The 55,710-nt window shown below is 57.4% G+C and carries 58 protein-coding genes and 1 pseudogene (1 of these 59 only partly in view); 43 read left to right on the top strand and 16 right to left on the bottom strand.

What is annotated here, in order from left to right; all coding sequences use genetic code 11:
* A protein-coding gene (locus tag GRX01_RS16960; protein ID WP_159670465.1) for a PAS domain S-box protein crosses the window boundary here: on the top strand, positions 1–930 show its 3' end. Its footprint begins 957 nt before the window's first position; the window shows 930 of its 1,887 coding nt (coding positions 958–1,887); its start codon lies beyond the left edge, outside the window; the stop codon is at positions 928–930.
* A 182-nt stretch (positions 931–1,112) separates the two neighbouring features.
* Here GRX01_RS16960 and GRX01_RS16955 read toward each other — a convergent pair whose 3' ends face one another.
* Positions 1,113–1,667 carry a redoxin domain-containing protein gene (locus tag GRX01_RS16955; RefSeq protein ID WP_159670462.1) on the bottom strand — a complete coding sequence of 185 codons (555 nt, stop codon included), beginning with the start codon at positions 1,665–1,667 and terminating at the stop codon, positions 1,113–1,115.
* A 251-nt stretch (positions 1,668–1,918) separates the two neighbouring features.
* On the opposite strand from GRX01_RS16955, the gene GRX01_RS16950 reads away from it, so the two are divergent.
* Positions 1,919–2,740: an IS5 family transposase gene (locus GRX01_RS16950; protein ID WP_159670459.1), complete on the top strand. Its 822-nt coding sequence runs from the start codon at positions 1,919–1,921 to the stop codon at positions 2,738–2,740.
* 18 nt (positions 2,741–2,758) lie between these two features.
* On the opposite strand, the gene GRX01_RS16945 is transcribed toward GRX01_RS16950, so the two are convergent.
* Positions 2,759–3,118 carry a hypothetical protein gene (locus tag GRX01_RS16945; protein WP_159670456.1) on the bottom strand — a complete coding sequence of 120 codons (360 nt, stop codon included), beginning with the start codon at positions 3,116–3,118 and terminating at the stop codon, positions 2,759–2,761.
* A gap of 243 nt (positions 3,119–3,361) precedes the next feature.
* Here GRX01_RS16945 and GRX01_RS16940 point away from each other — a divergent pair, with 243 nt between their 5' ends.
* The 6 genes from GRX01_RS16940 (at position 3,362) to GRX01_RS16910 (ending at position 8,270) form a co-directional block, all read left to right on the top strand.
* On the top strand, positions 3,362–3,616 hold the full coding sequence (locus GRX01_RS16940) for a hypothetical protein (protein ID WP_159670453.1): 255 nt from the start codon (positions 3,362–3,364) through the stop codon (positions 3,614–3,616).
* A 140-nt stretch (positions 3,617–3,756) separates the two neighbouring features.
* Complete coding sequence (locus GRX01_RS16935; protein ID WP_159670450.1) at positions 3,757–3,987, top strand: UPF0175 family protein; 231 nt, start codon at positions 3,757–3,759, stop codon at positions 3,985–3,987.
* Positions 3,984–4,514, top strand: a complete 531-nt coding sequence (locus tag GRX01_RS16930) for a hypothetical protein (RefSeq protein ID WP_159670446.1) — start codon at positions 3,984–3,986, stop codon at positions 4,512–4,514. The genes GRX01_RS16935 and GRX01_RS16930 overlap by 4 nt, the downstream gene beginning before the upstream one ends.
* Positions 4,515–5,254: 740 nt before the next feature.
* Complete coding sequence (locus tag GRX01_RS16920) at positions 5,255–6,121, top strand: DNA-binding protein (protein WP_159670443.1); 867 nt, start codon at positions 5,255–5,257, stop codon at positions 6,119–6,121.
* 241 nt (positions 6,122–6,362) lie between these two features.
* Positions 6,363–6,989: a hypothetical protein gene (locus GRX01_RS16915; protein WP_159670440.1), complete on the top strand. Its 627-nt coding sequence runs from the start codon at positions 6,363–6,365 to the stop codon at positions 6,987–6,989.
* Between the two features lie 48 nt (positions 6,990–7,037).
* Complete coding sequence (locus tag GRX01_RS16910; protein ID WP_159670437.1) at positions 7,038–8,270, top strand: hypothetical protein; 1,233 nt, start codon at positions 7,038–7,040, stop codon at positions 8,268–8,270.
* A gap of 101 nt (positions 8,271–8,371) precedes the next feature.
* Here the strand turns inward: GRX01_RS16910 and GRX01_RS16905 are convergent, their stop codons facing one another.
* Positions 8,372–8,926 (bottom strand): hypothetical protein, encoded by a 555-nt coding sequence (locus tag GRX01_RS16905; RefSeq protein WP_159670434.1) that lies wholly within the window; start codon positions 8,924–8,926, stop codon positions 8,372–8,374.
* A 172-nt stretch (positions 8,927–9,098) separates the two neighbouring features.
* Here GRX01_RS16905 and GRX01_RS16900 point away from each other — a divergent pair, with 172 nt between their 5' ends.
* From GRX01_RS16900 to GRX01_RS16860, 9 genes are all read left to right on the top strand, one after another.
* Positions 9,099–10,025 carry a transcription initiation factor IIB gene (locus tag GRX01_RS16900; RefSeq protein ID WP_159670620.1) on the top strand — a complete coding sequence of 309 codons (927 nt, stop codon included), beginning with the start codon at positions 9,099–9,101 and terminating at the stop codon, positions 10,023–10,025.
* 94 nt (positions 10,026–10,119) lie between these two features.
* On the top strand, positions 10,120–11,001 hold the full coding sequence (locus GRX01_RS16895; protein ID WP_201289628.1) for a biosurfactant protein 1: 882 nt from the start codon (positions 10,120–10,122) through the stop codon (positions 10,999–11,001).
* A gap of 139 nt (positions 11,002–11,140) precedes the next feature.
* Positions 11,141–11,329 (top strand): hypothetical protein, encoded by a 189-nt coding sequence (locus GRX01_RS19250; protein ID WP_049933880.1) that lies wholly within the window; start codon positions 11,141–11,143, stop codon positions 11,327–11,329.
* 89 nt (positions 11,330–11,418) lie between these two features.
* Positions 11,419–11,799, top strand: coding sequence for a hypothetical protein (locus GRX01_RS16885; RefSeq protein WP_159670429.1), 381 nt, complete (start codon positions 11,419–11,421; stop codon positions 11,797–11,799).
* 67 nt (positions 11,800–11,866) lie between these two features.
* Positions 11,867–12,529, top strand: a complete 663-nt coding sequence (locus GRX01_RS16880) for a DUF6735 family protein (RefSeq protein ID WP_092907631.1) — start codon at positions 11,867–11,869, stop codon at positions 12,527–12,529.
* Between the two features lie 74 nt (positions 12,530–12,603).
* Positions 12,604–13,020, top strand: coding sequence for a hypothetical protein (locus tag GRX01_RS16875; RefSeq protein WP_159670426.1), 417 nt, complete (start codon positions 12,604–12,606; stop codon positions 13,018–13,020).
* Positions 13,021–13,124: 104 nt separating this feature from the next.
* On the top strand, positions 13,125–13,616 hold the full coding sequence (locus GRX01_RS16870; RefSeq protein ID WP_159670617.1) for a hypothetical protein: 492 nt from the start codon (positions 13,125–13,127) through the stop codon (positions 13,614–13,616).
* Between the two features lie 3 nt (positions 13,617–13,619).
* Entirely contained in the window at positions 13,620–13,985 is a 366-nt protein-coding gene (locus GRX01_RS16865; RefSeq protein ID WP_159670423.1) for a DUF7568 family protein, read from the top strand.
* Positions 13,986–14,059: 74 nt separating this feature from the next.
* Positions 14,060–14,455: a DUF7567 family protein gene (locus GRX01_RS16860; protein ID WP_159670420.1), complete on the top strand. Its 396-nt coding sequence runs from the start codon at positions 14,060–14,062 to the stop codon at positions 14,453–14,455.
* A 22-nt stretch (positions 14,456–14,477) separates the two neighbouring features.
* Here the strand turns inward: GRX01_RS16860 and GRX01_RS16855 are convergent, their stop codons facing one another.
* A complete protein-coding gene (locus GRX01_RS16855) occupies positions 14,478–15,218 on the bottom strand; it encodes a RecQ family zinc-binding domain-containing protein (RefSeq protein WP_233741089.1) in 741 nt (246 codons plus the stop codon).
* A gap of 385 nt (positions 15,219–15,603) precedes the next feature.
* Between GRX01_RS16855 and GRX01_RS16850 the strand changes: the two genes are divergently transcribed.
* Together GRX01_RS16850 and GRX01_RS16845 are read left to right on the top strand one after the other, a co-directional pair.
* Positions 15,604–16,824 (top strand): homing endonuclease associated repeat-containing protein, encoded by a 1,221-nt coding sequence (locus tag GRX01_RS16850; protein WP_159670414.1) that lies wholly within the window; start codon positions 15,604–15,606, stop codon positions 16,822–16,824.
* A 61-nt stretch (positions 16,825–16,885) separates the two neighbouring features.
* Entirely contained in the window at positions 16,886–17,458 is a 573-nt protein-coding gene (locus GRX01_RS16845) for a hypothetical protein (RefSeq protein WP_159670411.1), read from the top strand.
* 13 nt (positions 17,459–17,471) lie between these two features.
* Here the strand turns inward: GRX01_RS16845 and GRX01_RS16840 are convergent, their stop codons facing one another.
* Complete coding sequence (locus GRX01_RS16840) at positions 17,472–18,836, bottom strand: restriction endonuclease (protein ID WP_159670408.1); 1,365 nt, start codon at positions 18,834–18,836, stop codon at positions 17,472–17,474.
* Between the two features lie 121 nt (positions 18,837–18,957).
* Here GRX01_RS16840 and GRX01_RS16835 point away from each other — a divergent pair, with 121 nt between their 5' ends.
* From GRX01_RS16835 to GRX01_RS16790, 9 genes and pseudogenes are all read left to right on the top strand, one after another.
* Positions 18,958–19,359 carry a DUF6166 domain-containing protein gene (locus GRX01_RS16835; RefSeq protein ID WP_159670405.1) on the top strand — a complete coding sequence of 134 codons (402 nt, stop codon included), beginning with the start codon at positions 18,958–18,960 and terminating at the stop codon, positions 19,357–19,359.
* 23 nt (positions 19,360–19,382) lie between these two features.
* Positions 19,383–19,658 carry a DUF7389 domain-containing protein gene (locus GRX01_RS16830; RefSeq protein ID WP_159670402.1) on the top strand — a complete coding sequence of 92 codons (276 nt, stop codon included), beginning with the start codon at positions 19,383–19,385 and terminating at the stop codon, positions 19,656–19,658.
* Between the two features lie 49 nt (positions 19,659–19,707).
* On the top strand, positions 19,708–19,929 hold the full coding sequence (locus tag GRX01_RS16825; protein ID WP_321168183.1) for a hypothetical protein: 222 nt from the start codon (positions 19,708–19,710) through the stop codon (positions 19,927–19,929).
* Between the two features lie 53 nt (positions 19,930–19,982).
* The gene (locus tag GRX01_RS16820; protein WP_159670399.1) at positions 19,983–20,282 is read left to right on the top strand and encodes a hypothetical protein; all 300 of its coding nucleotides are present in this window, start codon (positions 19,983–19,985) and stop codon (positions 20,280–20,282) included.
* A gap of 156 nt (positions 20,283–20,438) precedes the next feature.
* Positions 20,439–21,125, top strand: a complete 687-nt coding sequence (locus GRX01_RS16815; RefSeq protein WP_159670396.1) for a DUF6166 domain-containing protein — start codon at positions 20,439–20,441, stop codon at positions 21,123–21,125.
* A gap of 26 nt (positions 21,126–21,151) precedes the next feature.
* Positions 21,152–21,346: pseudogene (locus GRX01_RS16810) on the top strand (hypothetical protein); the annotation flags it as partial.
* 323 nt (positions 21,347–21,669) lie between these two features.
* Positions 21,670–22,671 carry a DUF6610 family protein gene (locus tag GRX01_RS16805; RefSeq protein WP_159670614.1) on the top strand — a complete coding sequence of 334 codons (1,002 nt, stop codon included), beginning with the start codon at positions 21,670–21,672 and terminating at the stop codon, positions 22,669–22,671.
* Between the two features lie 75 nt (positions 22,672–22,746).
* The gene (locus GRX01_RS16800; protein WP_321168182.1) at positions 22,747–23,094 is read left to right on the top strand and encodes a hypothetical protein; all 348 of its coding nucleotides are present in this window, start codon (positions 22,747–22,749) and stop codon (positions 23,092–23,094) included.
* A gap of 408 nt (positions 23,095–23,502) precedes the next feature.
* Entirely contained in the window at positions 23,503–24,432 is a 930-nt protein-coding gene (locus GRX01_RS16790) for an ArdC-like ssDNA-binding domain-containing protein (RefSeq protein ID WP_159670608.1), read from the top strand.
* Positions 24,433–24,556: 124 nt separating this feature from the next.
* Here the strand turns inward: GRX01_RS16790 and GRX01_RS16785 are convergent, their stop codons facing one another.
* A complete protein-coding gene (locus tag GRX01_RS16785; protein WP_159670393.1) occupies positions 24,557–25,252 on the bottom strand; it encodes a nucleotidyltransferase domain-containing protein in 696 nt (231 codons plus the stop codon).
* Positions 25,249–25,920 carry a helix-turn-helix domain-containing protein gene (locus GRX01_RS16780; protein WP_159670390.1) on the bottom strand — a complete coding sequence of 224 codons (672 nt, stop codon included), beginning with the start codon at positions 25,918–25,920 and terminating at the stop codon, positions 25,249–25,251. The genes GRX01_RS16785 and GRX01_RS16780 overlap by 4 nt, the downstream gene beginning before the upstream one ends.
* A 227-nt stretch (positions 25,921–26,147) precedes the next feature.
* On the opposite strand from GRX01_RS16780, the gene GRX01_RS16775 reads away from it, so the two are divergent.
* The 3 genes from GRX01_RS16775 (at position 26,148) to GRX01_RS16765 (ending at position 27,730) form a co-directional block, all read left to right on the top strand.
* A complete protein-coding gene (locus GRX01_RS16775; RefSeq protein WP_159670387.1) occupies positions 26,148–26,969 on the top strand; it encodes a hypothetical protein in 822 nt (273 codons plus the stop codon).
* A 74-nt stretch (positions 26,970–27,043) separates the two neighbouring features.
* Entirely contained in the window at positions 27,044–27,295 is a 252-nt protein-coding gene (locus GRX01_RS16770) for an AbrB/MazE/SpoVT family DNA-binding domain-containing protein (protein WP_159670385.1), read from the top strand.
* Positions 27,296–27,730, top strand: a complete 435-nt coding sequence (locus GRX01_RS16765) for a PIN domain-containing protein (RefSeq protein ID WP_159670382.1) — start codon at positions 27,296–27,298, stop codon at positions 27,728–27,730.
* Positions 27,731–27,767: 37 nt separating this feature from the next.
* Here the strand turns inward: GRX01_RS16765 and GRX01_RS16760 are convergent, their stop codons facing one another.
* Positions 27,768–28,691: a helix-turn-helix transcriptional regulator gene (locus tag GRX01_RS16760; protein WP_321168181.1), complete on the bottom strand. Its 924-nt coding sequence runs from the start codon at positions 28,689–28,691 to the stop codon at positions 27,768–27,770.
* Positions 28,692–28,829: 138 nt separating this feature from the next.
* On the opposite strand from GRX01_RS16760, the gene GRX01_RS16755 reads away from it, so the two are divergent.
* Positions 28,830–29,153, top strand: a complete 324-nt coding sequence (locus tag GRX01_RS16755) for a hypothetical protein (RefSeq protein WP_159670379.1) — start codon at positions 28,830–28,832, stop codon at positions 29,151–29,153.
* A 562-nt stretch (positions 29,154–29,715) separates the two neighbouring features.
* On the opposite strand, the gene GRX01_RS16750 is transcribed toward GRX01_RS16755, so the two are convergent.
* A complete protein-coding gene (locus GRX01_RS16750; protein ID WP_159670376.1) occupies positions 29,716–30,984 on the bottom strand; it encodes an orc1/cdc6 family replication initiation protein in 1,269 nt (422 codons plus the stop codon).
* A gap of 174 nt (positions 30,985–31,158) precedes the next feature.
* Positions 31,159–33,324, bottom strand: a complete 2,166-nt coding sequence (locus GRX01_RS16745; protein WP_159670373.1) for a type B DNA-directed DNA polymerase — start codon at positions 33,322–33,324, stop codon at positions 31,159–31,161.
* A gap of 346 nt (positions 33,325–33,670) precedes the next feature.
* Here GRX01_RS16745 and GRX01_RS16740 point away from each other — a divergent pair, with 346 nt between their 5' ends.
* Positions 33,671–34,729, top strand: a complete 1,059-nt coding sequence (locus tag GRX01_RS16740; protein ID WP_159670370.1) for a hypothetical protein — start codon at positions 33,671–33,673, stop codon at positions 34,727–34,729.
* Between the two features lie 191 nt (positions 34,730–34,920).
* Here GRX01_RS16740 and GRX01_RS16735 read toward each other — a convergent pair whose 3' ends face one another.
* Positions 34,921–35,232: a hypothetical protein gene (locus tag GRX01_RS16735; protein WP_159670602.1), complete on the bottom strand. Its 312-nt coding sequence runs from the start codon at positions 35,230–35,232 to the stop codon at positions 34,921–34,923.
* Positions 35,233–35,234: 2 nt separating this feature from the next.
* Positions 35,235–36,071: a hypothetical protein gene (locus tag GRX01_RS16730; RefSeq protein WP_159670367.1), complete on the bottom strand. Its 837-nt coding sequence runs from the start codon at positions 36,069–36,071 to the stop codon at positions 35,235–35,237.
* Positions 36,072–36,509: 438 nt separating this feature from the next.
* On the opposite strand from GRX01_RS16730, the gene GRX01_RS16725 reads away from it, so the two are divergent.
* Positions 36,510–37,736, top strand: coding sequence for a hypothetical protein (locus tag GRX01_RS16725; RefSeq protein ID WP_159670364.1), 1,227 nt, complete (start codon positions 36,510–36,512; stop codon positions 37,734–37,736).
* A 256-nt stretch (positions 37,737–37,992) separates the two neighbouring features.
* On the top strand, positions 37,993–39,246 hold the full coding sequence (locus GRX01_RS16720) for a hypothetical protein (RefSeq protein WP_159670361.1): 1,254 nt from the start codon (positions 37,993–37,995) through the stop codon (positions 39,244–39,246).
* Between the two features lie 117 nt (positions 39,247–39,363).
* On the opposite strand, the gene GRX01_RS16715 is transcribed toward GRX01_RS16720, so the two are convergent.
* Positions 39,364–40,392 carry a Cdc6/Cdc18 family protein gene (locus GRX01_RS16715; protein WP_159670358.1) on the bottom strand — a complete coding sequence of 343 codons (1,029 nt, stop codon included), beginning with the start codon at positions 40,390–40,392 and terminating at the stop codon, positions 39,364–39,366.
* A 212-nt stretch (positions 40,393–40,604) separates the two neighbouring features.
* Here GRX01_RS16715 and GRX01_RS16710 point away from each other — a divergent pair, with 212 nt between their 5' ends.
* From GRX01_RS16710 to GRX01_RS16700, 4 genes are all read left to right on the top strand, one after another.
* The gene (locus GRX01_RS16710; protein ID WP_321168180.1) at positions 40,605–41,438 is read left to right on the top strand and encodes a TIR domain-containing protein; all 834 of its coding nucleotides are present in this window, start codon (positions 40,605–40,607) and stop codon (positions 41,436–41,438) included.
* Between the two features lie 215 nt (positions 41,439–41,653).
* On the top strand, positions 41,654–42,433 hold the full coding sequence (locus GRX01_RS16705; protein WP_159670355.1) for a RipA family octameric membrane protein: 780 nt from the start codon (positions 41,654–41,656) through the stop codon (positions 42,431–42,433).
* An 11-nt stretch (positions 42,434–42,444) separates the two neighbouring features.
* Entirely contained in the window at positions 42,445–42,666 is a 222-nt protein-coding gene (locus GRX01_RS19635; RefSeq protein WP_394351397.1) for a hypothetical protein, read from the top strand.
* Between the two features lie 81 nt (positions 42,667–42,747).
* On the top strand, positions 42,748–46,554 hold the full coding sequence (locus GRX01_RS16700; RefSeq protein ID WP_159670352.1) for a helicase-related protein: 3,807 nt from the start codon (positions 42,748–42,750) through the stop codon (positions 46,552–46,554).
* An 8-nt stretch (positions 46,555–46,562) separates the two neighbouring features.
* Here the strand turns inward: GRX01_RS16700 and GRX01_RS18955 are convergent, their stop codons facing one another.
* Positions 46,563–50,174, bottom strand: a complete 3,612-nt coding sequence (locus GRX01_RS18955) for an Eco57I restriction-modification methylase domain-containing protein (RefSeq protein WP_201289627.1) — start codon at positions 50,172–50,174, stop codon at positions 46,563–46,565.
* Positions 50,175–50,445: 271 nt separating this feature from the next.
* Between GRX01_RS18955 and GRX01_RS16690 the strand changes: the two genes are divergently transcribed.
* On the top strand, positions 50,446–52,686 hold the full coding sequence (locus tag GRX01_RS16690) for an Eco57I restriction-modification methylase domain-containing protein (RefSeq protein WP_159670349.1): 2,241 nt from the start codon (positions 50,446–50,448) through the stop codon (positions 52,684–52,686).
* A 49-nt stretch (positions 52,687–52,735) separates the two neighbouring features.
* Here the strand turns inward: GRX01_RS16690 and GRX01_RS19630 are convergent, their stop codons facing one another.
* A complete protein-coding gene (locus GRX01_RS19630; protein ID WP_159670346.1) occupies positions 52,736–53,407 on the bottom strand; it encodes a tyrosine-type recombinase/integrase in 672 nt (223 codons plus the stop codon).
* Between the two features lie 131 nt (positions 53,408–53,538).
* On the opposite strand from GRX01_RS19630, the gene GRX01_RS16680 reads away from it, so the two are divergent.
* From GRX01_RS16680 to GRX01_RS16670, 3 genes are all read left to right on the top strand, one after another.
* Positions 53,539–54,105 (top strand): hypothetical protein, encoded by a 567-nt coding sequence (locus tag GRX01_RS16680; protein ID WP_233741085.1) that lies wholly within the window; start codon positions 53,539–53,541, stop codon positions 54,103–54,105.
* A 57-nt stretch (positions 54,106–54,162) separates the two neighbouring features.
* Positions 54,163–54,597 (top strand): TRAM domain-containing protein, encoded by a 435-nt coding sequence (locus GRX01_RS16675; RefSeq protein ID WP_159670340.1) that lies wholly within the window; start codon positions 54,163–54,165, stop codon positions 54,595–54,597.
* A gap of 162 nt (positions 54,598–54,759) precedes the next feature.
* Positions 54,760–55,032: a hypothetical protein gene (locus tag GRX01_RS16670; RefSeq protein WP_159670337.1), complete on the top strand. Its 273-nt coding sequence runs from the start codon at positions 54,760–54,762 to the stop codon at positions 55,030–55,032.
* 84 nt (positions 55,033–55,116) lie between these two features.
* Here GRX01_RS16670 and GRX01_RS16665 read toward each other — a convergent pair.
* Positions 55,117–55,710, bottom strand: a 594-nt coding sequence (locus tag GRX01_RS16665; protein WP_159670334.1) for a hypothetical protein, incomplete at its 5' end; no start/stop codon positions are given.

The following is a 55,710-nucleotide window of genomic DNA, read 5'->3' as shown; positions in this document are numbered from 1 at the left end:
CACAACCAGTGTCAGCCCGTGTCCGCAACGCTCGGCTACGCGGGGCAGAGCTACCAGTCGGGTGCGGTGCTCCGTCTGGATGACCTGACGGATACGCGCTCGGCAGCACAGTCCCCGCTCCAGGACGGGGGGCCACAGCCGGAGGCGAATCCAGCGGAGCCACGATCGTTGTTGAGTATCCCCCTCGGAGAGTACGGGGTCGTACAAGCGTTTGCTCACGAGCCAGCAGCGTTCTCCGAACGCGATGAACAGGTCGCCGAAATGCTCGCGACACACGTGACGACAGCACTCCAGCGCATCGAGGCCGAGTCGACCATTCGACGCGAACGGGACCGACTCGAAGAGTTCGCCAGCATCCTCTCGCACGATCTCCGAAATCCCTTGAACGTCGCCCAGGGTCGCCTGGAGCTCATACAGATGACTGGCGAACTGGACCACGTCGACGCCATCGACCGCGCCCTCGATCGGATGGAACGACTCATCGAGGATATGTTGACACTTGCTCGCGAAGGCGATGCCGTCGGCGAAACGGAGCCAGTGGCACTGCGTACGGTCGCTACGCAAGCCTGGAACAACGTGGCGACCAACGATGCGGCCCTTGAAGTCGAGGCAACTGTACAGATCGACGCGGATCACAGTCGGTTCATTCAGGTGTTCGAGAATCTGTATCGAAATGCGATCGAACACGGGGGCGATACCGTCACCGTTCGCGTCGGGGCCTTCGATGGGGGGTTCTATATTGAGGATACCGGCCCGGGTATCCCAGAGGACGAACGAGAGGACATCTTCGAGAGTGGGTACACGACCAACCAGGACGGCACCGGGTTCGGGCTCGCGATCGTTAAACGAATCGTCGAGGCCCACGGATGGGAAATCGACGTCACAGCTGGTCGTGATGGCGGTGCCCGCTTCGAAATCTCAGGAATCTAATTCGGCGCGATATCGAGAGCGTGAGGAAGGGATCTGAAAGCCCTCGGCCGCTCGACGTCCCGCGACCGTGCGAGGCACCCATCCGGCGAATTCCCAATATGCTGATTGGATGGCGCCCGCTCCAAGACGTAGTTAGTCGGTTTCTCAACGACTGCCCGCCTCGGAGGAGAGCATGCGGCCGGTCAGGAAATCTGACTTGGGGTATCTTCGTATTCGACGATAAGCTCGACGTCCTCGGCACCAAAGCCATCTCGTTCCTCGGTCAGTTTGTCGAGGGCCGCCTTCACTGGGAAGAAGTCGGGTTTCTCGAGGGCGTCATCAGTTGACCAGGCGTATCGAATCGTCTGTGCGGAGTCGATGAGGAAGACGGCACGTTTCGGGACGCACTCGTGGTTCTCCCACTCATCGTAACACACGTCGTATGCGGAGGCGACACTCCCGTGACTGTCGCTGAGTAGTGGGAATTTCAACCCGTATTCTTCAGCGAACACCTGATGTGCGTACGCGCTATCCCCTGATGCTGCCCACACGTCGAGTTGTGGGGTGAACTGGAACCATTCGGCATCGCGGATCGCGCACAATTCGTTCGTACAGACCGGGCTGAAATCGAAGGGATAGAACAAGAGGAGCACGGCACGACCCTGGTCAGTCGCGTCCGTGAGGTTGAACGTGTCGAACGTGTCGTCAGCGATGCCCGGGAGCGTGAACGTGGGTGCGGAATCTCCTTCAGTAACCATGCTATTTGTTCACTATTGTTTGAGAGTTCAATACTGAAATATTCCGTGGCGGTCTACGTCGAAATACTTGACCGAACTGATCGAGACTTGCGATGGACACTGAGCGCATCTGTGCTGGATATCCCTCATTTAAAACCTCAGCCGTCCAAACCGCCGGACGTTAGGATAGTTCGCTCAGCAACGATTCTAAGGCTCCATCGGCTCTGTTGAAATCCTCAAGGAGTTACAGGAACGTCCGGTAGATTGACCGAATGGAAGCCCTCCCGAAATCGCAATTGCTCCGGTTCGTTGAGCAAGCGATGCACTTGGCACGCCGAGCTGTCGCTCGCTACTCCTCGAAGTTCTCCAAACGGCGGTACACACTCCACCAGCACATCGTTCTCCTCTGTCTCAAAGTGCGGAAGAATACGACGTACCGGACGCTTCTCGACGAACTCATCGAGATGCCCCGCATTCGGAAAGCCATCGATCTTGAGGAACTCCCGTCTCCTTCGACATTGTGTAAGGCGTTTAACCGCCTTGGTATGGCTGTTTGGCGGGTTCTTCTCAATCTCTCAGTCACGCTTCTCCCAACCAACGGTGTCGTCGGGATTGACGTCTCTGGATTCGACCGCAGTCACGCCTCGAAACACTACACGAAACGAACGAAGCTGACGATTCAACAGTTGAAAGTTACACTTCTCGTGGACACGAGAGTGAACGCAATCATCGACTTACACGTGACTACGACCAGAAAGCACGACTCACAGATCGCGCCGTCGCTCATCCAGCGGAATACCGATGAAGTAGCGATTCTCCTCGGTGACAAGGGATACGACGACCAGAAGATTCGCACGTTAGCTCGTGAAGATGGTATTCGTCCGGTCATCAAACATCGAGAATTTTCGCCGCTCCACAAGGCGTGGAACGCTCGGCTAGACGCCGACATCTACGGGCAACAGAGTCAGAACGAGACGGTGAACTCTCGTATTAAACGGAAATATGGCGGATTCGTCCGCTCACGACGTTGGTGGAAGCAGTTTCGTGAACTCGTTGTCGGCTGTCTCACTCATAACATCGACAAGGCGCTCTGAACGTTCAGTATAGAGTCTTTACCGGTTACTGGCCCGTTCACCGGCGTCTTGGATTTTACCGTAGACAGGTGCAAGCACGTAATCCGCGACACCGAGCGCAACAATGAATCCTGCTAGCCGGAGCCCATTGAAGCCGGTGTCGGTTCCTACGTCGATGAGAGCGACCAGTCCAGCCACCCCGATTCCGACCCCAATCCCGACAGTCAACTCCCGGCGATATTCACCCCACCAGACGATGATACCAGCAACCAGAAGCACGATACCACTCACAACCGCATCGACACCAAACGACAGCCCACCAAAGGCCAGCCCACCGAGTACCAGTCCGATCCCGACTCGACGAAGTTGTTCGACCGGATCGAGTTCTTCTTCACTCATACCATACACTTCACCAGATATTCACAAAACACTATGGGTATTATAGAGCTTTTAGCGGTCGATACGCGGTCCTACCTAACAGCTGTTTTAGTGGAAAAGGTGTCGAACCAATAGGATTTCAACAGAGCCGCTGTCGTCTATAATGATCGTAGTGGCCGGACACTAACCAAAGGGACGTTCTGATCACCCTGAAGCACGGTCTTCCACACAAAGATTTTCCTCCGACAACGATTAAGAGCCAATATGACTGACCAACCCGAGACGGCTGAAACTGAACTCAGTGAGGCTGTCGAGGACGCGATTGCCCGAGCAGGCCACTCGCTCCTCTCCACCATCTTCTGGAGCGTCCTTGCGATTTTCACGGTCCTCGTGGGCGCCCAAGCGATCCAGTTCGGAGTGGCCGGTTCCGGACTCGGTGCGCTCGGTCTCATTGTTCTGGGCGCATTCATCAGCCTCTGTAGCCTGTATCTCCTTTATTCGCTCCACTGGACCTCGTGAGGCTGAGTGGACACGTCTCTTTTCGACTGAGTACTACCGGCCCGCCCCGCTCGCCGCTGCCGCCCTCCGCATTGCTCGCGGCCGAACCCCCTATGGAGACACATTAATGAGCCCACCGCCCCTTTGTTCAGGTAGACTCCATGGCTACTGATCGCCGCCGCAACGCCGTCGAGGACAAACAGGAGCTCGCGACCACGATCGGGCTCTATGTCCTCGGCGAGATCTCACTCGGCAAGGCCGCCGAGCGGACCGGCGTGACTCGCTGGGAGATGGAGGAAATTCTCCAAGAAGCCGGTGTTGAGCTGCGACTCGGCCCGCAATCCATAGACGAACTCGAAGACGAAGTCGATGTGGCGCTCGATCTTGAATGAGCGAGCCGTTTTCGCGGCCTGTTGTCCTCGACGCAACAGTACTCAGTAACTACGCGAGCACTGACTCCGTCACCTGGCTCACAACGACGCTTGATACCCTCCAGACAGTTCCCGCTGTCCGGGACGAACTGGAGCAGGGCCGTGAGGTCGGCTATGCGTATCTAGAGCACGCCCTCGATGTTCTTGAGTCGGGACGGATCGAAATTGCTGAGACCGCACCGGAACAACTCCAGCAGGACTATCCGAAGGTACAGACCCGCCTCGATCCCGGCGAAGCCGAAGCCCTGGTGGCTGCGCACACGGCTGACGGGACGCTCGTAACGGATGACGGGCCCGCCCGATCGCTTACAACCGAGTACGACATTGCGCTCACCGGATCGATCGGCTTGCTGGTTCGTGGGGTCGTTCGCGATGAATTGACCGTCGAGACAGCGGATCAATGGCTCACGACGTGGATCGACGAGCAGAATTACTACGCGCCGGTCGACAGCGTGACTGCGGCTTTTCCTGAGGACTTCGAAGAATAGCCAGCCGTCTTCGTGATAGCACAGGAGCGGAGGGCAGTACGGATATGCTGCTTGATCGTGCTGGAACCATCATACGTTTCGGGTAGCCGTAGAGAAGCCCCGAAGTTCCCGCCGAACGTCCTCTGGAAGGACACACAGCGTCTAGCGACAGGTGTGGTCACCTCGAAAGCCCCCGGACGCTCGACGGCCGCGACTCGCTGCGCGCCTCGTTCCTGCGGTGCTTGCGTCGTCGGGGCACGGCGAGCGTCCGGCCCCTTTCAGTCCCGCCCAGGGTTCCTTGTGGAATCAACGCGCTCCATCGGTTGGCTGATGTGGTACTCTACGGCTCGCACCGCTCGCCGCGTTCCGCCCTCCGCGTCGCTCGCGACCGACCATTCCGGGCGGTCTGCCTGCAGTAGCGGGCGGACTGCCGGGCTAAAGTAAATGTGCCCTCGACGCCAGCGCTTCACCCGTTCGGGTCCTGCGGACCTCGGCGAAGCCGACCGCGACGGACGTGGTTGCGTCGCGGCGAACGGGGAATGCGCTGGCCGCTCGCTCCGGGCGGGTCGGCGCGCGGTGCTGGTTGGGGCCACCTCATGCAGGCGCGCTCTCGCTCGCGCCCGGTAGGGCGCTCGCGAAGGCGCGAGCGAGAGCGCGCAGATGGTTCTGTCGATCGTTCTCGTCGGAAAACCGCGATGTAGGAGCATCGCGGTGTCGGCGCGTGAGCGCCTTCGTCGGAAATCACCTTGTGAGTGATTCCAATGTCTAGTAACAACGCAAGCGGAAAGGTCGTTTCGGTGGATGAACAGGCATTCGAGAAAGCGGGCGAGCAGGCGGTCGATGAAGACGGCTTCCCGGTCGTCGACGAGACGCCGGAGTTCGAGGCGACGGTCGAGCAGGAGACGCAGGCGAAGGTGGATGCAAACCACCCGGACGGGATCGCGGACACGAGCGAGGACCGGATTCACGGCGTCACCCTCGAACAGGAGGAGCGCATTCAGGCGCGGGAAGCCGAACTGGAGCGCATCAGTGCCCAGGCCGAACTCGGGACGCAGGACGGTCGGGAGCAGCGCACGCGTGAGGCCGTCAGCGAGCTGTGTAGCCGTGACGAGCCGGCGCCGACGGAGCGCACGGATCCCCGAGAAGAGCTGACGCAAGACGAACTCGCGGCGGTCAACAAGCAGGCGATGCGGATCAGCGACGAAGTGCAGGGCGGCTGGTCGAGAGCGGTCGTCGCAAAGCAGCTGGCCGAGAAGGTGGCGCGCGGGCGGGACGTCACGAAGGCAGTGCTGGAGACCCTCGAGGAACTGAAGGCGGCTCCGGGGGCAATCGTGCCCATCGCGGATGTGCCGGACGTCCCGGTCGGGGAGGTGACGGTCGAAGGAACGATCGAGACGCTCTGGGAGCCTTCCTCAACGAGCATCCAGCAAGTCGGGCTGATAGCGGATGATAGCGGGAAAATCAAGTTCACCTGCTGGGAGAAATCCGGGCAGACGGTGGTGCGTGAAGGTCAGACAGTGCGGTTCCGGGCAGCAGCCAAGAATTGGTACGAAGGTCGGTGCTCAATCGCGCTGACCGGGTGGTCTCGGATCGAGTTCCCAGAGCGCGGTCGGTGGTGGGAAGAATAGCCAGTCGAGGCAACCCTCTTTTTTGCTGTTGCCGGACCGGCCCAAGCCCCGCCGCCCCACCCTCCGCTCCGTGCTCGCTCCCTACGGTCACTGCGCGCGCAGCCACAACCTCGAGAACCGGTTTTTTATCCAGTCCAGAAACCTTGTGAAGGAGTGACCATCCAGGTGACTTGAGTCGGATCTGGAAAGAGAAGACAAGTGTTCGGGGTTTACTTTCTGGCAGCAGATATCGTTCGGTAATATGGAACCATCAGGTATTGTCGACGATTCGTTCCAGAGTCTGTTCGACAAGGTGGCAGAGATAATCCATGAACAGGACGACTTTGAGCGGGCACATAAAACACTGAATGAGCATTTCCGGTACTTGGAGAAGGGAAATAGCCGGGCAGTATATGAAATTCCGTCCAAAGTAGCAGACGGGGTCGACCGCCTCGTAGTAAAGTTCGCTCTCCCTGAATCCGGGAACTCTGGGACGGATGAGGCACTATATCCCCAAGAGTATACGGAGGGCTGGATGTCGAATTGGCACGAGATCATTTTAACCGATTTTGCACCACTGGAGGACGTAATTGTCCCAGTGCTCGATCACCACGAAGACGCGTTATGGACTGTGATGCCGTATGCTGAAACGTTGCCTCAATCTCAGGAGGTGACGCAACGGCTTGGGCCACTAACCGATAAAATCGAGGAGGCGAACGTGGAGTTCGTGAGCCACGGTCGGACGACTGGTCAACCTGAAATATACCAAATCAAGGCGTGGGGGAATTACCAGGATGAGTGCCGGCTCCGAGATTATGGTGGGATCGTGGTCGCTGATGAGGGATTCCTTGAACAGCTCCCATACCCGTTGTCAGAGCCGGATATCTAAATTTCAGCGGGGCCTTGATGGTCCCGTATTTCTAACTGCTTTGTAAGAATGGCTGAGGAAGAGGCTGAGGAACTTAATTTTGACGAGTTCATGGAGTCGATTGAGGAACGGCGAAGGGAGCGCCGGGAGCAAGTTTCCTTCGAGTGGGTGGAATCCATCCGTGAAGCTGGCGAACTCTACCGGGAATTGGAGGATATTGACGCTGTATCTGATGAGCTGAATCGTCCCGAGGAACGCATCAGTGAGGCCGTTACAGTCTATCGATTGATTTTTGAGGAGCCTCCGCAGGAAGTGGCAGTGAAAGCGTCGACGCCTGGCCGAGCGTTTTTCTCGCTTGACCAGGACGTTACTGAAGAGCTGGATGATGACGAGGAAGAGCCAATCGAAGATCTGCTACGGGAGTACGTTGGGGCGATCTACCTAGAGCATAACCTAGACGAAGAGCCAATTGGAGAGCCCCCAGAGGCATCTACCCCACCACCAGCGGTGGACTTTGCAGAGATTGGTGAGCAGATAGCAGATAGCCTCACGTTTCCTACAGAATCGATATTGGCTGCCAGTGCGATCGCGGGGTTCGAAAAGAGTATCTTGGAACCGCTCACCGCGAGTCAGGCGAGTATCCTCGCGAATATCACGGAACCTATTGCCGCTCAGCAAGCGAGTATGATCACGAGCATCGCGGAGCCAATGATTGCTCGGCAGGAGCGTTTGGTTTCGTCTTTAGTCGCTGCCAGTCTACCGGATATGACGAAACAGCTCCAGTTACAGCAGTCCATCGTGAACTCAGCAATCACAGGGGTACTTTCGGATGCGATGGCGGACATTCGGATTCCAGAGCCAATTTTCGCTGATCTTGCTTCAATTCAGCCTGCGATCAATGCCGCTGCTGTCGCCAGGGGAGTCGAAGGTCCTCCCGCCACCGGAACTCCAGCTGTTGCTGAGGCTTCTACGACCACAGTTGAGGCAGAATCATTGGAGACGTCGGTATCGTCAGGTTCGACGACAAGGCCTGCTGATGCGACGATGGATGCCGCGGTGCCGAAGGCAGATGCGTTCTCGACGGAACTGGCGTTCGAGATCCCGGCGATGTTGGTTCAGTCGATCCTGGGCACTGGACCCGCTCGTGCTTGGTTTAACGGGCTGCCCAAAGGTGCACAGCAGTCTGTAATTGGGGGTCTTATGGTTGGTTTGTCCTACTACTTCACCCAGGATTTGACCCTTTCCGGTATCGCAGCTACCGTGATGACTCCTGGTCTTCGCGAGATTTTGACCGATGACTAATGCTGCTTCTCATCAATCGGGTGGAAACGAATTCGCCAGACGTGCCCTGTAGTTGGCGGTGTCGGAGTACAATTACTGAAGCGAAGTCAGGATTCGACAGGCTACACTCCGCTGAGAGAGATAGACGTGATTCGGTTGAGGATCCTCTTGGTGTATTCAATTGGCTCGAAGTCCTCATACTCTTCTTCGGTAAGCACCCGTTCTTCGGGTGTGTCTGCGGAACCACCGGAGCCACCGGTCTTCCGGTGATATATCTTCTTACCAAGGAACACCATCACCGCCTCAATAAGGGTCACCATAGCAACAGCAGTTACTACTGTAATCGCCATTCCTACTGGGTTCGCTGCGGTAAACTGGTCGAGTGTCATACCTGGTGCGATATAGGGATGGACGAACAGTTTGATCGCTCCACCACCGAATAGTGCGAGAAGGGCCCAAACTGACAGCGTTGTTAACTCATCAATGGGCGACTTAGTGAGTGCGATTAGTGCGGCGAACGGTGAGAGGATAGCGAGGAACGCGAGTATCGGGTGGACGGTTCCATTGAGGTTCGCCAAGTAAAGATCGATCCCACCGATGCCTGCAGCACCCACAAGGATGTGGTGACGTCGCTCGAAACCGTATGACCACTTCAGTAATCCACGTATGTCTAGCATGGCCACGAATTCGACTACATTCCACTTCAATGTTCTTCCGTGGAGAATATCGGAAATAGGTCTGACTTCGTTTCAGATTTTCCCACGGCCGATGTGAGGGTTGGTTTCTATCATCCCCTCGATGGGTGAGGGGCTCACTGTACTGGCGAGTTCCCTGAACACGGTGAGAACGATGGCAACCAGAGACATCTACGAAAGCGGATTCGACGAAGACGTCCAAACGGAATCGAGTGCAAACCAATGCCCCGAGTGCGAGGGCCGAGTCACCACGAACGCGGTCGAAACGGTCTGCGAGGACTGTGGCCTGGTCATCGAAGAACAGCGTATCGATCACGGGCCGGAGTGGCGGGCGTACGACGACAAGGAGCGCGAGCGAACGGGCGCCCCACTCACTGCGGCTCGCCACGATCGCGGCCTGTCGACGGAAATCGGTCGCGGCACCGACGCGAACGGGAACGAGATCTCTGGGCAGAAGCGACGGCGACTCGCGCGGATGCGTCGTGAGCAGACCCGTGGCCGCTGGCGGTCGAAAGCGGAACGGAATCTCGCCCACGGCCTGGGCGAAGTGCGTCGGCTGGCGAGCGCGCTCGAGCTCTCCGATTCGGTCCGCGACCAGGCGTGCCAACTCTTCCGGAGCGCCCAGAACGAGGATCTGCTTCGAGGCAGATCCATCGAGGCCATCGCCGCGGCCAGCGTCTACGGGGCCTGCCGGTGCAACGGCCTCTCGCGGTTAGTGGACGATGTCAGCGAGATGGCCCGCGTCGCGGAGTCACGGGTCACGAACGCGTACAAAACGCTGAACGAAGAGCTGGGCCTCCCTGCCGAGCCCGTCTCTCCAAGCATGTTCGTACCACGACTCGCCTCGGACCTCGAGTGTCCGGACGAAATCCGACAGCGGGCCCGAGCCCTCGCGGAACAGGCCGAGGAGCGAGGCGTCACGACGGGCGTTCATCCGGCCGGGTTCGCCGCAGCCTGCCTCTACAAGGCCGGTCGCGAAGGGGGCCGATGGCTGACGCAATCCGAGGCCGCGGACGTGGCGAACGCCTCGAAGGCGACCGTCCGGGCACACCGGGATACGTTGGAGGAACAGGTCGCCTGAGGCAGATCACTGTCTCTCCGTCTGTACTGTACATCGTTCTATCCACGCTACGATTTAAACACGAAGACGAGCCATGTTCTCTGTAGACTACTCTATGAACGGTCGTTACTCCGACTTTGAGGAACTGCGGCCGACCGGGGAGGCGTCCCACATTCCGGACACGAGGCTGGACGAGGGGTGTGAAGGTGACCCCCGACGGCAACGCGTCGCGACGAGCTCTGGTGGCTACCCCGATGCGCCGACGGTAACCGACGGTGAGTGCCGGTCCTGTGGGGCGTCAGTCCCAGACGGCCAGACAAAGTGCCGATTCTGCCTCACCAACCATCTCGGAAGTGATGCCATTAGCACGGACGAGCCAGCGTCGACGACGTTCCTCGGCATCGTCCACCTGATCGTCGAGTCGACCACGTTCTACGGAGCCGTTGCGAAGGGCGGCGCCGCGGCGAACCTCCTCTCTGCCAGCGAGTCGGAGCCAGCCGTCGACGACTACACGCTCATCTACGATCTCGACGAGGCGCCGGCGCGCCAGCTGTCCGAGCAATGGCCCTCACTCCCCGACGCGGTACAGGTGTCGTCAGAGGAGGGAGAGCGGCTTCTCAGTGCCGCCCGTGACCGGGCTGGGTGGCATGGGCAGGGAGCGTCGGAGCGTCAGGAGCAGGCCCCGACGCGGCTCTACGACCAGCGTGGGGAGGGCATCCGCGACGCATCACGGCTCACTGAGGTCCGCGACGACGCCGATGACGCGGTGTGGCTGGTTCCAGCGATGGCACTGACCGAATCCAAAGGCGAGGCTGCGGCTGATCGCCAGGTGTCGTCGGTACCGACGACGCAGAACCTCGACTGTCGAGACTGTGGACGGGCGACCGCCCATCGGTTCAAGACCCACGAGTCGGTCCCGGATGAGGCGTGGTCGGGACAACCGATCTGGGAGTGCCAGGTGTGTGGCGCAGCTCGCTACGGACCCAGTCTCGAGTAGGGGCAGTGCTGGGCGTCGATTAACCAACATCTCTACAGATGGCTCCGGGTTTCGGTGGTTAATACCGTGACCTCCTGCAAGCCCGACGCCAGTCTCGAAGGGGAGTCTATCTGCGCCGGCGAGCGGTGAGGCGCTTCCGATGGAGCAAGAGTTCAAACAGGGCTACCGGATGCATTGCGTGCTCAGTAACCTGAATCGCCTAGATATCGACCGACTGGACGATGCAGATCAGGAACGAGTCGAGAGAGCAAGAGCTCTCCTGGAAGAGGTGAGCCTTCTCACTCGACCAGCCGACGGCGACGGGACAGACGCCCGAGCAGACACGTAACGGCGTCTCCGACCCGGTTACAGAGGGCTGATGAGCCTATTTTGTCGCCCCCCAGAAGGGGTGCGGGGGCTTCCCCGCGAGATCCAGACATGGCGACACTACAAGCTGCGACGACATCGACCGGCGCGATCGTATCGGATCCGCAGGCAGTCCGCGAGCTCTGTGAGTGCTACTGCTTCGGGACGCTCGACTGGGAGGTCACGGAGGAGGGGGAGCTCACTATCTGGGGGTACGACGACTTCGAGGTGTACGAGGCGCGGGAGAACGGCCTCCCGGACTACGAGGGTGGCATCGTAACCCACGAGTTCTTGCGAGAACTCGCCGACCATATCGAAGCCAACGAGGAACTCGATATCCAGACAGCGGGGTTTACCAAGTGCCGCTTCCCCGTCCTGGCCAAGCGGTACGTCGTTCGCGACGGAGAGGTCCTCCACGCGGACCTCACTTGCCTCGAGCCGATCGACGGGTAGTGTTGTTCGTCCCCCCGGAGGGGTGCGGGGCGATCCAGTCGCGGTCGTCCCGCGAGGTGATTGCACGATGGGACATCGCGCACTCGTTGCGTACGAACGCACAGACGGACAATACACGCTCCACTACTCTCATTGGGGCGCTGCGAATCTGAAGCTCAAGCACCGAATCTCTGCTGAGTCGCCATTCGGTGGCGACGACACCGACTCCAAGTGGGCGAAACAGCTGCTGGCTGAACTGGCCGATGGCCTTGAGGCAGATGCCGTCGACGGCTACCTCGCTGGCGAGGATCGGCCGTCGACGGTCGTCGAACCGAAGCCCCGCGCCACCGGGCTCACCCTCGACGAGATCGTCGCGGACCATCTCGACTACCTCCACCACGAGGCGTTCTTCGTGGTGTCGACGACGTTCGAGGTGACCGCCTATCGGACGCTGTGGTTCGGGCTCCAGTACGACTCGGAGACGGTCGAACAGGGAGAGACGGTCGGGAACGGCGCGCTCGCGACGGTGCGCTGGTACGACGGCGAGCCGGTCGGCGACGGCCACCTGCAGGGCCAGTTCGCGGCCCTCAAAGACGTCGTCGGCGACATGCTCGACAAGGGCGTCTTCACGCCGTCGACGGCGAGACAGTACCTGAAACGGAAGCTGGCCGAGCGAGTCGGAGACCGACAGGAGCTGCTCATTCCGACCGGAGAATCACCCTTCGAGAAGGCGAGCCTGAACCACTCCTAGGTCGATCTGCTTCGTGGCAGCTGCTGTTTTTCAGGGGTCGGAATGTGTGAGCCCCGCCATAGGCTCGTGATTCGATGACCTCAGACGACGACCCGTTTCACGACTGCGAGTTGGATCCCGAGGCGATCCTCGGAACACACACCTTCGAAGACGTCCTGTTCACCGACGAGACGGAAACCCCGGTGAACGTGCTCACCGGCGAGACACCGGCCCATTCGCAAGCAACTGTCGAGGAAGCGAAGGAGTTCGCTGCGAGTATCGACACGGCAACGCCCCAGATCGCGCTCCCCGCATCCGTCGAGTCGCAGGTCGAAACACAGAGCAAGCCCTACACGGCGGCCGCGTTCTTCCACTTCAAGGCCACCGGCTCGCTCGCAAGGCACCGCGCCTACCACGCCGCCTACGAGGCGGACGCGTTCGCCGTCGACTTCGAGGCCGACTACGAATCGGGCGACCTGACCATCACTGTCGAACGAGCGGACGAAACCTGAGAATCCCCCGTCACGAGAGTAGTTTTTCGAGCGCCGGCGATGGGTGCCGGCGCAGCTGGAGCGAGCAACGACACCTGGTGCGTCGGCGTTCCGAGGTGTTCAAAATGCACATGGTGATTTACGCACTGGTAGAGGCATCGACGCATGACGACGCCCTGGCCACCGGAAAGACGGTGTTCGACCGCCTGGTCGGCGCGGACCCACACGCCGGCGCGGTCTTCGACTACTACGTCACGTTCGACGAGGAGGACACGTCCGTTGCCGGGCAGGCGCGATGGGGAGAGCTGCCGACTGCCGCCCCGGTCGACTCTGATGACGGCCAGGATCTCCTCGAGCGTGGGTGGGAGGCGACGAAGGAGGAATTCGAGCGTAATCTCGATCGGGTGAAAGAGGCCATCGAGGAGCTCTCCGACGAGGAGATCATGCGCGACGAGGACCTCGCCCGGCACGCCTTCCACCAGGTCGGTGCGTACGACGGTCCGACGATCTTCCTGTACACCGAACACGGAACCGGCATTCGCCACCGTGGACAGTTGGATCGACTCCTCGATGAGAGTGAAGAGCTCTGGATATTGCCCGCTGACGTCCACTTCTGAATAATGCCTCGCATCACCAACTGGCGACGCGAGAGCCGCTCGCCGACACTCGCGTATCGGAACACCGAGACCGGTGCCCGAGCCGTCCTGCATCGAGCGCTGGGCTCCTACCGCTACAAGTGGCGTGGCACTATCCTCGTCGACGGCTACCCGGTGTGGTCGCGAGGATACGAGACGAAGGAGGGGAAATCGTTCCGGGACGAACTCCGGAAGCGGCCTACACCCGAACTGAGTTGTCCCGAGTGCCCGAACGACGACGTCCTCGTCGGTGAGAAGTCAGCAGATGGGGCGAAGGTCCAGCGCTGGTTCGACTGTCCGGACTGTGGGTACGAAGCATCATCACGCATCGTCTACGGCGCCGAGCGGTAACTGAACGGACGTCCGCCTCGCTGTTTTTCGTCCGGGCAAGAGGGGTGGCCCGGTTCGACTGGGTCAGTCCAACGATGAGTCTCGAAATACTCAACCGACACAGTGAGGCATTGTTCGAGTTCCTCTGGTGTCCCGTCTGTGGGCACGAGATATTCAGCCACATCCCCTTCGAGGGGGTGTTCTGCAAGAACTGCAACACACAGGTTGAACTTCAGGAATCACGGGAGACACGCGGCTACGAGGAGGCCGTGCTCGCCTGCTTCGACACCACCACGACCTGGAACCTCCACGTCGACGAGAAGCTACGTCGCGACCTGCCTAATGGGTCGGCACGTGTGAAGGTCTTCGGCGCACCGGGCGCCTACGAGGTCGACTGGTGGAGTCCGGAGCCGGGTGAGGACTGGGAGCCTGTCGAGCGCGGCGAGTTCGACGATGTCGAGGAACCATCAGAGGTGTCGCACCTGGCGTAGAACACACGTTAGGGCGGTGAATTTACGCCCGACACACGTCGCAGTCCCCGCATCCACGAGGGGTTCGCTCGCCGAAGTAGAGGCGGCGCCACCGAGCAAACTGATCCGCATACGTGTCCTTGCTGTACGGGAATTGGTACAGATTGACCCCGTCCGGCAGGTCTGTTATTTCGGGCGCATCTACGCCGGGGAATCCGTTACGAAACACGAGATCTTCTGTATTGGAGACCAACTCAGGAGCAACTGTGGATGGGTCCGAGGCCTTCAAGAAGTAGAGTGAGGGGATGAATTCTTTTGGGTCGAAGAACCCGTTTGCGTGAAGAATCCACCCACAGAGCCACAGATACGCCTTTTCACTGGAGAAGAAGACTCCATAGTGGTTGTCCGATTGCCGGCGTTTGTACACGAATACGGGGAGGCCATAGCTGAAGCCGACCCGCGTTGGCTCTGCGTGGATATAGCAGTCCTCACGGTCAATATAGTGGACCAGCGGAGCTTGACACAGCTTGCCCGGGTGCTCACCAGTACCGATCTGCTCCCACAGCTCCGAGACGGAGGCCACGTCCGCGCTCTCGCCCTCGAGAGTCGTATCATCGATTGCACGATGAACGGGCACAGCAGACTGAATCTCCTCGGGAAGGTCATCGCTGGACAGTTCCGCCGTCTCTCGATCAGGGAGTGTCCGATAGAAGTGTTTGTAGAAGCCCTCACGACGCCGCTTGTCGGCGAGCGTTTCGCACCGGGCGCAGTCCTCGATGAACATCGCTGGTACCACCCGGTCTGGATTCTCAGCGGCCTCTTCGTACAGACTACGCTGCCGTTCAGCCCGACTGGCAATCTCATCCGGATCGGGGAGCGGTGAGCCCCTCTCAGACTCCGATGACATACGCATACCTTTGGGCTGAAACAGCATCAGTTTCCGAGCAAGGACCCCACCCGACCGCCATCTTGCGAATTTCGGAATCCATTTTTAACCGGGTTTAAGTTGTCCAGTGACAGCCATTCGTCGAGAACCCAAAGACCCCACTCGATTCAGGAGAGGTTGTTTCTGCGCCGGCGATGGGTGCCGGCGATGCAGTTTGGGTCCTGAACTTCATATACCAAGGTGGATGAATCCGTCCTCGACTGGCGAAGCCACCGGTGAGAACATGAGTCCTAATCGTATTCCTCCTGAGAAACTCATAGAGGAACTACAATCCATAGCGGATCAACTTGGTCGGACCCCCTCGTCCCGTGAAATCGACGAATTGAGCTCCTATTCGAGGACGACGTATCAAGACCGGTTCGGAAGCTGGAACAACGCAGTAGAGGAAGCGGGGCTGGAACCGGGGTACAGTAGCACAGCGAATATCGAAGACCGAGAGTTACTGGAGGAACTTGGTCGACTAGCCGTAAACCTGGATCGGACACCGCGACAGCGGGATATGGAACGGCAAGGGAAGTACAGCGTAACGACATATCAGAATCGGTTCGGCAGTTGGAACGACGCTCTCCGGAAAGCAGGTCATCAGCCTGCAAAGCAGTGGAAAGTGGACCGTGACGAGCTCCTTGCCGAGCTACGGCGTCTGGGAAGCCGACTTGATTCGTCGCCGACTGCTGCCGAAATGGATGAAGAAGGGAAGTTCAGTAGCTGGGTGTACCTCTCGGAGTTCGGCAGATGGAACAATGCGCTGGAGGCCGCAGGATATGACCCAAACCAGCCGGATGCGCTGTCTCGGGCTGCACTTCAGACGGAACTCAAACGGCTTAGGGATGAGCTGGAGCGAACCCCTCGCAAGCGGGATATGATCAAGCATGGGGAATACAGCCCCGAACCCTACAGGCGGAAATTTGGGTCGTGGAATGCTGCGCTTCAATCGGTTGGAGCTTCTCTAAATCAACCGGACCCATTCACCGAGGAGGAGGCCTGTAAGGAGCTACGGAACCTCTACAAGCGGTTGGGGCGCCCACCCACGACAACAGATATTCGGAAGCATGGGTCCTGTTCGCCTGTTCCAATTCGGCGAATCTTCTCATCGTGGGAAGCGGCACTCCGGGCAGCTGAGCAACAAATACTGGAGGAGTACCTCCTGCGAAAGACCCTCCGTCCCACGCAACGGTTCGGCGAGAATTGGCACATCAAGCGGGAAGAGATCATTCGCCGGGACGACGAACAGTGCGTTTGGTGTGGGATGGCTCGCGAACGGCATCAGGACGAATATGGGATGGATCTCCACGTCCATCATCGCATCCCGCGGTCAGAGTTCGTCGAATCTTCTGATCAAGAGCTCGAAGACGCCGACATGGAGCAGAACTTACTGACGGTCTGTGCGGGCTGTCACAGACAACTCGAACAGCTCCCGATCCAACCACTTCCACCGCCCGAGTGAGCGGAGCGAGTTGTTATTGCGCCGGTGAGGGGTGCCGGCGCACAAGCGCCGGAGAGTATCAATGTCGACACGGAGTCAACTCCGATTCGTCCAACGAGTCGACCAGGACGGCAAATCAAAGGCTGACAACCGCGTTGCACAGGTGTACCGGCATTCGGACGGATACCCGACGAGCGTACTTCGGGATCTTGCGCAACAGAAGGAGCTTCTCGATGCGACCCGTGCCGAGAGGGGGCCGGGTTACGCGGCGGCGACGTTCGTGTTCCTCGATAAGCTCTCGACGGCCGGCCTGTATCTGGATGGTGATCCGGAGCGCACGATCGATGCCGATCAACCCTCGGATCTACTCGACCCGGACAATATGAAGCATCTCGACCAGCCGCTGTTCCTGCTGGGACACGGTGTCGAGAATCCGGCCGACGGCATCCACGGCGACGAAGAGTACCTCTACGTCGTCGAACTCCCGAACCGGAATCCGTTCGAGGACCCCTCCGAGTGGACCGTCAAGGTGAGTGGTCACTCCGCCTTCCCGCGCTGGGATGGCCCGACCGAAGAAGCCTTCGAGCGGGCTAGCTGGCAGTTCCATGGCCCGCTTGAGGACGCGCTCGAAGAGATGGTCGCTGAGCCGGCGTGAGCACCGGGGCCGCTCAGATGACGCCGCCGATGACGAGGAGTCCGACGACGAGCAGCAGCGTCGCGATGACGCTTCCCCCGGCCAGCCACTTGTTCTCCATGGCCTTCTCGTGGAGCGGCATCTCGGCGTACTCTTCGCGGAACGCCTCGAGATTCTCCTCGTCGTAGAAATACTTCGTCTTCAGCGCGAACCGTCCCGTCACCGCACAACCCGTACAGATCGGCTCGCCTTCCAGCCGCTCCGTTTTAATATGGCTGGAGCAGGCGATTGCCCCGCAGTTCGGACAGTAGGTGTACGTCTTGGCGCCGCCGCTCGTGTCACAGTGAACGCACCGATGGATGCCGTCCTCGGCGGTCACTCTTGACGGACCTGCCGCGTAGTACTCGTAGGGGTAGGTGTACTCCTGGATGTCGGTAGTGTGCCGAACTTCCGGGAGGTATACTGGTTCGATCGACTGGACGGAGATGTCCGAGCGGTTCGGCTCGCAGGTCTTGTTGTAGGTGACGTTGTTGTCGCCGGTGTAGGTGACCGTCGTCGTATGGTGCTGCTGGAGCCGCTCGACGGCCCACTCCTTGTACTCCGTTTGGGTCTGCCCGAACCGGTGCTCCTCGACGTCGTCGAACACCTCCGCGAACTGCTCGGTATCGAGTTCGACCGTCGCGTGGAGGTTCTCGGTGACCAGCGTTGCGACGTCCTCTTCGACGACCTGCGGCTGCCCGCGTTCGGCGTGGGCAACGAATCGGGTCCGGTCGTTGATCCGGTGGATGACGCCCACCGACGTCTCGAAGACGGCGTTCGTGTCCGCGGTGACCGCGACCACCGGGCGGAACGTCACCGCCGACTGCGGTTCTGGGAGGTCGGCGGCCTCGATGTTCTCGATGTCGCGGAACGCCTCCGTGACTGGCGCGTCGACGTCGGCGGCCGGGTCGTACGGGCGTAGCGTCTCGTCGCAGAGAATCTCGATGCGCCCGTTGTAGATGTCGAGGCCGATCTCGTCGGCGATCTCCCGGAGGTCCTCGCCGTCGAGCAGCTCGATTGGATGGGGGTCGTCGTTCTGCTGGAGGCGGTCGGCGTACTCCTGGGCAGGGTTCGTAAACCGGCCGGTCGTGACGACCATTCCGCGTTTGAGGCCGTCGAAGTCGAACGTCGCGATCGCCGAGTGGAGCTTCTGGACGACCGGCCGCCCGACCGTCCCCGTGTGCTTGCACTCGACGATGATCGCGCGCCGCCTGCCGTCGACGACCTCCTCCATGATGACGTCGCGTCCCTCGTCGGCCGTCTTCTCGGCCTGGCGGACGTTCTCGTAGCCGAGGTTGCGGAACACGTCCTCCATCACGTCCTCAAACTCGAACCCCGAGAGATCGTCCAGTACAGCCATCCCGATATACTGGACAGTACGTTGCAACTGTCAAATACGTTGTCGAACGCAGCCCGTCCTGTTTTTTGAACCCCCGAGAGGGGTGCGGGGGTGATCGAACGAGCCTCCCGCGAGCCAACCTATGAGTGGAATCAGCGACCCACGCTCGCACGTACAGTCACGGGTCTCGGATGATGGCGACACCGTCTATGTCGGCTACCGTCGTCGAGGCCGCGCCATCGTCGAGAACCAATCGGATCAAGAACAGCTCACGCCGGAGCGGAGTCTCGCGCTGGTGAACCACAGTCCCTCGGGGCTCGAATGGGGGTATGGTGGTAGTGGTCCGGCACAGCTCGCGCTCGCACTCCTGCTCGATTACACGGGCGACGAGGCGTTCGCCCTCGATCACTACCAGGAGTTCAAAGACGAGGTCGTAAGCCAACTCGAATGTACAGGTCCCGACGGATGCTGGCGCCTCACCGGCAGTGACATCGACGCAGTCCTGCACGAAATATCCGGAGAGCCGGTCGCACCGTCCATCTAAGCACCAATCACCGAGAGTGATCCATGTCAGAACACAACCAGTCGTCTCGTTCGAATGGTGAATCGAAATCGAACAATACGCAATCGTCACCGACGGAGTACATCGAACGCAGTGATGTCGGCGTCTCCCTCACCGTAAAACTCACTCGTGGCACTGGCACCCGCGATCAGGACAAAATCGTGGCCAAAGCGAAAGGCAAGACCCTCGAAGACGCCCGCGAGGATATGGAAATCCTCAGAGAGTACATCCACGATCTCGCTGAGGACGCCCGTCAGATTCAGCCGGAAGAAGACGGGTAGCGGAGAGCGCTGTTTTTTCGCGCCTCAGCAGTGCTGGAGGCGATCATCTGTGACCAATCCTGATGGACAATCGACTGACGCAAACGAGCTTTCACCAGAGCAACGGCTCGAAGCCCCGAATACGCGACTCATCAACGCCGGCATCGTGACGATCAACGATATGGAGACGCTACGAGCCTGCGTCGCCTACGAGAACGCGAATCAGCAGCGCGTCCAGATCCTGCGCCGGCTCGAGCATCGGGCCAGCGAAATCCGCGCAGAAGACGGTTGACCCAACACCCGGAGGTGTCTGTTGGAGCCTCAGTGGGTGGAAGCTCAATCCAGATGAGCGATCGAATCGAAATCGAGATTCAGCGACAGACAGCGTTCGGTGATGATTGCCGGCTCGAAGTGACCGAAGCGAGCGTCGAGACCTCACTCGAGAACGTCGGTGCCAACGTGGATCACCGCGACCGGGATTCGCGGCTTGGTCGCCCCGAGGCGAGTGAGTTCGGCGTCGACGACCGACCCGAAGTTGAGCAAACATCGGAGGGAGATCAGTCGACCCTCTTCGCTGATACAGACGAAGACCAGCAGACCCTCGCTGGTGATGATGCGGTCGACCGCTGTCTCTTCGAAGAATAAACTGCCTCTATTGATTAGTTATCCACCGAAATATTATAGTCTAAACTATAATAGTCTGAGTTCTAACTTTGAAGCGACGCTGAGGGCCTAATAGCCGGTGGTGGTTTTTCGACCCCCAGCAGGGGTGCGGGGAATCCGAACGCCCGCATACAACCGATGGAGATGAATTCGACTACCGACCCACGAGCAGTCGTACAGGATGCAAATGAGCGATGTCAGGCGAATGCAGACCGCGTCGAGTACGTCGGGATGCGCGTCGACGGGACGCCAGTGGTGCTGAACCTCACCGCACACGAACGCCTCTCCCCAAATCGAAGTCTCGATCTCGTGCGGCATAGCCCGGCGGGATTCGACTGGGGCTATACGGGAAGCGGACCGGCACAGCTCGCCTGTGCGCTCCTCCTCGATTACACCGACAACGAAACCGTCGCCCAGCAACACTACATCCAGTTCCGCAACGACGTGGTCAGTCAGCTGGTGTGTGATGGCCCGGCCGACTGCTGGCACCTCACCGGGGAGGATATCGAGGCGGCACTCGCCGAATTCGAAGAGTACCGAGCACTCACGCCAGATGGTGGGACGCCGTCATCGTCACTGCCGGCGAATTGGAGTGCGGTGAGCCGGACAGATCGGACAGTCTTCCAACGTCAGGATATCGACCACTACGTCGTCCTCGCCGAAGGGAGCGAAGAGTGGTTGATCATACTTTGTGCGCAGGGGGACCGGGCGTATCCCGCCCCGCTTGACCATCGAACACTTCCGGTTGAGAACGATCCTGCTTCAGCCGTTCAGGAACTCGTCGCTGAGAGTAACGACCTCGTCGAGCCAGAGGAGGACATCTGATGGAGAACATCCGACTCTCGCGGGCCACGTATCAGCGCGTCGAACGAGCCTACGAGGAGCAGCTGGAGGCGGACGGCGACAACGGGTCGCAGGCGTCGCTCGCCGGCGAGCGAGCGCTCGCGAGCATCGAGCGTGTGAACGAGGACCTGCAGGCCAACGTCGAGCAGTTCGAAGCGCGTGAAGAGGCGCTTCGCGAGCGGTTCCAGCAGGTGACGAACTAGCGCAGTCATCCGTTTTCGCGTTTCCATATGGCAAACGAGAACGCCCACCAGCAGTGTCCCGTCTGTGATCGCCGAATCGCGAGCGTGACGATCGTCGGGCCGAGTGAAGCAGTGGTCGCGCCGTGCGGGCATCGTGTCGTTCCCCACCGACTCGACTGAAGACTTGACTCCGCTGAGCGGACACGGTGGCTACGTCGTCTCTATATTAACCAACGATGTGCGGGTTCTGGAGACTAGTGTTGGTTAATAGCGGACTGCGGCTCCGTTTATTGCCCCTCAGAGAGGGTGCAGGGCGGCTGGATTCGCCCTCGCAGCCCATGTTCATGTCGCTCGAAATCAACTCCAGCAGCAGCACTGATCGCGACATCACCGCTGCCAGACAAGCCGATGTCGTGGCGTTCCTCCATCGGGCGCCGTTCGCTCTAGATGCGTATCGGCTCGGATTCCTGCCTGGGTTCCGAGAAGACTGTGGGTACCAGCAGACCCAGTATCAGGACCTAAACATCCCCGTCGGGATGTTGGATAACGACTTTCGGAATCCCGATCTGGCTCGGTACGTCGCCCGATTTTTCGAATACGAACCCAAGGTTGGCGTGATCGGAGATGTGTACGAGGGAGACGACGTCGACGAGTACGTGGCGGCTGCCCGCGAAATTCAGGCGAGTTATCCCGACGCAGAACTCGTCATCGTCCCGAAGTGCCGCGAAGTGATCGACACGATCCCCGACGGCGTCGTGCTCGGCTACTCGCGGGGGTACGCCGACCGATTGGCGCACGAGTTCTCCGAGCCGACCGACTGGCGTGGCCGTCGTGTTCACATCTTGGGGGGCAGCCCACCGAAACAGTGGGACGTCATCCAACAGCTGACCCGACCGACACTCACGGACGACCCACCGGCCGACATCGTCGGCCTCGACTGGAACGGGCTGCATCGTGGCGCGCAGTTCGGGGAGTTCTGGACGGCTGACGGCTGGGATGATAGCGGTCGTGACGCCTCCCACGTCACAGTTCGGAAGACAGTCCGACACAGTCTCGCCCGGATCAAGGCCTTCTGGCAGTCTCACGGTGTCTGGCCCGACTCAACACCACATAACGACATCCTCGAAATCGAGTACGAGGGCCCGTCACCAACCGATCTCGATAGTGCTACGTGTACCGAATGCGAAGCGAACGTCTGGACGACTCGGCGCGGTCCCTTCATCGCTGAGTATGATACCGGCGTGCTCTGTGGCTACTGCAGCTACGAGTGCTACTTCTCACATCGCCATCGGAACAACCTGGAGGAGATCGCCGGCGAGCAGAGCGTCTACCTCCCGCCGGCGTGACGCTACGAGTAGTTTTTCGCGCCCCGGAGGGGGCGAGGGCTCGATTCAAAAAGTCCTCCGAGAAGGTGATTTTCCGTGAGTCAACAACAGCGTTCGAACGACGTCTCGATCGACGACATTCCAGTCGACGTATCGAACACCCAATCAGGCGAGGTCGACCCCGCCGAGGTACCCGAGGAAATCCGGTCGATCACTCGTGGACTCGCAAGCGAGCAACCGCCGACGAATCCGCTCGTCGTCCTGAAGGCCGCCCGTTGGTGGTATATACATGGTAAGGGCGGGATCGATCCCGCGTTCCAATGGGCGATCGAGTGGGCACGACACCTCGCGACGGACACGCCGAGCGATGTCGACCAGTTCGATTCGTTCCTCGAGTATCTCGTCACGATCGGCCTCGCTGACGAGAAGGCGGCGCTTCGATAACCGATCCCCATTCACATTGCGGGGTGTTTGACCGGGCACTATCTCGAACAGAAACGAGTCTGACTGCAACCTGCCCAGATAGGAGGACGTGTACTTAGAACTGGTAGCACACAACGTCTTCTCCACCACAGGTCGGACACGTTTCGGCGTCCTCGGAAAGGGTCGTTCCGCAGTGGCGGCACTCATACAGAGTGGATGTCGTGGACGTGCGAGTACCAACGACCCCGCGGAGCGTTTCGACGAGACCCATCCTCCCGGTAATTGTATCGCACTGGTTGTTAATCCCAGCTTCCGATAGCAACCCCGGCATAAACCCCGCAGTCGCGCCGTCGTTTATTGTGCGCCCCCGAGGGGTGCGGCGCGTCCTGACTTCTCGGAGACATCGTCGTACTCGATGTGATGCAATCCATGCTGACAACCAGTGAGTCGGAGGTCTCGTTCGAGGAGACCGACACCCGACACGACGAGATGCACAGTACCATCGAAGACTGGATCGACGAGCTCATTGCAGACGTCGGTGAGGCAAAAGCCAGCCAACAGTTCCAGGAGTGGCTCGATGTCCAGTCCCGATTCCATGACTACTCACATCGCAACACCCTCTTGATCAAGCTCCAGTGTCCCGAGGCAACCCGCGTAGCGGGCTACAATACGTGGAGATCGGAGTTCGACCGGCACGTCCAAGAGGGCGAACAGGCGATCTGGATCTGGGCACCCATTATTACGAAGCAGTGCCCCGAGTGCGAGAACTCACCGAGCTACCACGAGCAAAGCGACTGTGACTATGACGAGACATCGCCCGAGGAGTGGTCGAAAGGACTGGTTGGATTCAAACCAACGGCAGTCTTCGATGTGTCTCAAACCGAGGGCGAACCGCTACCCGAGCTGGAAACCGAGGCAGCTGGTGACGCCGACGACCTGGTGCCAGCGCTCCTCCATGCGGCAACTACTCTCGATATCGACGTCCGTGTCGTCGACGCTGCCGAGTGGGAGCATGGCGACGCGAAAGGCGTCTGCAAGCACCGGAATCTCCACGAATGCCAACCCGTCGTCGAAGCGAAAGCCCGCTCAAATCAGGCTGATCTCGCGGTGACATTGGTTCACGAGTACGCCCACGCGCTGCTTCATTTCGATGGCGACGACGAACCCGAGCGTGCAAAACGCGAGATCGAAGCCGAAGCCGTTGCGTACATCGTCGGGCGGTATTTCGACCTCGATACGAGCGGATCAGCGTTCTATCTTGCCGCGTGGCAGGACGACGATACGGAGAGCATTCAGGAGCGTCTCGGCCGGATCAGTTCGACCGCGCAAGAGATAATCGGGACGGTCGGCGGGGGCTGAACACGCCTTCCCCCTGTCTGTTAACCAACGCTTGGGAGGTGCTTTGTCCACACTGTTGGTTAATTCGTTCGGCGTCCGACCCTGCGTGTTTCGATCGTCCCAAGACATCCCCCGACAGTCGATGTTATAATTCAGAATCGATTCGGCGCTGCTGGTCACGAAGGAACTCGACGACGGCCTCGATATCCTGGTCGGGAACCGTTTGCTGTTCGAAGACCCCCTTGAATGCGTCCGCAAAATCCTCCGACGTGAGTCGGTCGAGGACAGTCTCGATGCGACCAGCGAGCTTCTTGGACTCCCCGCGATGCAGATGGGTCGCGATCAGGTCGAAATCCGCGCCAGCAGCAAGCACCACCAGATCCCGGGAGTCTGCCTTGCGGCCACTGTGAAGTTTTACTGCAAACAGCAACTCCCGTTCTGGAATCCTGGCTGTTACCGGGCGCCCGGTTCGCAGTTCCTCAGTGACAGAGTGCTGGGCCAGATAGCGATACGACCATTCAGCTTCCGTCTGGCGACAGCCCAGCGCGTCGACCATCGCGTCGAACCGAACCGGATTCCCGATATCTTTCGTAAACCGAATAGTACGGCCCTCGTAGAGCTCGTTTCGCTCGACATCGGCCGTTTTTTCGTAGCCGCGGTCGGTGAGAAGGTCGGTGTAGTCGTCAACCGCTTGTGCCGGAATGACGACGTCGACGTCCGTGGTGAAGCGTTGATTGAACGCCGCAATCGCCCACCCACCGACGAGCACGTACGGCAGATCAGCATCAATGACGGCCCCCAGGGTGTCCAGCAATTCGTCTTCGCGTTCGCCGAGACTCATGCGTTCAAACGCGGATCCTCGTGGGACGCGTCGATATCGCGGTCGTACTCGTTAGCGATCATTTCCAACGCCGGCTCGTAGTTCACCCGGTACTCCAACATGTGCTCGATTGCCTCATCCAACGGAATGACCGGATTGCCGTCGACCCACTCGCGAGTGATGTCCCCACTCGTCGGGAACAACACGTACGAGACGGTCGCATCGTAGTCGGTTGCATCCGGCCGCTCTTCGATCCGGCTCGGAATGCCGAACTCGTCGAAGAACGCCGTCCACCGTTCGACGTCCTGGTCGGCGACTTTGATGAAGATCGGATAGTCATCGTGGCCGCGGGCGATCTGATAGCCGCCGTGGGTCCAGACGTAGACGCCGTCGATTTTCGTGTACGCAAAGGGCATCCCGGCGAAGTGCGGAATGACGTAGGCGTCGTCGATCGAAGGGGGAACAGCGCGAGAGATGGCCGCGACGAGATCGTAGTAGCGATCCCTCACAGCGTAATTCTCGATGTAGACGCCGTCCTCACGCCGGATGAAGCCTGCATCCTCCAACCGCTCGATCCAGTCGTAGACCCACGAGTAGGAGCCGTCGATCTTCTGGGCGATTCGCCGGATCGAGTCGCCCGGCCGGGCCGCGACCATGATCTTCGCCGCGGTCTCGTCGACGTACTCCATCATCGCTAGTTATCGGTATCGTATCTAACTGTATTAGTCTTGTCCCCCGTATTCCCTATAGAGTTATCTCTATACAGATATACTTTCCTTGGCTCCGGTAGTCCGATCCGGCGCAGCATTCGAGCAGAGATGAATTAACCAACAAAGGATACGAATGATCGCTATTCGTTGGTTAAGTCTATCAGCGCCCGCCGAGGGGCGGAGGCGCAGTCCCGTCTCCACGAACCATGACTGAACCGTATTTGTCCGCTGTCCTCAATGAGGCGGAACGAGTTGCAAAACAGCACGGCCAGGTCGCTCGATCGACGGACGATCCAGCACACGAGTACCTGCGGTACGGCGTCCTTCGGCTGCTCGAAGGCGAGACTGACGAGATGGTTGCGGACGTGCCCGATATCGACGGCGTGACCGTCGGGTACGGAGAAGACAAGGCGATGTTCGATAGCTGGAGCTCCAGCGAAGACTGGTGGGAGACCGTCCCGCCACAGGAGTCGTGTACCCGCTTCCGGGTGTTCTTCCCGGACGACCACCAGACGGTTCCCCGCGACATCGTCGACGTGATGGCCGCGCTCGGTGCCTGGCGGGTTTGGACCGGGAGTGCAGCCGCGTGCGGCTCCTATGACCATCGCGAGCGCCGCGAGGTCCATTACCTCTGGCCGGAAGATCATCCGGTGGAGGAAGTGCTCCACGAGCGGCTCAGTGGCCCTGCGGAAGCCGTCGCTCCCGACGGTGGCCGAACGGGCGACGTTCGCGACCGACTGGTCGTCGACGAGAACGCACAGTCGCAGGACGATCTCGAGCCCCGCACGAGGCGTGCCGTCGGCGAAGCGATGGACGTTTCGCTCCTCTCGAAAGGTGGCCGCTACGAGGTGCAGTCCGCGTCCGGGAACCGGTACGAAGTTGACGTCATCGACAAGTCGTGTACCTGCCCTGACTGGGAGCAGCGCTCACCCGAAGGCGGCTGTAAGCATCTGCGTCGCGTCGATCACGAGATAAAACAGGGTCGTGTTCCACGTCCGGATGGGCGCCTTCCAGCACCCTCGAACTAGAACGATATCTTCTGGAGTGCGTGGTAGTGTGGCGGCACACTAGACTTTTCACGGCCGGTCACGTACCGAGAGGTATGAGCAGCGACAGAATCGACGCCGAAAGCAAAGTGTCTGGCAATCAGGCGAACATTCCGGCCCGGATTCGGCGTGAACTCGATATCGACGACGGTGACCAGCTCCGTTGGCATCTCGAAGATGACGGGAGCATTCGGGTCCACGTCATCCAACAGCAAACCGGCACGTTCGCCGACTTCGACGGCTACGCTGGTGAGGAGCCGACCGATGTCACGAGCGATCACGACGCCTGGGGCGTCGACGTCGAGTAAATGCCCCGTGCACTGATCGATACGACAGTCCTCTTTGCCGCCGCATACCGGCGGGATGGATCCCACGATGCCGCGCTTCCCGTGCTCCAAGGCATTGACAATGGAGCGCTACCGGAGGCAGTCGTCCTCGACTACGTGCTCGCGGAAACGCTCAACGGCCTCACGACCCACGCCGGCCACGACGCAGCCGTCGATCTTCTCGATCGAATCGAAGAAAACGCCCGCTTCCACATCGATTCACTCACCACCGACGCCCTCGCGACCGGGAAGGCCCTCTTTCGCCAACACGAACCGCTCTCCTTCGTCGACGCCTGCATTATCGCGTATATGCAAACCGAGGGGCTCGGCTACCTGTATGCGTTTGACGACGATTTTGACGCCATCGAGGATGTCTATCGGCTCGAGACAGCAACGAATCCCTACGACCCGAACTAACCCTGGCAGACGCCACGGCTGGCGACGACGTTCGGTCTCAGGAGGGTCCCACCTCGTACTCAGCCGCCAGCTCCTGGAACTCGTCCCACGCCGGGAGCCGGTCGTCGTCGACCTCACCGTGCGTCTCGAGGTAGCGCAGCAAGGCGTCGATTTCGTCTTCGAGGCCATACTTCGTTGCCTGCTCTCGGAGGTCCGCCTCGTGGACGTCGACGTGGCTGAGCAGGAGGAGACAGTACGAGCGGTGGCGACTGCCGTCGTCGATCAGCAGCGTGTGACAGCAGAGCTCCGCCGGCGAGACTGCGTCGAGTTCCTCGGAGTAGAAGTAGTATCGATGGCCAGTTAGCAGGAATTGGAGGTCGAAGGCCGCAAATCGAGCGAGGCCGGTTTCGTGGAACGCCTCTGCGTCGATCTCCGTCTCGGTCTGGGCGAGGAATTCGTCGTAGTCTTCCCAGAGAATCGTGCCCTTCAGGGCGACGGCTTCGAGGCGTTGGCGATGTAGATGGTGGGCGAGTTCACGGGCGAACTCGTGGAGGCGGTCGAAGTCGGCGTTGAACTCGTATCGGCCGTCGGCTGTCCCGACGAGCCCACGGTTCCGAAACCGCTTGAGGACGCGGTTAACCGTGTTGCGGTAGTTGTCGCTCCGGTCGGCGATCTCGGAGACAGTTCGTGGCTGGTCGAGGTAGTACAGCACCTCGAGTGCCTTGCCGGTCAGCAGCTCGGGGAACTCGATGTGGGAGTGCTGGCGGACGAGGTCCCGATAGAGTTCGACGGCGCGAGCATCCGACGGGACGACTCGTTTTCGCCGGCCGTCGCGTTCCGTGTACACGAGTCCCTTCTCGACGAGGTCACCGACGGCACGGGAGAGGTAGCTCTCGCTGTGGTCGAGCTTCGTCGCGAGTTCGGAGATCGTGTCGCCGCGGTCGACCGTGGCGAGGACCTCGAGTTCGATACGCCGGAGCACGGTGTAACATAGTACGAAACTTGTATATAAAGAAGTTTCGAGTATTGTTACATCCAGCAAGCACGGAAGCCGTCTCCATCGTCTTAACCAACAATACTATGGATTCGTGGGGTGTGTTGGTTAACACGAGAGTACCCGATGTCCTACGAACCCCCGACCCCACCGGTGAACCTCCCGACGGAGATCGTCGACGCCCTCAACGAAGCCACATCGGAGCATCTTCGGGACGCTGCCAGCTACGCCGAGGCGTTGGCCGAACACAAGGAGCGTGAAGCTCGTCTCGAGGAGGAAGCGGAAGACGCTGACGTCGAGGAGCGCCCCGATGACCTCCCGGAGGACGTGCCAGCGAAGGCGACGATCACGATCAAGGAAATCAACGACAACCGCTACTACTACTGGCAGTGGCGGGAAGGAGATTCAGTGACTTCGAAGTACAAAGGGCCGGTGAATCCCGACGAGTAGACGAGATGAAACTGTAGCCTGATATTCGTTTCAACGTAATTCGTAGCGTAGCAGATGACACCCCCCAGAGTGTGAATGGGATCAGTTTACCCGACACCCCTCGGTGTGAATGGGCTACCAACCGCCACTCTCTAACGAGACTTCACGCCGAGAGAAGACAGAGCAACACGCGGATAGATTACGCCTCGTTTACCCCCACACCCCTCAGTGTGAATGGTCCACCACCCAGGGTACCGCGATTAAGAAGCCCTTAACAGCAGAAGTCCTCACGCCGTAGGGAGGGTTCTCGCCTCAGTGGCGAACCTTCGGCTTCGGCACAAGGCCTCGCCTTTTAGAATACTTCTACTCGGAGGGCTGTTTAGACTGTAGTATAATAAAGATAACTACAACTGCGGTGCAGTGCAGTAGCGGACCGGGTCAGCTACCGTAGCAGAACGTGTAAGGCGCTCTCCGTGCCGTAATGAGACTTTAGACGGACGACACAGCTTACGGGTCGAGTCCGGCTCCGTCTTTACAACAGTCGTGAACTATGGGGGCCCATTCACACCGAGGGGTGGGGGTGTCACCATCCCATCAACGTCTGGAGTTCCGGCGTTGAGTTGATCAGTCCAGTTCGTGTACTCTCAACGTCTCCTTGAAGCGAATACGACCTGAACTTCCCCTGATCTCCGCCTTCCTTCTTTTTCGATTCGAGAACTCCTGTCGTGACGTGTTTGTTCAGAAGCTCAAGCGCACGATTGTACCCCTTGGGCTCTACTTCGACGTCCCGAGCTACTGTTTGGTAAACCTCGTGAATCTCTGACGTCCGGAACCATTCTTTCTCTGGGTTATTCCGGTCAAGACGTGTAAGAGCAAACAGGAGTAATTTCCCGGACAACGGAGTCCCTTTCACCATCTCCATGAAGAGCTCAACTTCGACGAGTTCGTCAGCTTCGAGAACGTGATTCGCGGTCACGATATCATCGCCTTCTTCGTCGGCGATCTCGCCCGCATTCCGGAACAATCGGACTGCCCGTCGAGCGTCACCGTGTTCTTCAGCTGCAAGTTCAGCTGTGGTTGGAATCACCTCGTCATCGAGGACACCGTCGTAAAATGCGTCCCGTCGATTTTCGAGGATTGCAATGAGCTGGTCTTCTTCGTACGGTGTGAACGTTCGGTGTTCTGGTTGGAGAGTCGATTGAACCCGTGACTCGATTTCTCCTTTGAATTCGATGTCGTTCGAAATCCCGATTGTAACGACTGGGAAGTCAACGTCGTCTTTTGATTGTGTCCGTGATAGCGTGTAGAGGACCTCGTTGACTTCTCCGTGCTTGTCGATTTCATCGATGATGACGACGAGCCCACCAGAAAACTCCCGCTGAACAACGGGCCACAATTTCTGATCCCGATAATGCTCGGCTGAGAGGCCCTGATAGGGGACATCAAGTGGGTTCTCTGCTTTCGCGTTTACCTGCTCTGCGATTTTTCGGAAGGTGGAGGTATATGTAGAGATGGGATCCGGATTAATGTAGGCAGTAACGATCGGGGAGTCCGTTCCTGCAGTTGCTGCTTCGAGCCGCTCACAGACGTGTCTTGCAACTAGTGTCTTTCCCGTCCCGGTTTCTCCCCACTCCAGGACGTTATCCGGGACGCTGTTTGTCCGCATCTTTCGGAGATTCTTGGCCAAGAACGTGATATGGTCGTCTCGTCCGACAATTCGATTGGCGTCAGGAACGTTATCGATCTCGAGCAACCACGGCTTCTCAAAAATATCTGATTCGTCTTCGCTGTCCTCCTCGTCGACATTTAATATCTCATCGACGGTTGTTTGCGTGGAATCGTCATTTGGCATGAGCGGACCAATTCGCCCCATTCACATATAGGTTGCCCACCCTCGGTGTGATTGATTTACCTCCATTCACACTCCGGGGGGTGTTCCAGGGAGCAAGACCCCCCAGAGTGTGAATGGGATTGACCTCGTCGCCCACTTGTGATTCTGCTCACCTCAGGAGACATTTGAGACTACTCATCCGTTCCGGGCAGCTGTAAACTCCGTCAGCTCCACCTCTCGTGTCTCCGCGAGTCTCCGTCGAATATCTGTACGATCCCACCCCAGCGGCAACAGCACGCTCTCAACCGCTCGAACCAGCTGCGTCTCGTAGTACGAAGCGTCATAGGTCTCGATCGCTTCGTGGGCGAGGGCGACCCGGTCTCGCGAGGATTTCTCGTCGTCGACGACCACGTACTCGATATCCTGGCCCGGGTGGACCGCCAGATCCTGCTCGCGAGCCCGTTTCAAGGCCGCCACGTTCTGGGTATTCTGTGAGTAGCCTTCCAGCGGCTTGGAAACACGATTCCGCTCGACGAGCCGCTCCACTGCTACGTTGCCCGCCTGCAGTTCGTCGATTGCTCGTTCGAGACGTCCGAGCACTGCGTCCGGTGACCGTGTGGCATCGAGCCGGTCGAGACAATCCCGTTGGACGTCCTCGATGAACGGCGGGGTCGAACGCTGTCGGGCTTCGATACCTCTGATTTTGAAGTCGTCGTCGCCGGCGACCTTCCCGAAGTACTTCGTCAGCGCGCCGGCGTCGCTCTCGCGCTGTGGCACGAACGCCACCCAGTCGTAGTGCGCCTCGTGTTCGAGTCGAATCTCGACGCAGTCTGTGATCTCTGTTGCGAGCGTCTGGAGGTCCTCTCGGTCCTCGTCGTCGACGTCAGGGTCCGGGGTCACCCAGATGGAGTCGACGATGCCGTGGACGACGTGCCAGCCGCCGGCTTCCAGCCGCTGTTTCGCCGTCAGCAGAATCTCCCGAGCGAACGCGTTAATCGCCTCGTGGCACTCGATGCGACCGAACTTCGCGTTGCTGAACCCTTGATAGCCGAAGCAGGCGACGAGAATCCACTTCAGCGCTCCCGACCGCCCCTCGAGCTCAGCCAGTCGGTCCTCGTCGGGGTCATTCCGTTCCTTCTCGCGACGGATGGCCGCCTTGATCTCGTCGCGTGCGTCGATGATCGGTTGCAGCACGTCGACGAGGTAGCCCCGGTCGTCGCAGATCGAGTACCCGAGGCCGGGGACGTCGTCGCGGTCGCTGTGGCAGTCACACCGGATGACGTCCGGCGAGACGTTCCGGGTGCAGATGATGTTCGGATACAACGAGGAGAAGTCGAGTTCGTGGACGTTCTCGTGGAGGCCCACCTCGGGCGCGAAGATGAAGCCGCCGCGGTCGGCGTCGTGGAGCGTCCCCATCGGCTTGTAGAACTCGTGGCGCCAGGAGTTCCACGGGACGAGGACACCGCGGTCGTGGGCCTCGCAAATCTGGATCGCCGTGAGGACGTTCCCGATCGACGCCCACGCGAGCTCCTGGACGGGCTTTTTGGAGCGCGACACGAGGTCGAGGACGCCGTCGAGGTTCGTCTCCCCGTAGAAGAACGTGTTCGACTCGTCGATGATCGCCCGCCCGGGGACGTTGTACCGCGCCGGCGAGTGACCGACGCGGCCGTAGCTCGAGTACGTCGACCGGCTCGCGAGCTGCTGGTAGTCGACGTCCGGCCACCGACTCAGCGAGAAGTCGTCGACGCCGGCATCCGTCGCCATCTCGTATAGGGTCGGGACGATCTCGCTCGTCGAGCAGACCAGGACATCTGGATCGTGCGCTTCGAGTGCCCTTTGGACGGCGGTCAGTATATCCGTCGGCGAACCGGTGACGGTGTCGTCGGCGACGGACAGCTCCCCATAGACGTCGTTGCTCGTTTCGGTCACCGGAACGCTGAGCCGGAGCGTCGACAGCTCGCTCGCCGGCGTCGGATCGGCACCGGTCTCCAGACAGTATCGGAACTCCCGTGAGAAGTCGACATTGAAACAGGCGAGATCCCCGACTGGATACTCCGACAGCTGGCGTGCCTGCCGGGCGAGTGGGGTGACGCGGTCGATGTGGGCGACGTCGACGGCGAGGACTGGTTCCTCGTTCCGTCGAAAGCTTGGCCCTCGCGCAATCGTCTCGGTCGCGACGACGTCCGGGTGCTGGTCGTACACCGACTGGAGGGTCGTGAGGTCGAGATCGATCTCTGGGTCGCGAGGGGCGACGTAGAAGCGTGGGGTATAGTCATCGCGCTCGGTCGCGACGGCGCCGTCGGCGGTTGCCTCCCACTCCAGGACGCGGCCATCGTCCAGAAAGTCGATACTGAACGGCATCTGTGGCTATTTCGCCTCTGCCGATTTGGACGATTGCGTTTCTAATAAGCTGAGGCGTGTCGTTTCCGAGTTTCAACCGAATAGGTACAAAACGTCTCTAATATCCGATCTTGTCTTGTTTGGCGCGTACACCCTCTTTTCCGGGGTGCTTTCCGGGAACATAGCCAAGCATTAACCAACAGATCCGGGTGCTGCCGTCATTTGTGGGTTAAGCACCGAATTTGATCGTCGTATATCTCATTTATATGCCAACAGAGCCTTTGGCCGTCATCCCCATCCACCAAACCATACTCTGAGTATATACGGACCAAAGACTTATTTAGTATCTGGAGTATGGTATTGGTATATGAGGCCGAATGTTGACATTCCGTGGTCCATCCATGGGAGAATCAAGGAGCACGCAGAGCAGACCGACCAAACAATCGAGGAAGCGTATATTGAAACCCTTGAGAATGGAGTCCGCGATCTTCCCGAACAGCGGGGAGAGGTTACTCTTCCAAGTCCCAGTTACAACGATTTTGGGCCACGACTTATTCGAACGCAAGGAACGGACTCACCGGACATTAATGACTCAGTGACGTTCCATCCGTTTTTCCACCTCGGTGAGAACTCAATGGAAATCCGAACACGGATGGATGATATGGATGTCGATGAGTTCACAGACCGATTGGCAAGACTCCACAACGTAGGAAGACTCAGCACGTCTTGGTTCACCGTTCATCAACTGGGTGGAGCACTCGTCGGTCGGGGGCCTGCTAACCTTGTCACGGCAGTTAGAGAAGCCCACGCCAGGTTCGCTGATGAGGAAATTCCAACGTACAAGAATGGACACCTCATCTATATTGCCAACCTCGCCTACGAAGACGAGTACTTGCTTATCAGGGCAGAGATTCCCCGATCATCCCGTGACAAACAAGTACTTTCGAATGTCGAACTCCGGTTCATCACAGAAGGCGTTCCCGTCACTGGAGCACTCTATCAACGTCTGGCTCGCGCTTTTGGCTTTAATGAACTATTCAATGCCACGGCGTTCGATCTTCCGCGAACCGGATTCAACGCACCAGAAGGTAGCACACCAGTTGTTACCGAACAAATCACCACGGAAGAGGAGAACTACGACGACCCAAGTGTTAACGGGCTTATCATCGAGAATCCCTTACAGAATAACGATGATCTCCTTTCTCATCTCAAATCGGAACTTAGCGGACCTGATCGGTCCAAATCAGAAGCAGAACACCATATTGAGGTGTTAGCAAATTACGACGAGTTGTACTGTGATCTCACTCACAACCACGGACTGTCTGAGGACCGGGAGTATGAGTTCAAGGGATTATCTGCGACATACATCAAGCCCCTTTTCAACCGAAACAGTACGTGGAATCTTACAGCCAGTGTCAGCTGGTGATTTCAGTACGAAAATCGGTTGTGACGTGTTTCTTCAAATAGGACGCTCAATGTCTATGAGTAGAAATTCCCACTCTCAATCTAAAGATCTAGTCTTAGCAAAACTCTGGAATCGTGGAGATATAGCTCTCACTTGATGAGATCGAACGACTGTACCATGAAGTGGGACTTCATGTATCGTTATCGCCCTTCCTATCTGTGATCGTCGCAGCTAGACAGCCTCTCGTGGTCCTCTCCGCTCTTTTCGGCCGCGGCTTCAAGCTTCTCAAGACGTTCCTCGTGGTCATCTAGGCGGACTTCTTGTTCGAGATCGATGCTGAACAGCGCCGGCAGCAGCGGATTCTGGTGGTTCAACAGCCCGCTCGCGTCGGCGTGCTCGCGGGCGTACTCGATCAGCCGGTCGAAGCGCGGCTGGTCGCGACGCCGCAGTGCCCGCCGGAACTCCGCCCAGCGCTCTTCGATGGCTCGCAACGCATCTCGGTACGTCGGGTTCGTACGCCCCATCGCTATCGGCCCCCTGTACCGCTCGCCGTCCACGCATCGAGCAAGGGATCCGCGGTGGCCGACACCGTCTCACCGTCAGCTGTGACGCCCGTCCCGACGCCCTCCGGAGTCGGCGTCGACGGCGCCGGCGTCGTCGGTTCCACGCCGACCTGCGTGGCGCGTGCCGCGAGCAGCTGCCGCCAGTACGCGAACGTCGTTTGGTAGTAGGTGCCGTCGTCGACGGGATAGACGAGCGTCTCGAAGTCCTCGCCGACGACCCGTGGCCCCATCCGGGTCTGCTCGCACTCCAGGTGGTGGTTGGCAACCGTCGCGACTGGCTCGGTGAATTCGTTTCGTTCGTTTCGCGAAACGAGCACCGGGATGTCGTACCTCTCGGCGTAGGTCGCCAATCGGGCGAGGGTCCGGGCCTGGAGGGTTTTCGCGTGGGTCTCGCCGAGGGTATCGTCGGCGCGGTACTGGGCGTCGACTGCCGGCGCGACGATGAGGGCGGGCGTATGGGGAGACGTATCCTCGTCGCGACCTGGTGCCCGTCGACCGGCCACCCCAGTATCGGCCGTGGACGTCTGGATTGCTTTGTTCACCGCTGACGGGAGATCACAGACGGCGCCGTAGTGCTGATACGCGGTAAATCCGCGTGCGACGTGGATTCGGTTGAGCAACCGTTGACTGGGCGCGATCTGGGCGAGTGTCGTCGTCGCGTGACCATTTGCGTCGACCCAGAAGGCGGGCCCGCCGTGCAGGAGGAGATGGTCGAGCACGAGTGACTGCAGGATCGGGACGCCGCGGCCTCCCTCGACGTCGAGCAGCGTGATGCCGTCGTCGAGCTGCGGTAGCAGCATCTCGTCCGTAGCCGGATTGGCCTGGTCAGTGAGGGACCGATTGCGGTCAGCCCCTCGTGTCGGCTGGTCCACCGCCAATCGGTTCGACGTTGAGTGTTCTCCCATACTCGACTAGTTGTCTACGCCCCCGATAAGCCGCGGCGTGTCGCTTCCGCGTTTCCGGGAAGGCTTGGGACAAATTTAGAACCAGACTTAGTCACTGGATTTCTGGCATGCTTCGTTTGCTTCTGAGAATGTTTCCAGAATGGTCTTCTCAAGTGGTGATCGTTCTTAGGCGCTGTATTGAATACACAGTGCATAGCTCGAATATTCAAATGCCTCTAAAGATAAGGATGCGGTAGAGCGCGAGTTCGAACGCGTAGTTCGTGATCCTGTAATACGACCGATCTACTAGTTGATCCGGTATTTTATGACAGATCACGTCACAACTACATGGTAATGAGGCGACGACAATCAGTTGACCATCTCTTCTCCGACCAATCGATCCACGAGTACCGGCGGGAGCAAGAGACAGAGCTGAAGGACGAAATTAAGGAACTGTCCAATGACGAGCTACAGGACAGCACCGACCTCCTGACCTTGATATTCACGTCGAGATACACACCGTCCCCGATCCAGCTCAACGACTACGACCTGGAACAGGCGGGCGAGGTCGAGAAAGAGATCCCGCGTGGCCAAGGTCTGCCCGGCCTCAATCAGCGCGGCCGGTCTACTAAGACGTACCAGCGGATCCGTGTGAAGCTGCCATTCCACGGCGACCGCGACTTCCTGCAGATCAATCCCAGCTCCTCGAAGCTGAACAAACCGCGCTACAATGAATTGAACCGGAACGAGATCGTCTACTACGTCGACTACACGATCGGGAACAAGGATGCGGAACAGGTCCAGGCCGAGATTCAGTCCGAGGTTGACGAATGGGTGGACAAGGTGGCGTGGTTCGTGGAACAGCTTGAGGATGATATCACGGAGATGGAAGAGCAGCTGCGGCGGACCGCCCGCCGGTCAATTGAGGAACGGCGGGAGATCGTTGATACAAACCATGCGGTGATGGCCGAACTGGGTGTCGACACCGGTGACACCGTGGAATCTGGATATGTAGTGCCGGAGAAAAAGCGAGAAATTGAGTTGCCGTCACCGGCCGCAGACAGTGATGACGAGGTGCTACAGGACCGGACCTTTATCGAGGTCTTGAATCTGCTTGATGACTTGGGACGGGATCTGGAACGGTCCACCACGCCGGTCCGGGGTCTGGATGAGGAGTCGCTGCGCGATATTTTCCTGATGGGGATTAATTCGCATTACTCCGGGTTCGCAACCGGAGAAACGTTCAATCGCGGTGGGAAGACGGATATCCTGCTCCGGTATGATAACGAGAACCTGTTCATCGCGGAGTGCAAATTCTGGGATGGACCATCTGTGTATGCCGACGCGGTCGACCAGCTCCTAAACAACTTGACCGTCCGGGATTCACACGCTGCACTCTTGATCTTCTCACGGCGCCAGGACTTCAGGACGGTTGAGGACCGGATACGGGAGGCGACGATGGATCACGAACAGTATGTCTCTGAGGTGTCGGAGATTGCAGATCACGATGTATATCGACTAGAGTCGGAGAGTGGGCATCCGGTCAGAGTCGCGGTGAAAGCATTCGATGTCCGGGAGTAGGCATAGTGCGATTGGTCCCGTTCTTCTACTCCTGAAGTGCGAATAGTGATCTACGGTAGTCTCAGAGTAGATGGCAGAAGATTCTTTTTGATTGCAAGATACCTATAGGTAAATGAGGTATTCTCGCCGCCGGTTTCTCTCGATGTCTGCGGCTGCCCTGACCTTCCCAGTTGCGGGTGGTGCTCAGGTAACTACAGTGGAGCAATCTGATCAAATCACACCATCTAGCCCGGAATCGGATCCCGTCGACCCGGTGATGGCAGAGATCTATGGCGAACTCCAACTCCCACAGGACGACCCGTTCTGGACGTGGGACATTCCCTACTTCTCGGATGATGCCATCATCGAGTACGAGGTCCGGCCGAAAGACAGCGGCCACCTTCCGGACGTGCTGGTCGTGGACGACGATGGACTGGAGAAATACCGGACACAGGTCGCATCGATTCCCCTATACGACACTCAATCACAGGACCTCGGCTGGTTCGGTTCGGTCCCTTGGCCGGTCGTCTATTTCGACAACATTCCGCGAAAGCTAGACCAAGTGCAGTCATGGAATGTGGAAGGGGGGATGGTCGACATTGAGACGCTGGACTGTCTGACCAATTCCCGGCCACGGCGTGATGCGAACGTCATCGCTGGCGGCGACTATCATCTGGTCTTCGACTGGGCCGACGAGGTCCTGTCTAGTCCGGGGAGCGAAGATGTGACCGTCGAGGTATCCGCCCGCGTCCGCCGAAATAAGCCGGAGGAAGCGGTAGAAGTAGCTCCAGCGCAGGCCTCCACCCTCTACACGACGGTCGGAGCCGCAGGGTCGCCAGTTGTCGAAGCGATGGTACCCGTCGCTGAAGCAATCTGCAGTCGAGTCCCGGACAAAATGAAAACATTGTCCGTCGCTGATGTGCAGACGGAGGCGCCGCGCGCTGTGGAGGCCGTGGCCGTCACACGGATCGTGTTCGCGGTCCTCGACGACAAACTTGGGTATACGCCGACATTCGTCCGGCAGCTGCTAGATGGTGCATCCACATGGGCACGATGGGGGCGGTCGGTGCTCCCGGTCGTCAACAGCATTGACCATGTGATTAATGATGCATGCCGTGTTGTGGGAGCAGAGCCAGGTGCGTTGACAGATGCCGTGGAAGATCTCCTGCTGAGCCTGGGTATTCTTGTGGCTGACCTGTTACTGGCGAAGTTCGGCTTGGTAAGCCGTGTTGCGTCTTTCGGCGTGAAGCGAGCGCACACGTATTTGCTCGGGATTATCGGTGAAGTGCTGGGACTCAAAGCGTATCTGGTGTTGCTCCGAGAGCTGTACAATCTTCTCGAAATGGGTATTCAGCAGACACTCCGGAAGATCAAGTCATTTACCCGCAATATCGAGGAATACGGGTTCCTCACAGATGACGAGGTAGCTACCGTGCAGGAGTTTGAGCAGGAGGAAGATCTTCAGTCGCTTGATTCTGGGTGGGATCTACGGGTGGGACCATTGAACCCTAGTCCGGAATGTCAATCGTAAACCGAATTACCTGACGGAAGTATGGGGCTCCCACTACCGGTACAGTTTTCCCGGTGCGACTACGAGAAATCAGGAATCGATGAATTCAGTTAGGGCAGCTGTTGGGGGTCCTCGTTCTTACTGAATTGGCGATGCAGCTGCCGAATCGACGAGTGCGTACTCTCGATCCCGACTCGTCCCTTCCGCCTCGAGAAGGTTGTACTGCTCCATCTTCGAGAGGTACGTGCGGATAGTCCGTTTCGTCCGCGGATCATCGACGTCCTCGGAATAGCGCTCGTGGATCTCGCTCGGCCCGACCGGGCCGTGCTCGCGAACGATGTCGTAGACGACGCGCTGGTGCGGAGTGAGCGAGTCAAGGCTCTTCTGTTTAATCTGGGCCCGGGCATCCTCAGCGGCGTCCAGGAGAATGTCGTCGGTGATGCGCTCGTGGTTCTCGCGATCTGCTTTGCCGGCGGCCGTTCGGAGGATGCCGATTGCGAGGCGGGCGTCGCCGGCGCCCGCGTCGGCGATTCGGTAGAGCTGGTCGTCGGTGATGACGTCCTCGTCGAGCCCCCACTTTGCCCGAGCACTCAGGATATCGTACAGCTGCTCGTCGTGGTACTTGTCCATCCGGACGTGCTCGCTGGAGCGCAGGCGGCTCACGAGGCGGTCGTCGACGCGGCTGAACAGCTCTTCTTCCTTGTTCGCGATGCAGATGATCGCAAACTGCGGGAGGCTGTGAAGGTCGTAGATGACGCTGGGGTCCTCCAGTTGGTCGACCTCGTCGAGGATGACCACTGTTCGTGGGCCGTCGTGTTGCTGGAGGCGGTCGACGAGTTCGTCGTGCGGCGTCGACTGCCGGTGGATGTCGATGGTGGTGCCGAGGTCGTCGAGGATCTGGTAGAGCGTCCGGAATCGGGTGTAGTTGCGCCAGCAGTTGACGTAGGTGGTTTCGACGTCGAGGACTTCTTCCCGGAGCCGTTCGGTGACGAACTGCGAGATACAGGTTTTACCCGTCCCGCTGGGCCCGGTGACGATGGCCGTGTCGGCGGGTTCACCATTCGTAATGGGCTCGAGAACGCTGGAGAGGTGATTGACTTCGGCGTCGCGATGCTCAACTTCCCGAGGAACGAACCCAGCGCGGAGTACGCGAGCATCGCGGATCATTGTGTTAGTAAGTGACCGGTTCTGCGTCAGGCCATAAATACGTGACCGGGTTGCTTCCGGAAAGCAAATTTCAACAATCGGCCATCGGGTCTCTTTGTGGTGATTCTGTAGAACTCTGAAGGGGTTGCTTTCGGAAATTCACTGAAACACGAACCTTCCTGAATAGCAAATATCCCCTTGGGTTTAAATATCCAAATTGCGATGTATCGCCTGTGACACCCAACGAAAACGACCCTGTCACCAACGTCCCGACCGTCGAGGTGCAAAGCCCCACTGGAAGCCTTGACGTGAATGCCCTTATCAAATCAAACGGGGAAGACGATCCGTTTGCTGGCCTGTTCGAGGACACTATTGATGGCTCCGATACAACACCAGTTCCAACCGCAAACGAGCAAACCCCCGATGTCGTCGACCTCGGAAAAGAACTCCTCGCCGGATATGCAGACTGGAAAGGTGAACAAGTCGATCATGATCCACACGATGATCCACTTCGTTACCTTTGGCACGACGCCCCGGAACTCATTATCGCTACCGCCATAGCAGGCTATTTCACATACAAGGGCGCTCAGGGACTTGGTGGCCTAGTTTCATCTGGTTCAACAACAGATAAGACCGGCACGTCGACGCAGCCGCGTCTCCCTCTTGAAGATCGGCCGTATCGGGTGTTTGTGAGTCACTCGTGGAAGTACTCCGAGCAGCGTGAACGCATTGAGGAGTTCCTTGACGATGAAAGTCGGCTGGACTGGCAGAACTTCAGTGTCCCAGAGGACGATCCGATGGAATTCGAAGATAAGAATGATCTTCGTCAACAGCTCTACCAGCAGGTTGGGCAGGCAAATGTGGTCGTCGTCGTCGCTGGGATGTACGTCTCGCACAGCGAGTGGATCGAGGAGGAAATTGAGATGGCAGACCATTTCGAGAAACCCATTATTGGTGTGCGACCGAACGGGAACAAGCGACTTCCAGCAGTGGTAAAGGAGGAAGCGGATGAGATTGTCGGTTGGCGGCAGAAGTCTATCGTGAACGCCATCGCGAAGCATGCATGATCTACCCTCGGACGAGTATGGCCCAATGCAAGGGGATGGCTGTACACGATCTTCACTCAGACGGCCAGAGCGTGATAAGATGCTCATCAATCAGTACGGGCACTACGCAGAAAGCGTAATGGCGGCTTCCGAACAGCGTCTGGGTCTAAACTGTTTCTACGGTTCCCTATCATCAGGATGGCACAAAGCAACATTCGACGACACCTTAGCGGAATATGCCCGAATCAACTGACGAGACCTCTGGCGCGAGCGAGCCGAATAATGCAAATCTTGGCGAAAATACCGAGGACAAAGACACGCCTGAAACAGAGCCGGAACACCCCGAAGAGGTTACTGGAGGGGACCCAGCCGAACCGGCCGAGTCCGATGCCGTAGAGAATGGGCCGTTAACGAATCTGAACGACGAAGAGACGGACCGCTTGATGGATCAATACATCCACTATGGGGAGGTGGCAATCGAGACTGCGAATCAGCGGGTTCAAATGAACCGATTTTTCGGCTTGATTTTGACGTCGATACTAGCCGGACTCTTTGCTCTGGCCCGAGGAAATTTGACGACTACGAGTGCTGCAATCGTTCTATTCGCCTCTGGATTTGGAAGTCTGATCTGTTACTTTTGGTATCAGAGTTTACAGTCGTATCGCCGGCTGAACAAGGCCCGATATGCTATTCTCAACCAAATCGAATCTGCCCTTCCCGTCCGAATGTATCTTGATGAATGGCGATATCTCAAGCGGGAAAAGCCCGATCCGGAAATCGTTGAGCCCCGGCCTGATGAAGACCCAGATCACCGCTCGCATACGATTGTCGAACAGTGGTTTGTCCGTCTACTTGCCGCTGGATACCTTACTGTCGGAGGATACGCTGGTGGGTTCATTCTGACTCCTTTGCTTACGGGTGCAGGCTATTCTCTACCGTCTCCGACGACAGTCGGGCTAATAATCGGTGCAATCGTTATGATTGGTTCGATAGGGCTATTCTGGATTCGGAGCTGATGACACCTACTATGAAACGATTCGATATTGGAGACCCGGTCCGAATCGATATCCCGGACGAGACAGATCCAGATCACGAGCGCCTCCATGGACGTCGCGGAACCGTCATTGAGATTATCTCAGACGATGCGGGAGCTGTGACTGGTGATCACCGAGAGAGCTATCTTTTCCGGGTTGAACTCGCCAACGGTGACTCCGTTGACGTCCGCTGGCGGGATCTTCGGCCAGTTTGATTGACCATAGTATGGTGACTCCTCTGTAGTCTAAGGTCACTAAACACTAAGTTAGCGTACTGAATACATCTCGGCATTACGATGCTCTCGCTTCCTCCGCTTGTCGATAACGCCAACAGAACACTAGAAGACGCTTACAAACGAATTATTCCCCAGATCGAGGAGGGCCGTATCGCAACTGGATACTTTTATCTCTCAGGATTCGACCTCTACCGGGAAGACCTTGAGAACCTGGCTGACCCCGACGATCTCGGCCACGCCCCACTTCGGATCTTGATGGGCCGTCAGACGAATAGGGGAACTGCTGACGAAATCGGTGAGGGGCAGAATCTCAAAGAGGAACTCAAAAGAGAGGTGAGAGAAAGCATCTCGGAGCTGAATAACGCTCAAATCGGCCGACTAGACCGGCTACGAGACTTTATCGCCGAAGGCGAAGTGAGCGTCCGTGTGCGAAATCCTGAAAACGGTTACTTCCATGCAAAGGGTGCGTCATTTCGAGCGCCACTCGAAGATGACGAAGATTGGGGACAAGACGAGGATGAAGACACCCGCCCATGCGCTACAGTTGTCGGCTCCTCGAACTTCACCAAGAGCGGCCACCAGAACAACATCGAGCTGAACCTCACGAGTCAGGATCGACACAAGGCCGAAGCGTTCGAGGAGTGGTATGACAACCAGTGGGCCAACGCCGAGGAATTTAGTGAGGAGATCATCCGAATCATCGAGAACAGCAAGGAGTACCAGGACTGGAAGGAACAGCAGGAGGACGAGTCCGACAAGGAGACGTCATCCGAGGAGCTGGGCACGTATCTCGAACCGTTCGAGCTCTACAAACTGCTCGCCTACGACGAACTGAGTGGGAACGTTAACATCCGTGACAGCCCACTGTATTACTTCCAGAAGCTCGGGTACGAGAGTGCAAAGGAAAAGCTCTCACAGTTCAACGGGTGCATCGTCTCCGACTCGGTCGGCCTAGGGAAATCATTTATTGGCGGTGAACTCCTCCACGACTACCGCCAACGTGGCGACCACTGTCTCCTCATTGTCCCTGCTAACCTGACTGATCAGTGGGAAGACTTACTCCAGAACGACACTGACGAAGACGGCAATCCGTACTTCGGGTTAGAGGTGGACGGCACGCACCTTGATGTGATGAGTATCAGTAAGTTCCAGAATCTTTCCTACGACGAGGTGCAGGATCTCAAAGACGAGTTCGACGTCCTGCTTATCGACGAGGCTCACCGGTTCCGGAATTATGGGAAGTGGCGACCGAACCCAGACCACGATGACGACTACAAGGGGACGCGACGACACGCCAATCTCAGGCAGCTCCGCGGAAAGACGATGATTATGCTGACTGCGACCCCCATCAATAACAGCGCTACCGACCTGAAGAACCTCATCAGCTTGTTCACCAGCCCGGAGGAACTTCGGAACAAGGCCTCACTCGACTTTGACGCGTTCGACGAATACATCGAACTCTCGGAGACGCGAAAACGCATCGCGGCCGGGAAAGAAGAGGTCGACGACGACGAACAGCAAGAAATCACCGAGCAGCTCCAGCGACACTCCTCTGAGATTTCGAATATCCTGAACGAAGTGATGGTTCTCCGGACGCGTAAGCACGTCAAAGACCAGATTCAGGACAGCGAAGACTTCGAGATGAGCTTCAAGCCGCCGAAACTCAACAAGCAACAGTACTCCCTGCCGGCGGCCTACCAGCCAATCTATCGGATGCTTCCCGACGTGATGGACGCCCTCCACCTTCCCCACATCACAGTCAAAAACCCGAAAGCGGGGAGCACTCTGAAAGCCCTCTACAAGCTGAACCTCCTCAAACGGCTCGAGTCCTCAACGTACGCGTTCGTCCAGTCGATCGAGACGCTGCATCAGAGCGAACGCCAGCTTCTCGGCCTTCTTGGTGAACTCCCAGAGGACGAAGACATCGATATGCTCCGAACTGTTCGGGAGAGGGATGACTCTGAACTCGGTGACTTTGTCGAAGGAGCAGACGCTGCTGAAGATCTCGAACAAACACTCGAAGAATTCGGTTTCGATACCACCGCTATCCAATCGGAAGAAGGAGCTGATACCGAGGGAGATGAACTAGCAGACGCCACCATCGGTGAGGTGAAGACGTACATTAGGGAGGACCTCACCCTTCTCTCGTATTTTCTCTCGCAGTTCATCGGTGATGTCGCCCGTGATGCGGGTGATGTGAGCGATTATGCGGTTTCCACGCGGCAATGGCTCGCTGACCACGACGCTGGTGCCCTTCCAGATATTCCTGAAGAAGAGATGAATCCGATTCTCTACCCGAATAGTGACCTGAGCGAAGTTGACTCCGCTACACGCGACTTTTACGAGGCCGTCTTTTCACTCCGCGAGTTCCGCGACCCGAAGATCGACCGACTTGCAGATGTCCTCTCTGATCACGACCAGAAAGTGCTCATCTTCACTCAGTACCGGGCAACTGCAGACTACGTCTATCGAACTCTCTGTGACAACGTGGATTCACCACTTACCGAGGCGAACAGTGCCGTCGTCAAAGGTGGCGACGAGAATAAGCAGGACATCATTCAACGCTTTGCCCCTGAGGCGTCAGGCTATCAGCAAACGCTCGCTGAGTCGGGGGATTCAGAGCTACAGTACGTAGTGGCCACTGACACGCTGAGTGAAGGGGTTAATCTTCAGGACGTTCATGTGGTGGTCAATTACGACCTGCCGTGGAACCCGATGCGGATTGTCCAGCGTGTCGGGCGAGTCGACCGGATCGGGAGTACCGCCGAGAAACACGTCCACAACTTCTACCCAGACGGCGACATCGAGGCGGCTATCAAGCTTCTGAAACGGCTTCAAGCAAAAATCAACGACATCGCGCTCATCGTCGGGAAGGAGAACAACATCCTCGATCCGAATGAAGACCAGATTCTGGAAAAGACAGGTGTGGACACGGAGAAGACGATTGGGGAACTACAGGTGGACGAGATCGAGGACTCCCTCCAGAAGTCCCGTGAAATTGACGACGTGAATGAACTCGACGACACGAGCAAGAACCCGCTCCTCCGCAACGCTGGGAGTAATGAGCACGCTGCATTCGAACGGTACCTTCTGAAGCGAGAACTAAACGAGGATTACGATCTGACCGCGGAAGACTTCGAGTACGCTGAGGACTTCTTTGATGACCCGCCCGAAGAACGGGAATTCCTCTACACGAATGTAACTGACCACGATGCCGGTCCTCGTCCGGGCGTGTTCGCCCTTGCCCACCTCTGGTTCGACGATGATGACCACGAGTCCCCGCTTGGTCGCGTCCGTCGTGCTTTCTACTACAAGCCCTTCGCCGACGAGGTCAAAGAGCGGCCCGTGAGCACGCTCAACATCGGCCCTTCAGTTGACGGCGAACCGATTACCGGAAATCCAGATACGGTGTTATCGAATCGCGGTGAAATTCAAGCAGTGCTTGACGAGCGCCTTGAGGTGATTCGAGAAGGCCAAGTTGAGGGTGCTTTCAAACAGGGAGAGGCCTTCTCGAAGGAACAGGAAACGATCCTCGATTTTATCAGTCACTACGTTCAGCCGAATCACGGCGATGAGCCGGCTCCTGTTGAAGAGTTCGAAACGATAGGAGAATGGGCTAACGATATCGAAGAGCGGCTGCAGGAGGTAAAGCTGGCGAACACGGATGAAGATCGAATTCTACGGGAGATCTTTCGTCAGAATGAGCAGTACGACTCCTTCCCAGAGTGGCCGACTGTTGAGTTCCTCAGGCAGCTTGAGGAGTTCTTGGAAGAGAACGTCGAAGCCTCTACTGAATACCAGACAAAACTGATGGGAGAGAGTGATGTACAAGCGAAGCTCGTATGCTGGGGGGTTGTCGGACAGTGATTCGGGAGCTACGGTAGGGGCCCCTTCTGATCCAGCAGATCATATTTCTCCAAGACCAGATCGAAGTACATCTCGTCCATCAGCTTCGGATTCTCAACGCGATGGAAGTCGTCGAGGACAAACTTCACGTCACGACGTTTCAGGCCATACGCGTGGAATGCGGCCGCGTCGATTTCAGCCTGTAATTCTCTACGTTCTTGATCTTCTATCGCTGCCTCGATTCCGCCGAGTCGCTCACGCATTTCTTTGAATTCTTCCCCGTAACAGTTCAATCGGGCAGCTCGTTCAGCGATATAATGGAACCAGTCCTCTCCGTCGGTGAGGCGTGGTAGCTGGGATTCCAGTAGCTCGCGCTTGACGATATGCGTCTCGACTTTGGTCCGCATCAGGAAATCGAACGCAATGCTATTCAGGAGCCCCGTTGCCACGAAGAGTTCTTGATCCGTAAATCGCCGGACGTAGGGTGACCGAAGTGGGGACTCTGTGAGGTGTTCCTCTTCAGGCTCAATAGCGAACGGCTTGAACGTGTTAATGGTGTGGAGACAGATGACGTCCTTCGGAAGTACCGTAGCTATTATCGTCCGCTCGTCCCGGGCTCGAGAAACGTCTCGAATGCCGATTCGGTATTCAGTACAATCGAGCAGGACATCTTCTTCCTCAAGTCCGTGACCACGGTGCTCTTCGAGTAGTTCATCTACGAATTGAACTTGAGACTTGCTCGTCTCTGAACCTCCAAAGGCGTCGTAGATTGCCCGTTTGAGATTACCCCTGTTGAATTTCTTTTCTCGAACACGGTACTGAGCACTATTCGGTGGATCGTACATCCCCCGACTCCAGTACTGCGGTCCATCTAACGCATCTGTGTAGGTATTATCGTACTGGAACTGGTGGATATTTTTGCCGCCGTAGACGGGATAGTCGGCCTCCTCCGGCGATGTCTGGAGCCTATCCTTATCAGTCGATTCAACGAACTCCTTAGTGAGCATATCAACTGTCCAAGTCTCCTCTAAATCTTCACCCAAGGAAGGCTGCTCAACTACCTTCTCCAAGACGCTTACTTCGATCTGCGAGGTGATGGATGGGAAGATTCCCCCCTCTGGAGAATAACTGACGAGTACGTCGCGCGGGATATTGACTGCCTCATTTTCGATCCGGTAGACTACATCCATGTCACGTTGGTTGAATATCCCCCGAAGAGCTGATGTCTTCCCCCCATATTCGAACGTCAGAATCGCGAACCGATATCTATCGTCGATAGCCTCGAAGACACCCTTGTTCTCGAACCCGATGAGATTCTTCACGTCCGTGTGGTCCAGCAGATGCATTCGGAGGTCTTTCCCCATTACTCCCCCGAAGATAGTACCGGGGAGGAGCAGACTCACCTTCACGCCGTCTCTGGAGAGTCTGAAGACCCGCTCAAGAAAAAGAGCCGAAAGTTCGTTCTTTGTCGGCATCGTTCGACCGCCTACCACCGGAGATTGGAGCTTATAGACATTTCCCTGTGTGAAGAAGTCTGCCTGCGTTTCCATCGATTCCTTGTAGTCCTCCCATTCCCACGCAACTTCAGGGTTTGAGAGGAGGTCTTCCATCACACCGTCCTTTTCCTCCGACGGATAGGTACGGAACTGCTCATCGTAGCGGATGAAGAAGTCGTCGCGATTCGCGTAGAGCATGTCCCACGGCGGGTTCCCGATGAACACGTCGAATCCACCCTTCTCGAAGACGTCGGCGAACTCCAGCGGCCAGTGGAAGGGGGACCACTCCCGAATTTCCTCGATCGTTATATCGTCAAAGCCAGCGTCTTGGAATTCCCGCCGAAGGATTTCGTCAAATTTGTCCCGGTGTTCCTCTATTCTATCTTCTGCCTCTTTCCGCCATTCTTGAGCTTCAACACTGGTCTCCGCTTTCTTGTGCTTCTTGATGGCTTCTTTCACGTCCTCAAAACGAGTTTTTACCTCCCAAGAATCGAGATCGCTGTCTCCGTCTTCGTTACTCTCGATGTCCGTATCGAGTTGACCGATTAGGCTGTTCCCCTGCCGTACATTGAAATCGATGTTGGGGAGCGGCTCCACCTCACTCGGTTCGTCCTCAATATCAGCGACCATCGACAACCAGAGCCTGAGCTTGCAAATCTCAACAGCACCTTCGTCGATATCGACTCCGTACAAATTGTTGAGGATGGCCGTTCGCTTTGCGTAGAGTGATGATGAGCCTTTTCCAGACTCGATTTCCTCTATCTCTTCCCGTGTTCTGGATTCTAGCTCCCAGCCTTGCCCTTCAGATTCGAGCCGTTGGAAATACTCAATGCATTGCATGTATAGGTCCATCAGCACCTCCTGTGCAGCGAGCAGGAAGGCGCCACTTCCTACGGCGGGATCGAGAATGTGTGCTTCCTTCAGAATATCGTGGTAGAGAGTCTCCACATGGCTGGTCTGAACGTTTTCCGTTGGAACTTGCTGAGTTATGGTTCCGCCATCAGCTACAGCTTCTGCGCCACTATCTGACTCGGGTACGGGGAATCCGAATACATTGTCGACCTCGTCGTAGTCTGCGTCCACAGCCTCATTGAGTTGATCGAGCAGATACGGATGGATCGTCCGGCGGGCCATGAACCCCGTGATCTCTTCCGGCGTGTAGTACGCTCCCATCTCCTTCTGATTGACCGTTTGCTCGAAGATGTGGCCCAAGATCGCCGGGGAGAGGTTCTTGGGATCGACGATGTCGAGTCGTTCGTCAACGTTCCAGTTCCAGTCGGAGAGGAAGTCGAGGATATCGTCGAAGAGCTCGTTCGTTTCCTCGGCAGGGCCACCTAACTTCGCGTCCTCGAACTCTTCTTCGACGGGATTCTTTGCGAACAATCCACCGTTCAGATACGGAAGGCTACCGAAGTCAGGGTTCTGCTTGTCTTCTGCCAGGTATTCGAAAAAGAGCGGTTCGTAGAACTCTTCGTAGTGGTCACCACCCTCGTCAACGACTTCATTCGGCTGTTCGTGGAGGTAATTCGGGTTTCGATCAAGAAGGCGCTTTTCCTGGATGAAGTATAGGAAGATCATCCGGTCAAGAATGACCTGCACATATCGTTGCTTCGCATCACCACGATCGTCAGGGATGCCTGTGACTTCTTGAATGAGATCTGTCCGGAGTTCCTCGAACTGTTCATAGAACTCCTTGACAACCTGTTGCGTGTCGTAGAGCGTATCGTATATCGCAGCAGAGGAACCGTACTCGATTGCGTTCAGTTTCTGGAGAATGGTGTTCTTCTCTCCGCTGTCCCGCCTGAACTGCTCCTTTGAGAACGAAATCTTTTGATGCTTGATTCGGCCGTGCTGCTGGCCTTCCCAGCTCCGAACTCGTGTGATGAAGGTGAAATTCTCGAAGTCGTTGGTAGCAACGAGGTTGGTGTGCCGTGAGCGATTTTCCGGTTTGAAGTCCGTGGCAGTCTCACCGGGGCCAGCATTGACGATGACGATGAATTCGTCATCATCAAGCTGGACTACGAGCTCGTTATCGCCCCCTAGTTTCGGGCGTGGTTTGAGCCCGCGTTTTTCAAAGGTGTTCGCTATATCCTGTAAAGAGTCCCAGCCCGCGATATCGGATGCGGTGATCTGCTGGAGAGTCATACCACCTGAAAGTTGCTTTACTCATATGAAAATGATGGATATGAGGGTGACTTTTGACTGAACTGGTCAATGCACTTGTTGAATAGAGTGCAAGAAACAGCTCGTATTTCACCAGCACTCGTAGTTCAAGTCGAAAAACAGCCAATAGCCAGATGCTCAGTTGATGCAATGCATTGAGTATTTCCAACGGCTCGAATCTGAAGGGCAAGGCTGGGAGCTGGAGAGTCGTAGTCGTGAAGAATTAGAGAGTATCGAAGAGGGACACGGGGGGATGTCACTTTTCGCAAAGCGATCTATCATCCTTAACAATCTCTATGGTGTCGATATCGAGGACGGAGCAGTCGAGATCTGCAAACTACGCTTGTGGCTGTCGATGGTCGCTGATATCGAGGATGAACCGAACGAGGTCGAACCACTCCCGAATATTGATTTCAACATCCGTCAGGGTAACTCGCTGATCGGGTTCACCGAGCTCCAAGAAGTCGCACGGGAGGATGCCGGCGATGCTTCACTCTCGAATTGGGGTGTCGGAACTGCAGTCAAAGACCTCTATGAGGACATCATCAGGGAACAGGACCGCCATCGAGCAGCGGATTCTGCCCGTGAAGCGCAGAATGCTCGTAAAATGGCTGAGCGAAAAATCGACACTCACAGCGAGGAGCTTAATGAAAAGATTCGCGATCAGTTCAACGAACTTGTCGACGAGGATGTCTCTCTTGAGGAACTAGAGGAGTTCTCACCGTTTCATTGGGTGCTCGAGTTCGCGACAGTCTATCGCGAAGGCGGCTTTGATGTCATCATTGGAAACCCACCGTGGGATGAGCTGAAGCCATACCGGACGGACTTCTTCCCAAAGTACGATACTGAGTTTCGTAGCCGCCCGCCAGATGAAAAGGACAAGAAGGTAGAGGAGCTCTTAGAGAACCCTGAAATCGCTGCCGAATGGAAGAAGTTCCAGCGGGACAAGGAACGGCAAGCGACCTATATCAACCAGAGTGGAGAATATGAGTACCAGACGCCAAGCGTAGAGGGTCAGCAGGTTGCACGGACGAACGACCTGTCTCTACTGTTCTTCGAGCGCGTCTACGATATTGTCAGAGATGGTGGTTATGTTTCACAGCTGCTTCCTGGTCCGTTCTTTAATGCCGCCGCTGGGAAGGATCTGCGAGTACATGCCTTGGAAGAGTCGGAGATTCAGAGTATCATCGGATTTGAAAACCGAGGTATCTTCTCCGACATAGACAATAGATATAATTTCGGTATCGTTACGCTCCGAACAGCGGGAAGCACTGATACTGTCCATGGAATCTTTCATCAGACTTCCGTTGACGCTCTTCGATCGATTGACGACGTAGCTCTAGAAATTCCAGCGCGCATCCTCAAAGAGTATTCTCCAGGAGCTCGAATTTTCCCTAACATCGAGAAACAGCAGGAGGTCTCAGTGCTAGATAAAATTCTCCAGACACCACCATTAGCGGCTGAAATTGAAGATGCTTGGCGTACGGTCCTGTACAAGGAACTGGATCGGGGACGAGATCGGGATAGATTCATCGAAGACGAATCCAATGGGGATTATCCGGTCTATCAGGGAAAGAATATCCACCAATTCTGTTATGAGTCGACCTACGTCGACGACCTCGAGCCCATCTCTTTGTGGAGTGTCGATGAGGATAACGAGGAGCTGAGCGCAAAGCGTCGCGTTCGAGAGAAGAACTTCCGTGCCCGGGACGATGCGATCAGCCTCAAGAAGGCTATCTACAACAAGTTCGCTGATGACCCTGAGTTCAGCCATCTCCCGTCAAGTTCCCAGAAGCGTTTCGTCAATCGGTTGCTAACCGAGGAATTCGACCGCCCCGAACTTTCCGTGGAAGACGTCCGTCTCCATAGCTCTGATTACCGGCTTGTGCTCCGTGAAGTCGCTCGTGCAACGGATGAACGCACACTCATTGCAGCTGTTATCCCGCCCGGTGGAGTCGTCGTCCATACGCTGTACACGGTCCGTCCATTCGAGGCGAACCCTACCAAGGACGACCTTTCGGAATTCCCGATGCACAGCGCTTACGACAGTGTTTTCACCGATAAGGAGCTTTTCGTCGCGCTTGGTCTGATCAACAGTATCCCCTTTGATTTCTTGATGCGGACAAAAGTTGATTCCCACGCCTCGAAGTACAAGTTTGAGGAGTCACAGGCCCCTCGACTCACTGACGGCGACGACTGGTTCCATTACATCGCTGATCGAGCGGCGAAGCTCAACTGTTATGGTGAGGAGTTTACCGAGATGCGTGAGCGACTTGGCGGGATTGAGCCGGCGACGGATATGGAGACTCGGCGTGAGCTACAAGCCGAAGTCGACGCGGCCGTGTTCCACGCATATGGGCTGGATGAGGAGGAAATGCAGTTCGTCCTTGATGACTTCCATAGAGTGTCGAATCCTCGAATTATGACGGAAGCGTACTTCGAGAAGGTCGCGGAGAAATACACTCATCTCGGAGATGTAGGCCCGCTGGAGTAACTACTGAAATAGCACTACGATTGGTTCCTGAACATCAGTAGCTTCAGCTTTACTGATGAATACTGTCCAGCGCTCGTCGGGTCATCGCTCCATCAACATTCAAATATTGACGTGCAGTCGTGATGTCCTCCCACCCGAACATTGCTCGGAGTGCAGGAAGGTCTAAGCCCCTTCCCGCATGGTACGACGCTGCTGTGGCACGTAGTCCGTGTAATGAGGTTGCGTCGTTAGACAGTTCTGGGGACAATTCAAGGGCGGTTTCCAGTCGCCGCTGTAAAGTCGAGAACGAATAGGGCCAGCCACCATGTTCGTTGAGTAGTAGTTCAACCGCGACTCGGACTCTATATGAAAAGTGGTACGGAACTGTTCGAGATGCGGCTTCTGTTTTTGGGAGCCAATAACGCTCAGCAAAGCTCTTGAAATCCGTATTGGGATTGTGATCCAGCCGTTGTTTCACCGCCTGCCGACAGTAGCCACAGATACCGCCATCCCGTCCCTTCGTACAGTTTTCCTGTGTTGGGATCTGGATCATCTGCCGCTCTATGTCAACCCACGTTGTCGACAAGTGCGTTGTTTCTCCTGGTCTAAGTCCAAGACGGCCTCCAAGGAGAATGGCCGCTCGTGTTTCGAGCCTCCGTTGCGTATCTCCTATCCGCCCTGCTCCTTCTAACAATAGTTCGAACTCGCGTTCGCTAAGGGCCCTCTCTCGTGTGGCTACCATATATATCGCTGTCTGGCGATACAAAGATAACCCGCATCTTCTCCGAGTGTCAGGGTGAATAAATTCACAGTCGCCGGAGATGAGGCCCACTATGACAGGAAATACTTATGGATGCTCTCCGGACGAAGCGTATGGGACTCTTTGAGACCTTATTTAGCTCATCCACGGGGGATTCTGTCCCTCAGGCACAGCAACCGAGTCAACACGAAATCTTCCCCGAGGACAAGTACAATGTCGCATACGCTGTAGCCGCTCGGCGTGAAGAAATTCGGGCGTTAGAACACCTTCTAGAAGCGGATCAGACCTCACCTACCGCCTTGGAGGCTGGGCCTTTCCTTCAGGATATAATCGAAGATATGGAGCGGGATCGGGAATACTCCCTCCGCCTTCGCACCTCCGGCGAGGAGCTCGTCGACGATATCCATGAACTCATAGAGCATTGGGACAATCAGGTAGATGAGCAGATAGGGACGATTTGGTGGCCTATCGGAGCAGATACGACGTTCAGGTTGTACCTCCATTATCTCGAACTCCGTGCTGACGCGGAGGATGACCAATTTTCGTTCCCGGAGTCTGCTGGACAGGTTCACACTCTCGTCCAGCGTGGTCTTAGTGCAATGGAAGATGATGACGACTCGAAGCTCGCTGTAGTCCACAAGCGAGACATTCCTTGGGAAGTACCAGCTGAGGACAGCTGATCCAGTTCGCTCCTTCTCAAAGAGACCGATTAATTGTATCCAGTATCAAACTCAGTTATGGTAGAAATCCCAGACTCCCTGTGTTCGCTGTTCACTGCGAAAATTAAGGAGGAGGATGGCACATTCGTCATCGAGATTCCTCCGAGTGAGATCAAGCATGGGACGCTGACTGTTGATGAAACGTACCGTATCGCTCTTCTTGATTTATCCTCCGAAGCTAAATCGACATCTACACAGAGCCCACGGCATTCCGCCTCTCAGGGGACCACGAACCACGATTCATCTGGTCCTCCTGTTGATGAGGGAGAAGTGCGCGACGTGACAATCGAAACCGTCGGTGATCAAGGAGACGGTATTGCGAAAGTCGAACGGGGGTACGTCGTGATTGTTCCCGGCGCTCAACCCGGCGACGAGCCAACAGTCGAAATCGAACAAGTTCAGGAGAACGTCGCGTTTGCGAGCATTGTCGATAGCGATCCGCGAGCACTCTAACCTGTTGTCCCTTCTGTGGATCGGTCTTCTTCTCGGTAAACCATCGGTGTGAGAAGGTTCCGTTCGCGTTTGTCTGATGGAGGTGGTTCTGAAAGTCACGTCACGTCACGTTTTCTTCACGCGTTCGCGATGGCACAACCTTCCAAGGCCGAAATTCAATCTATGACAAAGGAACCGATTGAGGTACTCGACGACTTGGCCGACCAGGTCGCCGATGAGTTCGAGGCGTACAGACAGCCGGACGAATTCAAGGATGTCTCGCTCGTGATTGAGAACAGCGACGAGGAACATCCGACGCTGATCGTCCACGTTGATAGAGAGGACGCGGAGTCCCTTGCCGACCGTATTGATGAGTTCCTCCGCAAGCATGGTGCTCGTACTGAACGGGAACGACACTCAGCTACGGATGTCCGTGTGTTAGCGACGGTCGACTGACACCGCCCCTCCAATTTTTTGACTGACTGCAAGCACCGCTGAAGGACCCTATCTTCACTTCCGATCAAGGGGGTCCCGACCGCTTCAGCTCAGGTGGTTAATCTGTGCAGACAGATACTCTTGGAGAGCGGTGACCGTTTCTTCTGAGACTGCTGAGGCCCCGAAGTCACTCCGATACCCGTGCTTGAGTTCATCGCTCTCTATGATCTCCAGTCCACGCTCAAGCTGCTCCCGTAGCGCATCGTCGTCCCCTCGCCGAAGGTGAGGCGTGACAGCGTCGAGATCGATATCTTCTGCTACTGCCAGGACGTCCCGGAGGTCTGTTTCACGGCCGCTATTGAGCTTTGCCGCGACGAGGACTGCCCCATCGATGACTCTGGCTGTGGTCGTCACTGTACCTCCGCTCACCTCCTGTTGGTGGCTGTGGTCGTACAGGTAGTCGAACGACCACTGTGCCTCCGTCTGGCGACACCCGAGTCCGTTTACCAGGAGATCGAAGCCGATCGGCTGCTGCGGCGTGAGCCGCTTCTCGTACTCGATTACTTCGGTGTCGTAGAACCATTTCTTGGCGTGACTGTCCGTTTCCTCGAATCCCTGCTGTTCGAGGAACTCGACGAAGTCAGCCTTGGAGTCCGGCGCGACGACGATATCGAGGTCCGTGGAGAAGCGAGCATTGAA

Origin of the sequence: Halobaculum saliterrae (assembly GCF_009831625.1) — an archaeon.
GTDB lineage: Archaea > Halobacteriota > Halobacteria > Halobacteriales > Haloferacaceae > Halobaculum > Halobaculum saliterrae.
The sequence above is the reverse complement of the archived record's forward strand: the minus strand, read 5'-3'. Positions and strand labels throughout refer to the sequence as shown.

What these genes read in the sequence shown, in the direction of transcription:
- GRX01_RS16835 (WP_159670405.1), top strand. Translation starts at nt 18,958, where the DNA reads ATGAGTGGAATCAGCGACCCACGCTCGCACGTACAGTCACGGGTCTCG.
- GRX01_RS16720 (WP_159670361.1), top strand. Translation starts at nt 37,993, where the DNA reads ATGGCAGAGATCTATGGCGAACTCCAACTCCCACAGGACGACCCGTTC.
- GRX01_RS16895 (WP_201289628.1), top strand. Translation starts at nt 10,120, where the DNA reads ATGAACGGTCGTTACTCCGACTTTGAGGAACTGCGGCCGACCGGGGAG.
- GRX01_RS16885 (WP_159670429.1), top strand. Translation starts at nt 11,419, where the DNA reads ATGGCGACACTACAAGCTGCGACGACATCGACCGGCGCGATCGTATCG.
- GRX01_RS16700 (WP_159670352.1), top strand. Translation starts at nt 42,748, where the DNA reads ATGCTCTCGCTTCCTCCGCTTGTCGATAACGCCAACAGAACACTAGAA.
- GRX01_RS16770 (WP_159670385.1), top strand. Translation starts at nt 27,044, where the DNA reads ATGAGCAGCGACAGAATCGACGCCGAAAGCAAAGTGTCTGGCAATCAG.
- GRX01_RS16950 (WP_159670459.1), top strand. Translation starts at nt 1,919, where the DNA reads ATGGAAGCCCTCCCGAAATCGCAATTGCTCCGGTTCGTTGAGCAAGCG.
- GRX01_RS16725 (WP_159670364.1), top strand. Translation starts at nt 36,510, where the DNA reads ATGAGGCGACGACAATCAGTTGACCATCTCTTCTCCGACCAATCGATC.
- GRX01_RS19630 (WP_159670346.1), bottom strand. Translation starts at nt 53,407, where the DNA reads ATGGTAGCCACACGAGAGAGGGCCCTTAGCGAACGCGAGTTCGAACTA.
- GRX01_RS16840 (WP_159670408.1), bottom strand. Translation starts at nt 18,836, where the DNA reads ATGGCTGTACTGGACGATCTCTCGGGGTTCGAGTTTGAGGACGTGATG.
- GRX01_RS16930 (WP_159670446.1), top strand. Translation starts at nt 3,984, where the DNA reads ATGAGCGAGCCGTTTTCGCGGCCTGTTGTCCTCGACGCAACAGTACTC.
- GRX01_RS16945 (WP_159670456.1), bottom strand. Translation starts at nt 3,118, where the DNA reads ATGAGTGAAGAAGAACTCGATCCGGTCGAACAACTTCGTCGAGTCGGG.
- GRX01_RS16870 (WP_159670617.1), top strand. Translation starts at nt 13,125, where the DNA reads ATGCACATGGTGATTTACGCACTGGTAGAGGCATCGACGCATGACGAC.
- GRX01_RS16705 (WP_159670355.1), top strand. Translation starts at nt 41,654, where the DNA reads ATGCCCGAATCAACTGACGAGACCTCTGGCGCGAGCGAGCCGAATAAT.
- GRX01_RS16855 (WP_233741089.1), bottom strand. Translation starts at nt 15,218, where the DNA reads ATGTTCATCGAGGACTGCGCCCGGTGCGAAACGCTCGCCGACAAGCGG.
- GRX01_RS16750 (WP_159670376.1), bottom strand. Translation starts at nt 30,984, where the DNA reads ATGCCAAATGACGATTCCACGCAAACAACCGTCGATGAGATATTAAAT.
- GRX01_RS16755 (WP_159670379.1), top strand. Translation starts at nt 28,830, where the DNA reads ATGTCCTACGAACCCCCGACCCCACCGGTGAACCTCCCGACGGAGATC.
- GRX01_RS16910 (WP_159670437.1), top strand. Translation starts at nt 7,038, where the DNA reads ATGGCTGAGGAAGAGGCTGAGGAACTTAATTTTGACGAGTTCATGGAG.
- GRX01_RS16670 (WP_159670337.1), top strand. Translation starts at nt 54,760, where the DNA reads ATGACAAAGGAACCGATTGAGGTACTCGACGACTTGGCCGACCAGGTC.
- GRX01_RS16815 (WP_159670396.1), top strand. Translation starts at nt 20,439, where the DNA reads ATGGAGATGAATTCGACTACCGACCCACGAGCAGTCGTACAGGATGCA.
- GRX01_RS16905 (WP_159670434.1), bottom strand. Translation starts at nt 8,926, where the DNA reads ATGCTAGACATACGTGGATTACTGAAGTGGTCATACGGTTTCGAGCGA.
- GRX01_RS19635 (WP_394351397.1), top strand. Translation starts at nt 42,445, where the DNA reads ATGAAACGATTCGATATTGGAGACCCGGTCCGAATCGATATCCCGGAC.
- GRX01_RS16730 (WP_159670367.1), bottom strand. Translation starts at nt 36,071, where the DNA reads ATGCTGCTACCGCAGCTCGACGACGGCATCACGCTGCTCGACGTCGAG.
- GRX01_RS16920 (WP_159670443.1), top strand. Translation starts at nt 5,255, where the DNA reads ATGTCTAGTAACAACGCAAGCGGAAAGGTCGTTTCGGTGGATGAACAG.
- GRX01_RS16940 (WP_159670453.1), top strand. Translation starts at nt 3,362, where the DNA reads ATGACTGACCAACCCGAGACGGCTGAAACTGAACTCAGTGAGGCTGTC.
- GRX01_RS16820 (WP_159670399.1), top strand. Translation starts at nt 19,983, where the DNA reads ATGAGCGATCGAATCGAAATCGAGATTCAGCGACAGACAGCGTTCGGT.
- GRX01_RS16880 (WP_092907631.1), top strand. Translation starts at nt 11,867, where the DNA reads ATGGGACATCGCGCACTCGTTGCGTACGAACGCACAGACGGACAATAC.
- GRX01_RS16680 (WP_233741085.1), top strand. Translation starts at nt 53,539, where the DNA reads ATGGGACTCTTTGAGACCTTATTTAGCTCATCCACGGGGGATTCTGTC.
- GRX01_RS16875 (WP_159670426.1), top strand. Translation starts at nt 12,604, where the DNA reads ATGACCTCAGACGACGACCCGTTTCACGACTGCGAGTTGGATCCCGAG.
- GRX01_RS16780 (WP_159670390.1), bottom strand. Translation starts at nt 25,920, where the DNA reads ATGGAGTACGTCGACGAGACCGCGGCGAAGATCATGGTCGCGGCCCGG.
- GRX01_RS16865 (WP_159670423.1), top strand. Translation starts at nt 13,620, where the DNA reads ATGCCTCGCATCACCAACTGGCGACGCGAGAGCCGCTCGCCGACACTC.
- GRX01_RS16900 (WP_159670620.1), top strand. Translation starts at nt 9,099, where the DNA reads ATGGCAACCAGAGACATCTACGAAAGCGGATTCGACGAAGACGTCCAA.
- GRX01_RS16690 (WP_159670349.1), top strand. Translation starts at nt 50,446, where the DNA reads ATGTCACTTTTCGCAAAGCGATCTATCATCCTTAACAATCTCTATGGT.
- GRX01_RS16740 (WP_159670370.1), top strand. Translation starts at nt 33,671, where the DNA reads ATGAGGCCGAATGTTGACATTCCGTGGTCCATCCATGGGAGAATCAAG.
- GRX01_RS16850 (WP_159670414.1), top strand. Translation starts at nt 15,604, where the DNA reads ATGAGTCCTAATCGTATTCCTCCTGAGAAACTCATAGAGGAACTACAA.
- GRX01_RS16785 (WP_159670393.1), bottom strand. Translation starts at nt 25,252, where the DNA reads ATGAGTCTCGGCGAACGCGAAGACGAATTGCTGGACACCCTGGGGGCC.
- GRX01_RS16915 (WP_159670440.1), top strand. Translation starts at nt 6,363, where the DNA reads ATGGAACCATCAGGTATTGTCGACGATTCGTTCCAGAGTCTGTTCGAC.
- GRX01_RS16955 (WP_159670462.1), bottom strand. Translation starts at nt 1,667, where the DNA reads ATGGTTACTGAAGGAGATTCCGCACCCACGTTCACGCTCCCGGGCATC.
- GRX01_RS16745 (WP_159670373.1), bottom strand. Translation starts at nt 33,324, where the DNA reads ATGCCGTTCAGTATCGACTTTCTGGACGATGGCCGCGTCCTGGAGTGG.
- GRX01_RS16830 (WP_159670402.1), top strand. Translation starts at nt 19,383, where the DNA reads ATGTCAGAACACAACCAGTCGTCTCGTTCGAATGGTGAATCGAAATCG.
- GRX01_RS16675 (WP_159670340.1), top strand. Translation starts at nt 54,163, where the DNA reads ATGGTAGAAATCCCAGACTCCCTGTGTTCGCTGTTCACTGCGAAAATT.
- GRX01_RS16935 (WP_159670450.1), top strand. Translation starts at nt 3,757, where the DNA reads ATGGCTACTGATCGCCGCCGCAACGCCGTCGAGGACAAACAGGAGCTC.
- GRX01_RS18955 (WP_201289627.1), bottom strand. Translation starts at nt 50,174, where the DNA reads ATGACTCTCCAGCAGATCACCGCATCCGATATCGCGGGCTGGGACTCT.
- GRX01_RS16860 (WP_159670420.1), top strand. Translation starts at nt 14,060, where the DNA reads ATGAGTCTCGAAATACTCAACCGACACAGTGAGGCATTGTTCGAGTTC.
- GRX01_RS16715 (WP_159670358.1), bottom strand. Translation starts at nt 40,392, where the DNA reads ATGATCCGCGATGCTCGCGTACTCCGCGCTGGGTTCGTTCCTCGGGAA.
- GRX01_RS16805 (WP_159670614.1), top strand. Translation starts at nt 21,670, where the DNA reads ATGTCGCTCGAAATCAACTCCAGCAGCAGCACTGATCGCGACATCACC.
- GRX01_RS16735 (WP_159670602.1), bottom strand. Translation starts at nt 35,232, where the DNA reads ATGGGGCGTACGAACCCGACGTACCGAGATGCGTTGCGAGCCATCGAA.
- GRX01_RS16775 (WP_159670387.1), top strand. Translation starts at nt 26,148, where the DNA reads ATGACTGAACCGTATTTGTCCGCTGTCCTCAATGAGGCGGAACGAGTT.
- GRX01_RS16790 (WP_159670608.1), top strand. Translation starts at nt 23,503, where the DNA reads ATGCTGACAACCAGTGAGTCGGAGGTCTCGTTCGAGGAGACCGACACC.
- GRX01_RS16845 (WP_159670411.1), top strand. Translation starts at nt 16,886, where the DNA reads ATGTCGACACGGAGTCAACTCCGATTCGTCCAACGAGTCGACCAGGAC.
- GRX01_RS16765 (WP_159670382.1), top strand. Translation starts at nt 27,296, where the DNA reads ATGCCCCGTGCACTGATCGATACGACAGTCCTCTTTGCCGCCGCATAC.
- GRX01_RS19250 (WP_049933880.1), top strand. Translation starts at nt 11,141, where the DNA reads ATGGAGCAAGAGTTCAAACAGGGCTACCGGATGCATTGCGTGCTCAGT.